Raw genomic sequence first — 45,029 nt, 5'->3', positions numbered from 1 at the left:
GTCCGCACCATGAAGCTCCTCGGCGCCCACTCCCTCGAGGAGCTCACCCCGGCCCACGTCACCCAGCTCGAGCGCCTCCAGCCCCGCCCCCGCGCCTGACCCACAGAGCTCGCCGGTCGAGTAGCCCCCACAGGCGCCATCATGCTGGTCGAGTAGCCGCCGCAGGCGGCGTATCGAGACCCACGTCCCCCGCACGGAGGAGCTCGATACGCCCGCTGCGCGGCCTACTCGATCAGCAAGGAGGGGCCAGCACCCCGCCCGTCCGCGGAGAGCAGGACGCTCGCGGGGCGCAGTGGTTGATCCACCATGCAATTACCCCGGCCTCCGGGTCGGCGCGCGGCCTCCGGAGCCCTGCGCCATGACTCCGCGCCGGTAAGTGCCGATGAGTTGCTTGCGCACGAACTCGTTCGCGGATTCGATGTGCGTCGACTCCTCCCCCGCAGCAACGTCGACGCTCGCCGCCGCGGCGGCGGGCTCGCCGGTGCCGAACGGGTCGTCGCCGTAGCCGCCCATGCGTGAGTCACCGGCTCGAGGTCGTGTCCCTGCTCGAGCTGGAGCTGCTCTCGGAGCGCGACGTGTGGAACTCCGGCTTCCAGTTCGGAGACTGGCTCGATCCGGATGCGCCGGACGACATGCCCTGGGCGGCGAAGGCCGACTCCGGTGTCGTCGCGACAGCGTGCGCGTTCCGCACCTGCACGATCGCAGCCGATACCGCCGCGCTCCTCGGTGGGTCGCAGGACGAGGCCGAGTTCCGCCTCGGGGCCGAGCGGATCCGCGCCGGCTTCCAGAACGAGTACGTCTCTGAGGAGCGCATCCGCAGCGACTGCTCCGCCGTCTACACGCTGGCCCTGGTCCTCGGGCTGCTCGACGCCCCCAGCGAGTGTGGGCCGGCCGACGCCTCGCCGAGCTCGTCGAGGCCAGCGGCTTCCGCATCTCGACCGGGTTCGCCGCGACTCCGTTCCTCACCGAGGCACTGAGCTCCACCGGCCACGTCCGCCACGCCTACCGGCTTCTCCTCCAGACGGAGTGCCCCTCCTGGCTCTACCCCGTGACGATGGGCGCCACCACGATCTGGGAGCGCTGGGACTCGATGCTGCCTGACGGCTCGATCAACCCGGGCGAGATGACCAGCTTCAACCACTACGCGTTCGGCTCGGTGGCCGACTGGATGCACCGGACCATCGGCGGACTCTCCCCGCTGGAACCCGGCTATCGCCGGTTCCTGATCGCGCCCCAGCCCGGCGGCGGACTGGACTGGGCGGAGACGGCCCTGCAGACTCCGCACGGCCGAGCGTCGGTCCGCTGGGATCGCACGGGCGACGATCTCAGCGTCCGGATCGGAGTTCCCGAAAGCACCACGGCCGTCCTGCGCCTGCCAGGGGCGAACGACCGGGAACTCTCCCCGGGTGAGCACCGGATCGACGTCCGCCTCCCCTCGATCCCTTTCCAGGAGCGCACTGCATGACACGATCCGCCTTCCCCCCCGACTTCTTCTGGGGCGTTGCGACCGCCGGCTACCAGAACGAGGGCGGCAGCACCGCCAGCGACATCTGGTTCCTGGAGCACGTGCAGCCCACGATCTTCACTCAGCGGTCGGGAGCCGCGAGCGACAGCTGGAACCGATGGGAGGAGGACCTCGACCTCGCCGCCTCGTTCGGCCTGAACAGCTACCGCTTCTCGGTCGAATGGGCGCGTGTCGAGGCCGTGGCGGGAGTCTTTGACCAGGACGCCCTCTCGCACTACGAGCAGATCGTCGACGGCTGCCTCCTCAGGGGGCTGGCCCCCATCGTCACCTTCAGCCACTTCGCAGCACCGCACTGGTTCGCGGCGGCGGGCGGGTGGCTCGCAGCCGACGCCGCCGACCGTTTCGCCGCCTACTGCGACGCTGTGATGCGCCGCTTCGGCGACCGCATCTCGATCGCCGTCACCCTGAACGAGCCGAACCTCCCCCAGCTGCTCAGCTGGGCCGAGCTGCCGCCGTTCGTGGCGGAGCTCGAGCGAGCGACCCTGCACGCCGCGAGCACCGCGTCCGGTTCCGAGCGCTACCGCGTCGGCAACGTCGTCCTCGCCGAGGAGTTCGAGGAGATGCAGGCCGGACTGACTCGCGCACACCTCGCAGCCCGAGCCGTCATCAGAGGGCATCGGGCCGATCTGCCCGTCGGAATCTCGATCGCCGTCAGCGACGACGTCGCCGCCGAGGGCGGAGAGCGGGTCCGGAACCGCAAGCGCTCCGAGGTCTACGAGCACTGGCTCGACTTGGCGAGCTCGGACGACTTCATCGGGGTGCAGAACTACGAGAGGGAGTACTACGGGCCCGCGGGGCGCCTCGAGCCCGCCGAAGGCCTGCCCCTCAATGCGATGGGCACCGCGATCGAGCCGGGGTCACTCGCCGTGGCAGTCCGCTACGCCCACGCCGTGAGCGGAGTCCCCGTGCTCGTCACCGAGCACGGGCTCGGCGCCTCCGACGACGCGTTGCGCGCAGGATTCATCCGCCCCGCTCTGGACGGTCTCGCTCAGGTCCTCCTGGACGGCGTCCCGGTCATTGGCTACTGCCACTGGACCCTCCTCGACAACTACGAGTGGATCTTCGGCTACGACAGGTGCTTCGGCCTCGTCGAGGTCGATCGCGAGACTTTCGCGAGAACGCCGAAAGCGAGCGCGGCCGCCTATCGGGAGTACGTCGTCTCGGCCGCCGCTGCCACTGCGATGCGCACCACGGGCTGAGCGGCAGGGCGCTCAGGCACCGGCTCCGCGGACTCTCCTCGCCCCCGCCCACGGGCGATCGTGCGCTCGGCACGCGATCGCCTCCGATGACGAGTCCTCGAGGACGCCGATCAGATCGCTCGGAGCTGCCGATACCGCGTGGTCGCATCCGCCCCCGCATCCTTCACGAGTCGGGCCAGATCGTTGGCCGCCTCTTCTGAGAAGCGCGACGTGAGGTACGCCGCGCTCAGCGAGCCGATCGGCGATCCGTCCTCGTCGAGGACCGGGGCTGCGATGCTGGTCGCTTCGGCCACTCGCTCACCGGCCGTGCGCGCCCATCCCTGCTCGCGGATCTGCACGAGGCGCTCTCGGAGAGCATCGACCTCGACCGTGGTCCGTTCGGTGAAGCGCTCGAGCGGCAGGCTGAGCGCGGCGTCGAGGTCGGCGTCGGGCAGGAAGGCGAGCATCGCCAGCCCGCTCGCTCCGACCGTGATCGGGTAGGACCCGCCCACCGCGATCGTGATCCGGATGGGCTGGGCGCTCTCCACCTGGTCGATGTAGAAGCGCCGGTACCCCTGCCGCTGCGACAGGATCGTCGTCTCCCCCGTCGCCGACGAGAGCCGGGCGATCACAGGGGCCGCGGCGGCATGCAGCTCGTTCTGCCGTGTCGATGCCCGGCTCAGACCGATGGCCGCGACGCCGAGCGAGTAGTCCCGTGTTCCGCCGTTGTAGCGCAGGAGCGAGCGGTGCACGAGCGTCTGAAGGATGCGGTGTACGACCGCCTTGCTCAATGAGACGCGGCGAGCGAGTTCGGAGACCCCGAGACGCTCCCCCTCCGCGAACGCCAGCAGGATGTCGGCCACCCGCTCCGTCGTCGACGCGCCGTTCCGCTCACTGTCTGTCATGCGACCCCCTTGTTCCAGGCCAGTGTTCCATTGAACGGAACGACTGCCCACCGTTCCGTGCGGTCGGAAACGTAACTGTTACACCGACGAAACGGATCATCCTTTTCTAACACCTACCGTAGCTAGCAATTCAACTGATGACGGCTATATACGCGTTCCACTGAACGGAACGAATTTCCTCATCGGAACAGACCGAGAGGCTCGCACAATGGAACAGCAGTACGGGGTGGATCTGATCACCTTCTATCACCCGGCGTTCTGGGGCCTGCAGAACCGTGAGGAGCTGCTCGCGTTCGCAGTAGCAGACCCGGAGGCTCTCTGGCTGCGGATCATGGCCGGCTGCCGTGATGCGGGGATCTCGGTCGTCGAGATGACCTTCGCCCCGGCTGACCGGCTCTCGGCCCTCGCCGCGTTCGGCAGTCCCGAGGCCTTCGCCGCCGCTCTCGCCGAGCACGGCCTGACTCTCAAGAGCGGGTTCTTCGTCGACCCGGTCCGGATGCCCGACGCGAGTGCGGCCGAGCTCGCCGATAGCGCCGCCGTCGACAGCGACTTCATCCGGCGCGCTGGCGGCGACACCCTCGTCGTCGCCCCGCCGATGCGCCGGTCGACGAACGCGGTTCCTCCTCTGTTCGTGGGCCTCGAAACCATGAACGCCTTCGCCGACTCCTTGCACGCCATCGGCGATGCGAGCCTGCGCCAGGGCGTGAAGACGGCGGTGCACACAGAGGCCCACTCCCTGGTCTGCACCACCCGCGACCTCGACCTGCTGATGGCCCTCACCGATCCGAGTTACGTCGGGCTCTGCCCCGACACCGGCCACCTGGTCCTGTCGGGCTCCGAGCCGAGCTTCGCAGTGTCCCGGCACCGCGAGCGCGTCATCCTCTCCCACTGGAAGGACGCGATCGGCGAGATGCCCGAGACAACTGTCGACGAGGGCATCCACCTCGCTCATCGCGAGTACTTCCGACGCGTCGGCGCCGGCACCGTCGACTGGACGACCTGGGCCGCCCTCTCCGAGACCACCCGCGTCGGGCCGCTCATCCTCCTCGAGCTCGACGCGGTCCCGAACCCCGTCGAGGAGATGGCCGCCGCGCGCGCCCACCTCGACGCGTCCCTCGCCTAGCCCCCGCGAGGACATCCCTGCACCATCCGGACGGCGACTGCCGCGCCGGCTCCCCGCACCACCGTTGAGGAGTCCCCACTCATGAACCACTTCCGTAGTCGACGCTCCCGCGTCATCGGCACCGTCCTCGTCGGCGGTCTCATCACCTCGGTCCTCGCAGGCTGCGCCTCCGCAGAGGAGGCCGGTGCACGTGCTGACGGCAGCACGGGCGTCGTCCTCGACTCCGACCTCGTCGCCTCGGCCGGAGCCAAGGCGGCGGAGATCGCCGAGCCCGCCGAGCTCGACGGCACCATCGAGCTCATCGGCCCGAACGGCGGCAACGAGGGAGCGATCCTCGAGGCCGTCTACGCGCCGTTCGAGGAAGCGACGGGCGTGGACGTGAAGTACACCGGCACCCAGGACTACATCAGCGTGGTGCAGTCACGCGTTCAGGCCGACAATCCGCCGGATATGGCCAGCATGTCCCTCGGGGTCTTCCGCCAGTACGCCTCGACGATGGATCTCGTCAGCGTGACCGAGGTCGTCGGAGCCGAAGAGCTGGCGTCGAGCTACAGCGGCTCGCTGCTCGACGCGGTCACCTTCGACGGAGAGGCTCGCGCCGTCTTCCAGGGATTCAGCAACTTCATGATGTGGTACAACCCGCAGACCTACACCGGCCCCACCGAGGACGCCTCCTGGGACGAGGTCATGGCGTGGACCGACAGTGCGATCGCCGCAGGTGAGACCCCGTGGTGCGCGGCGCAGGAGTCGGGAGCGAGCAGCGGATTCCCCGGTGCGCAGTTCATCGAGACCCTCTTCGCGAAGAAGTACGGCCCGGACAAGCTTGCCGCGTGGGGCAGCGGAGAGCTCGCCTGGACTTCCCCGGAGGTGAAGGACGCCTTCGAGATGTTCGGCGCCATCGCCACGAACGACGCCGCCGTCAACGGAGGTGTGACTGGCGCGCTCTCAGAGCCGATCTCCACCGGCTCCAACGGCCTGGTCACCGACCTCTGCTCCGCCGAGGTATGGGGATCCTTCACCGCCGGCCTGATCGCCGGGAGCACCGACGTCATGGTCCCGGGCGAGAACCTGGACTTCATGCAGGTACCGGGTTCGACTCCGGAGTTCGCCGAGACGGAGATCTTCCAGACCGAAGGCACCTTCGCCTTCAACGACACCCCGGAGACCCGCGCGCTGCTGGCCTACATCGCCTCCACCGAGGCGCAGACGCTACTCGCCTCCGCCGACCAGTGGACCGTCTCGAACCTCGACGTGCCTGTTGACACCTACGACAGCGTGCTGCTGCAGCGCGCTGCGGAGACCTTCATCAACGAGGACGTCACGTTCGGTACCGGAATCAGCACACTCGCCGGCTCCGACGTCCGCTCGGCCCTCTACAAGGGCGTCGTCGCGTACATGCAGGACCCGGCATCGCTGGATTCCGTCCTGCAGTCCATCCAGGACACCGTCTCGGCGAGCTGACAGCGATGAGCGGGACCACCTCCACACGCACCCCGACCCGAAGGACCGTCCGATGATCGATCTCTCGACCAGCGTTCCGGCGCTGATCCTCATCGGCGCGATCGCCATCCCCGCCGCCGTGTATCTGCTTCTCGGTCTCGGGGAGCGCATCCTGGAGCGGCTGCTGCCTCGGCGCCCCCGCTCGGTCCTGCGCCCGTGGGTGTGGCTCCTGGTCCCGTTCCTCGTCGTCGCGCTCATCCTGCTCTACCCCCTGCTCTATACCGTCGTACTGTCCGTGATGGATGAGACGGGCACCAGGTTCGTCGGAGGCGAGAACTTCGTCTGGGCCTTCTCCGGGTCGATGTTGGAGATCCTCGGCAACAACGTGATCTGGATCGTGGCGTTCCCGGTCGGCACCCTCGTTCTTGCACTGATCGTGGCGGTCGTCTTCGACCGCGTCCGCTACGAGAAGCTCGCGATGACTCTGATCGTGCTGCCCACCGCGATCTCGTTCGCCGCGGGTTCGATCATCTGGCGGCAGAACTACTCCTACCAGCCGGCCGGATCCGAGCAGCGCGGCCTGCTGAATGCGCTGTGGACGCTGCTGCCAGGCGCTGCGCCGATCCCCTGGCTTCAGACGCAGACGGTGAACTCCTTCGCTCTGATCTTCGTTGCGATCTGGTCGGGCCTGGGAGTCGCGGCCCTCATCCTGTCGGCAGCCGTCAAGAACGTGCCTGCGGACATGCTCGAGGCGGCGCGCTTGGACGGCGCGGGCGAGTTCCGCGTCTTCTTCAGCATGGTCCTGCCCAGCATCGCGCCCGCCGTCCTGGTCGTGATCACGACCGAGGTGATCTTCGCTCTGAAGGTCTTCGACATCGTCTACGTGATGACCAATGGCAACTTCGGCACCGATGTGGTCGCGAACCGCATGTACTCCGAGCTCTTCTCCTCCAGCGACTACGGACACGCCAGCGCGATCGCCATCCTGCTGCTGATCGCCGCGGCTCCGATCATCGCCCTCAACATCCGCCAGTTCCGCGCCGAGAAAGAGGCTTGAGATGAGCACCCTCACCGCTCCTGTCATCGAGACGGCATCGACCGCGCTCGCCGAGCCTGCTCCGGTCGTCCATCGGCGGCGGCGACTGCGCCGGCTGCTCACCCCGGGGCGCATCGTCCTGCACATCGTCACGATCGTCTTCATGCTGGTCTGGTTCACGCCCGTGCTCGGCCTGTTCGTGTCCGCCGTGCGCACCCAGGCCGACGCCGCGTCGACCGGATGGTGGACCGCGATCGTCGATCCGCTCTTCACCGGATACAACTACCAGCAGGCGATGGGGTTCATCTCGGCAGGTGAGAGCCTCGCCACCTCGCTGGCGATCTCCCTCCCGACCACGGTGCTCACCACGGTGCTCTCCCTGATCGGCGCCTACTCGTTGACCCGGATGACCTTCACCGGTCGCACCGTGATCTCCCTGCTCCTCGTCGCGATGCTCGTCATACCACCTCAGGTCACCCTCGTGCCCATGCTGAAGTTCTTCGCCGCGATCGGACTGCAGGGCACGGTGCCCTCGGTCTGGATCTACCAGGTCGGCTTCACGATCCCGTTCGGCATCTTCCTCATCCGCGGCTTCATCGCCTCCATCCCTGAGGAGCTCTTCGAGGCCGCCGCGATCGACGGAGCCTCGACGTTCCAGACCTTCCGCACCATCGTCACTCCTCTCTCCCTCCCCGTCCTCGCATCGCTCGCGATCATGCAGTTCCTCTGGTCCTGGAACGATCTGCTCATCCCGCTCCTCTTCCTCGGCGGGAGCGATCTCGAGGCGCCACTCACCGTGCAGGTCGCGGGGCTCGTGCAGTCCAACGGCGAGGGCGAGGCTGTGCTGATGGCCGCGACCTGCCTGTCGATCCTGGTGCCGCTGATCATCCTGATCGGCATGCAGCGATTCTTCGTCCGAGGTGTCCTCGGTGGGGCGGTGAAGGGATGATCGCCGACGTGCTGATCGTCGGCAGCGGTCTGATGGGCGCCGCGACTGCGCGCCTGATCCGGGAAGCGTCGCCGGACGCGTCGATCGTGATGATCGACGGCGGCGCAGTGATCGGGTCGGTACCCGGCCAGCACCTGCACGATTCCGCAGAGCCCCTGATCCACGAGCGGTACAACGCTCGAGTGGCCAGCGGGGTGCAGGCCCTCTACACGGGTGCCGCAGTCAGTTCCCCTGTCGAAGGCGGCATGGCCGACGTCGAGCCGGGGATGCACCATCTCTCCTCCCTCGGCGAGGACGCCGCCGCGCTGCCGGGTGCGTCACTCGCTTGGAACGTCGGTGGAATGGGAGTCCACTGGACGGCGGCCTGTCCGGCTCCGTGGGGCCGCGAGGTACCGGATTTCCTCCCCGCCGCCGAGTGGGACGCCGATCTCCGGACGGCCCAGCGGGTGCTCGGGGTGCACGACGACGCTTTCGGCATCACGGACGCCGGCCGAGCGGTCCTCCGCGAGCTCGACGCCGTGTTCGGTCCCACCAGCGCGGAGGGGCGCCATCCGCGGACCATGCCCATGGCCATGACCCCCACGGCATCGGGACCTCGCCCTCGGACCGGGCCGAACCGGATCCTGCCCGCCATGGCAGACGGGTCAGATCCCGCGTTCGCACTGCTTCCGGGAGCACTCTGCGTGCGACTCGAGCACCGCGACGGAACCGTGACGGGCGCGATCGTCCGCGACGTCGCCACCGGTCACGAGTCCCGTCTGAAGGCGGGAATCGTCGTCGTCTGCGCCGACACGCTGCGCACACCGCAGCTGCTCTTCGCCAGCGGCATCCGACCGGCCGTCCTCGGCACGCATCTGAACGAGCACGCCTTCCTCACCGGACGCGTCTTCCCGGACATCGCGCGGCTCGGCATCGATCCTTCGAGCCTGGCCGCGCCTCGCGAGGGCGAGTGGGCCGTCGGCGCGTACTGGCTTCCGCACAGCGACGAGGCGCAGCCCTTCCACGGCCAGATGATGGAGAGACCGCATGTCGACGACGCCGGCGCGACGGTCGACTACTCCGTGGGACTCGCTCTCTACGTCCCGACCGAGGTCCGCGCCGCCAATCACGTCGAGTTCTCCGAGACCGAGACCGACGCGATGGGCCTGCCGCGGATGCGGATGCACTTCGACTACTCCCCGCGCGACGAGGAGCTGATCGCACTCGCCCGGGTGCGGCAGCGCGAGGCCGCCGAGCGGATCGGACGCTTCGACCCCGAGCGGGACACCGCACTGCTCGCGCCCGGCTCGTCCCTGCACTTCACCGGCACCGTCCGCATGGGGCCCGTTGACGACGGCACCAGCGTCTGCGATACCGACGCCCGTGTCTGGGGCTTCGACAACCTCTACCTCGCCGGCAACGGCGTGATCCCGACCCCGGTCACCGCGAACTCCACGCTGACCGGCACCACCTTCGCGGTGCGCGCGGCCCGTGCCGTCGTCGCCGCTCTCACCGAACCGCCCGTGCACGGGCGCCTGCCGGAAGGAATCACCTCATGACCGACTGGAACCTCGAAGTCGACAGGATCCGCGACCTCCGCGCCGCCCGGACGAAGGTCGGCCCGGGCACCACTCCGGCCGTCGTCGTAGTCGATTTCCAGCGAGCCTTCACCGAGCACGAGTTCGTCGGCCCCACCACCGCCGTCGCCCTCGAGAGGACGAACGTCCTGCTCGATGCCGCGCGCCGCGCCGGAGTGCCGGTGGTCTACCTGGTGATGGTCCTCGACTCCCTCGACGACCGGATGCTCGCCCAGCGGGTCCGCTCGAGCCTCACCGAGCGCTGCGAGCGCGGGAATCCCTGGACCGAGATCAGTTCAGCCGTCCCGGCCCAGCCCGGCGACCACATCGTCGAGAAGACGGTCGCCTCGGGGTTCTACAACACGCGACTCCACGATCTGCTTCAGGAGCTCGGCGTCGACGAGATCGTGCTCGCCGGTACGAGCACGAGCGGATGCGTTCGCGCCACCGCCACCGATGCGGCCTACCGCGACTACCGGCTGAGCCTGGTCGAGGAGTGCTGCGACGACTTCCGCACGCTCTCGGGCGAGGTCTCCCTGTGGGACATCCAGGACCGCTTCGGCGACGTCGTGCCCCTCGACGCCACCCTGGCGCGGTTCACATCGATCGCCGCAGAGCGATCGCCTGTGCGGACAGCTTCGTGAGCGCCCCGCTGCGATTCGGCACCGACGATCGGCTCGTCTACGAGCCCATCGTGACCCGTCCGCAGGTGACCTGGCCTGAGGGCAGGACCGTCGCGGTCTGGCACGCGCCCAACGTCGAGCACTACGATTACATCCCGCCCGGTGGCGGAAGCCCCCAGGGTCGCGTGCCCGCACCCGACCTGCAGCACTACATGCACCGCGACGCTGGCAACCGCACCGCCTTCTGGCGCCTGCTACGAGCGGTCGACCGGTTCGAGATTCCGTCGACCGTCTCCCTCAGTCTGACCGTGCTCGAGGAGTTCCCCGACATCCGCGAGGCGATGCGGGAGCGGGACTGGGAGGTGATGAGCCACGGCATCTCGAACCTGCGTCCGATCTACGACCTGCCCGAGGCGGACGAGGCGGCGTTCCTCCGGGAATCGCAGGCGGTGGTGGACGCCTACTACGGGGGAGCGCGTCTCAAGGGCATGCTCGGGCCGAAGATCAGCGGCACCGACAACACGGTGGACCTGATGGCGGAGCACGGGATGATCTACCACGCCGACTGGGTCCACGACGAGCAGCCGCGCCCGCTGCGAACCCGCTCCGGAGCGCGGATCGTCTCGATGCCCTACAGCTACATGCTGAACGACGTCCCCCTGCTGCACGCGAAGCACTACTCCTCCGACTACTTCGTGACGATGGTCAAGGCTCAGATCGACCGCCTGCTGGCAGACGCCGACCGCGACGGCCAGGGGCGCGTCGCCTGCATCGCCACCCACCCGTTCGTCCTGGGGCAGCCCGGCATGCAACGCGCTCTCGAGGAGGTGTTCGCCTACCTGCGCTCGGACGAGCGGCTCTGGGTCACGCGAGCCGGGGACGTCGCCGAGCACTACCTCGACCACCACTACGACGCCCAGCTGGCCAGCGCGCTCGATCAGGACGGAGCGGTGCGATGAGCATCATTACCAACCCCGCGGACGCCGTCGTCTTCGCCCCCGACCTGCCGCGCACCTCGGACGCCTCCCGCGCACCCTGGTCTCTTCCGGACGGGAAGAAGCTCGCGGTGAGCGTGCTGCTGCACGCCCCCGCCTATCTGGACGTCGTGCCGTCCGGCGCCCTCAAGCCGACGACCATGCAGGGCGGCGTCGGGCGCGAGACGTCCGAGCCGAGACACGGCCAGGTGGCTCGCCTGTCCCAGTGGGACTTCGGTCTCACTGTCGGCATCTGGCGCCTGCTCGACATCGCCGAGCGAGCCGGTGCTCCCGTCGCCGTCGCCCTGGACGCGGCAGGAGTGAGACGAATGCCCGGTCTGGCCAGGCTCGCCGCGGGGCGAGCGCAGGAGATCGTCGTGCGCGGGCAGGCCGCCGACGTCATCCTCGGCAGCGGCACCGCCGACGAGCGCGGATCGATCGCCGACGCGCGATCCGCTGTCGAGGCCGCGACCGGCCGCTCGACGAGCGGCTGGTTCGGACCGGAGCGGGGCCAGAGCCCGCAGACCACGGCTCTGCTGCGCGAGGCCGGCTTCTCCTGGTTCGGGGACTGGCCCGTCGACGAACGGCCGGTCACGCTCTCCGGCGCCTCCGAGGGGCTGATCGCCCTGCCGCATCCTCTGGAGACGGAGGACATGTTCGCGCTGTACACCCGGGGTCAGCCCTTCGCCGACTACGAGAGGGCGCTGGAGGACACCGTCGATCAGCTCGTCGAGGACGCCGATCTTCTCGGAGCCCGCTACCTCGGGCTGAGCTGGTTCGGCTGGGTGCTCGGACAGGCGTGCTTCGCCGACGTGGCGGAGCGGACGCTCGCGCGGCTCGCCGCGCATCCGGACGTGCTCCTTGCGACTCCCGGCGAGATCGCCGCCCTGTCATGAGCCGCACCCGCACCGAGGAACCGCCCACCTCGTCGTCCCCTCGCGACCTGCCGCGCAGTCTCGCGTGGGCACTCGGCTCCGGCACCGTGCTGCAGGGACTCAACTCGGCGATCATCGCCGTCGCGCTCGTGCCCATCGCGCTGCAGTTCGGCTCGGCCGAGTCGATCCCCTGGCTCGTGAGCGGCCTCTACATCGCCGCCGCAGTCGGCGCTCCGGCGGGCGGCCGGCTCGCCGACCTCTTCGGACCCCGACGCGTCTACCTGGCAGGCCTCGTCGTCGTCCTCGCTGCCTCCGTCGCCGGTCCGTTCACCCCCTCCATCGAGTGGCTCGTCCTCGACCGCATCGTGCTGGGTCTGGGCACGTCGATCCAGTTCCCCGCCGCGATGGCCATCATCCGCCGCCAGGCCGCTGCGAGCGACGTCATCCCTGTCGGTGCGATCGGCATCGTCGCCCTCTGCGGTCAGGCCACCGCGGCTCTCGGGCCGACCGTGGGCGGTCTCCTCGTCACGGCGACGGGCTGGCAGGGCATCTTCTGGGTGAACCTGCCGATCATCCTCAACTCGGCGATCTGGGTGCTTCGGACGGTTCCCGCAGACGCTGCGCAGACCCGGACGGGCGTGCTGCCGACCATCCGGTCGCTCGATCCGCTCGGCATGGTGCTCTTCGTCGGCGCCCTGGTCGCGCTGATGCTCGGCCTGCTCTCCCTCACCGGGGAACCGCTGTGGCTCGCGTTCGCCGTGGGCGCGCCCCTCGCGGGCGCCCTGGTCTGGCGAGAGCTCTCGGCGCGCTCGCCGTTCGTCGATCTGCGCCTCCTGGGTCGCCACCCGCAGATCGGCTTGACCTGTCTGCGAGCGATAGCGACCTTCACCTCGTTCTACTGCGTGTTCTACGGACTCCCGCAGTGGCTCGAATCAACTCGCGGGCTGGATCCGGCCGTCACGGGTCTCCTGATGCTCCCCGTCTTCGGCGTCGGTGTGCTTTCGACGCTGATCGCGACCCGGCTCGGACGGCGAGCCGGCCCGCGCGTACTGCTGGCGATCGGCACGACCGCGATGGTCGCGGCAGGCGGCATCCTCGTTTTCCTCGTCGATGACGAGAGCCCCCTGCTGCTGCTCGTCGCGGTCGCTGTCCTGCTCGGTGTGCCGAACGGCTTCAACAATCTCGGCAATCAGCTCCTCTTGCACGCCGCCTCGCCGTCGACCGCAGCCGGATCGGCGAGCGGGCTCTATCGGACGGCGCAGTACATCGGCGCGTGCGCCTCCGCGGTGGTGGTCGCGCACGCGCTCGAGTCGACCGCCGCCGACGGCGGGATCGCGCTCCTCGGAGCGTGGATCGCCGGGCTCGGCGGCGCGCTGCTCGTCCTCAACCTCGCAGCGATGCTGCTCGGGCGACGGCGCCCCGGACGATGACTCGCTCGAATCGGCCCGGCGTCCTCCGTCGGGCGGTCCCCGCGACGGCGTCGAAGGTCAGTGAGCGAGAAGCCTCGAGCGGATGGCCGGCGAACGCGAACGCCGAGCCGTCCTCGAGGACCGGGCGTACCGCCCAGCTCGCGCGGTCCGACCACCCGGCGACGGTGATCCGGGTTACGCGGAGAGGACCGGCCCCCAGCCGAACCAGGACGTCACCTCGATGATCGCCGTCCAGCTCTCCCGTTCGCGGTCGGGGTAGATCGCACCGCGGTAGCGGGTCGCGAGCCGGTCGATGTCGGCGAGGTCGGGGTCGCGGCGGATCTCGCTCACCCGCCCGCTGAGGGAGATCTGCGAGTACCAGTTCTCCGCGCCCATCACGGAGAGCGAGACGTGCGGGTTCGCGCGGAGGTACTTCAGGCGGGCTCGCGTCCCGTCCATGTTGACCAGGATCGAGCCGCCGTCCTGGATCTCGTACCAGGTCGTCGCGGTGTGCGGCTCGCCGTTCGGGCGCACCGACGCGATGACGGCCGGGTTCGGCGCCCGGAGGAACTCCACGACGTTCTCGGGCAGTGGCGGCTTGGGCATCTCGTCCTTCTTCCGACGTGCTGACTCTGAGGGTAGGTGGGCCGCGATCGGCGCGTTCGAAGGCCGCTTCAGGTGGGCCAGGTGACTCAGCTGTAGTCGAAGAAGCCGCGACCCGTCTTGCGGCCGAGGTCACCGGCGGCGACCTTGTCGCGCAGGATCTGCGGCGGCGCGAACCTCTCGCCGAGGGACTCGTGCAGGAACTCGCAGATGTTCAGTCGCACGTCGAGGCCGACGAGGTCGGAGGTGCGCAGCGGGCCGGTGGCGTGGCGGTAGCCGAGGACCATCGCGGCGTCGATGTCGGCGGCCTCTGCCACCCCCTCCTCGAGCATCCTCATCGCCTCGAGGGCGAGGACGTTGCCGAGCCGCGAGCTGGCGAAGCCGGGAGAGTCGTTCACGACGATCGCCGCCTTGCCGAGCGACTCGACCCAGCCGAGTGCGGCGTCGCGCAGGGCGCTCGACGCGCGCGGAGTGAGGACGATCTCGACGAGGGCGGACGGCGGTACGGGATTGAAAAAGTGCAGACCGCAGAACCGATCAGGATGCGTGAGCTCCTCGGCGAGCCGCGTCACTGGGAGCGAGGAGGTGTTCGTCGCCACCCACGCCGTGGGCGAGACGACGCGCTCCGCTCTGGTGAGCGCCTCGATCTTGAGCTCGATCACCTCGGGGACCGCTTCCACGATCAAGCCGGCCGGCGCCAGGTCGTCGTAGGAGGTCGAGACTCTCACGCGCGCGAGAGTCGACTCGAGGTCGACGGAGGGATTCCGTGCGGCGGCCTTGGCGATCCCGTCGGCCAACCGTGACTGAGCGGCCACCGCGGCATCGTCGTCGCGCTCGATCACTGTGACTTCGGATCCCGCCTGGGCGAAGACCTGGGCGATGCCCGCCCCCATCCGACCGCCGCCGATCACGCCGACTCGCTCTGGTGCACCACTCATGACATCTCCCTCGACCTTCACGGTCCCGCCAGGGTCACACGGCGACTTATGCGTGTCCAATACCTGATCGGGGTCCGATTGATTCATCGCGCGGATCGACGGGCGCGGCCATCGGTATTGGACGACCATCGAGTCCGAAGGTCAGGCTGGAGGCCAGGACCGGCGACGAAGCAGGACCGGCGACGAAGCGGAGAGACGATGAGCGCGTACAAGACCATCAACCCGAGCACGGGCGAGACGCTGGAGGAGCACGAGCTCCTCAGCGACGACGAGGTGGAGGGCCTTCTGACCCGGTCAGCGGCCGCGTACTCGTCGTTCCGCTCCCTCCCCCTGGAGGAGCGCACCGCCGTGCTCCGTCGTGCCGCGGCCCTTCACCGGGAGCGGATCGAGGAGCTCGCCGAGATCCTCACGGTGGAGATGGGCAAGCCCATCACGCAGGCGCGGGGCGAGGTCACGCTGGTCGCGTCGATCTACGAGTACTACGCGGATAACGCCGCCAGGTTCCTCGCCGATGAGCAGCTCGACATCGCGGGTGGCGGGGAGGCTCTCGTGCGCACCGAGCCGATCGGGCCGCTCCTCGGGGTGATGCCCTGGAACTACCCCTACTACCAGGTGGCCCGCTTCGTCGCGCCGAATCTCGCGCTCGGGAACACGATCATCCTCAAGCACGCCCGGAACTGCCCGCGTGCGGCCCTGGCGATCGAGCGGGTCCTGCGCGACGCCGGGCTGCCCCGCGATGCGTACCTCAACGCCTTCATCGACAGCCGTCAGGTCGCCGTGATCGTGGCGGACGAGAGGGTTCGCGGCGTCTCGCTCACCGGGTCCGAGAGGGCGGGCTCCGCGGTCGGCGAGATCGCAGGACGGCACATGAAGAAGTACGTGCTCGAGCTGGGCGGGTCGGACCCGTTCATCGTGCTCGACGATGCGGACGTCGATGCGGCGGTGGCGGCCGGCATCGTCGGGCGCTACGCCAACGGCGGCCAGGCCTGCACGGCGTCCAAGCGGTTCATCGTGATGGAGGCGGTGTACGAGGAGTTCACTCGCAAGTTCATCGACGCCGTCGCCGACATCGTCACTGGGGACCCGATGGATCCGGCCACGTTCCTCGGCCCACTGTCCTCGGCGGGCGCGGGCGACGAGCTCGACGAGATCGTGCAGGACGCGGTCTCCCAGGGGGCCACGCTGCACACCGCTCCGGGAGCGCAGCGGTCCGGCGCGTTCTATCCGCCGAGCGTGCTCACCGAGGTGACGCCGCAGATGCGCGCGTTCGAGGAGGAGCTCTTCGGCCCGACGGCCGTCGTCTACCGCGTTCCCTCGCCGCAGGCGGCGGTGCAGCTCGCGAACGCGTCGCCGTTCGGGCTGGCCAGCAGCGTCTTCACGGCGGACCGAGACCTCGCCGCCTCGCTCGCCGAGCAGCTCGACGCGGGCATGGTGTGGATCAACGCGACGAGCAAGACCGCCCCCGATCTGCCGTTCGGCGGCGTGAAGCGCTCGGGCGTGGGTCGCGAGCTCGCCCGCTTCGGCATCGACGAGTTCGCCAACAAGAAGCTCGTGCGGACGATCCAGCCGCTCACCTGAGCGAGTCCCCCTCTCGCGACCAGGGGTCCGCCCCGCCGACCTGTCCGCAGGATGCGGCCGGCGGGGCGGATCCCTCTCACTCTCGCGTCCTCACGGACCGGAGCTGTGGGCAGCACGATGCCCCGGAGTGCTCGGCACCCCGGGGCATCGTGCTGCGCGGATCAGACCTCGACGGGCCTCGCGGCCGGCGTGAGGGTGAACCCCTTGAAACCGTTTCCCGCGACTTCGGCGAGGACCTCGGAGTAGGCGCTGATACCTGCCATGTAGAACAGCACGCTGCTCTTCTTGCCCGGGATGTTGGCGCCGAAGATCCACGAGTCGGTCTTGGGGAACACGGTGCCGTCGGCGATGTCCTTGCAGATCACCGACCAGCCGTCCTCCACGTCCTGCGTGGTCTCGATCGTGACCTGCTCGCGCTCGCCGGTCTCGACGAGCTTGGTGATGAACTCGACCTGGACCTCGATGGAGGGCACGAGATTCGTGAACGGGCCGTTCGGGCCGAGCACCATGAACATGTTCGGGAAGCCCGTGGTCGCGATACCGAGGTAGCTGGTCGGTGCATCCCTCCAGTGCTCGTCGGCCGTGACGCCGCCGCGGCCCACGACGTCGATGCGCCGGTAGTTGCCGTCGACGGCGTCGAAGCCCGTCGCGAGGACGAGCACGTCGAGCTCGTGCAGCACGCCGTCAGCGGTCCTGACGCCCTCGGGGACGATCTCGACGATCGGGTTCTCGAGCAGGGCGACCAACTCGACGTTCTCCTGGTTGTAGACCTCGTAGTACCCGAGATTGCACAGGGGGCGCTTGGCGTACGCCTGGGTGGGGGTGAGCTTGCGGGCCGTGTCCGGGTCGGTGACGGTCTGGGCGATCTTGCGACGGATGAAGTCGGCCGCGGCCTCGTTCGACTCGAGGTCGACCGCCAGGTCGTTGAACGTGCCGAACATGAAGTAGAAGCCGTTGCCGCGGGCCCAGGCCTCCTCGAAGACGCGCTCGCGCTCCTCCGGGGTCACCGACGAGGCGGGGACGGTCGACTCCTCGAAGCCGAAGGCGACCTGCGATCCGCGCACCTGCTTCCAGATGTCGTCGTACCGGGCCTTGACGCTGTCGACCTCGCCGGGCTCGACGGGGCCGTTCCCCGACGGGACGCAGTACTGCGGGTTGCGCTGGAAGACGGTGAGGTGCTCGGCCTTCTTCGACGCGGCGACGATGAACTGGGTGCCGGTCGACCCGGTGCCGATGACGCCGACGCGCTTGCCCTCGAGAGTGAGGTCGTCGGGCCACTCCGCCGTGTGCGCGAGGGTGCCCTGGAAGGTGTCGATGCCCGGGATGTCCGGGACGTTCACCGCGGCGAGCAGGCCGAGGGCCGTCACGACGTAGCGCGCGGTGAACGACTCGCCGGCGCCCGTGGTCACGGTCCAGGTGTCGGTTGCCTCGTCGAGGACGATGGAGGTGATCTCGCTGTCGAGCTGGATGTCCTTCAGGAGATCGTGACGGCGGACGACCTCCTCGAGGTAGGCGAGGATGTCCGGCTGGTCGATGTACTTGCGGCTCCAGCTCCACTCCTGCAGCAGCTCCTTGTCGAAGGAGTAGCGGTAGAAGGGGCTCTCGGTGTCGGACATCGCGCCGGGGTACTTGTTCCAGAACCACGTTCCGCCGATGCCCGAGCCCTTCTCGAACAGGCGGACGCGGAGTCCGAGCTCTTCGCGCAGGGTGTACAGCTGGTAGATGCCGGCGAAACCGGCGCCGACGACGACCGCGTCGTAATCCGTCTCGAGGTGCGGGTTTGTCATAGGTGACTCCTTCGTCAGCTTGGGTCCCTCAGGAAGTCTCACTGTGACACCGGCATTGGATCCGTTCCAATACCAAGTGAGAGAGGCACTCTTACCCAGCGAGAATGAATCACCCCGGCGTCGGCAGGACCGATTCCGACAGGCGGAGGACGGCGTGCACGGCGCGGTCGTCGCTGTCCGCCCGCCAGGCCATCCTCAGCTCGATCGGCTCGACGTCCTCCCTCAGGCGCAGGAACCGCAGGTGCGGGTCGGCGATGCTCGGGATGATCGAGGAGAGGGTGAGCGAGCACCCGATCTCCGCCGAGACGAGGGACATCAGTGTCCAGGTGTCCGACGCGTCCTGGACGATGTCGGCGACGTAGCCGGCGTCGCGGGTCATCTGGTGGAGCCGGTCGTTCAGCACCGAGCCGAGCTCTGCGGGGAGCGTCACGAAGCGGTCGTCGCGGAACTCCGCGATCGACACCTCCTCGCGATCCGCCAGCCGGTGGGTCTCCGGAACCGCCATCACCAGCTCCTCCACGGCGATGACGCGGGTCTCGACACTGTCGGGCAGGTGATCCCAACGGCCGAGGATGATGTCGACGTCGCCGCGGGTGAGCAGCCGCATCGCCTTGTGCGCGAAGTTCTGGCTCAGCAGCTCCAGGTCCACTCCCGGGTGGCGCTGGTTCACCGCGCGGGCGAGTCGCCCGACGAGGACGTTGGACGATGCACCGGCGTAGGCCAGACGGGCCCGGCCGATCTCGCCCAGCTCCGCCGCCTTGGCCACGGTGCCCAGTCGCTCGAGCGAGTCGAGCACCTCGCGGGCGGGCTGAACCAGGGACGCTCCGACCGAGGTCAGCGTCACGCGGCGGGTCGACCGCTCGAAGAGCAGGGCGCCAAGCTCGCGCTCGAGCTGCTTGATGCTGCGGCTGACGGGCGGCTGTGCCATATGCAGCTTCTCGGCGGCCTTGCCGAAGTGCAGCTCCTCGGCCACGGCTAGGAACGCTCTGATCTGCTGGATCTCCATGCCGAAATGATGGCACGACGGGTATCAATCACCGGCCCTTTGGGTATTGGACCGTCATGAACCGTCCTGACAGGCTGACGGGACGGCTCCGACGAAGGTGATGCGATGACGATCTCCGATGCACGCGGCGAGACGACTCGCCGCCCGCCCGCCAAGGGCCCCTTCGACGGGCTCCTGATCGCCGACTTCGGCCGGGTACTCGCCGGACCGTACGCCACGATGCTGCTCGCGGATCTGGGCGCCACGGTGATAAAGGTCGAGAGCGCTGCCGGGGACGAGACACGCAGCTGGACTCCGCCGCAGCGGGACGGAGAGTCGACCTACTACCTCTCGATCAACCGCAACAAGAACTCCATCGTCCTCGATCTCGCGGACCAGGACGACCTCCGCGTTGCGCGACGGCTGGCCGAGCGCGCCGACGTGGTGACCGAGAACTTCAAGCCCGGCGGGATGAAGCGCTTCGGCCTCGACTACGCCTCCGTCTCGGCGACGAACCCCGCCGTCGTGTACGCCTCGATCACGGGGTTCGGCACCGCCGGCGGCGCCGGCCTGCCGGGCTACGACCTGCTCGTGCAGGCGATGTCCGGAATGATGACGCTGACCGGACCTGAGGACGGTGAGGGCTACCGCTCCGGCGTCGCCGTGTTCGACGTCATCACCGGGCTGCACACGGCGATCGGCATCGTCACCGCGCTTTACCATCGCGAGCGCACCGGCGAGGGGCAGCACGTCGAGCTGAATCTGCTCTCCTCGGCGCTCTCCGGCCTGGTGAACCAGACCGGGGGCTACCTGCTGAGCGGGAAGGTCCCCACACGCCTCGGCAACGACCACCCGAGCATCTATCCCTACGCCCCGTTCCCGACCGCCGACGGCGAGCTTGTGCTGACCATCGGCAATGACGCCCAGTTCGGCGCGCTGTGCGACGCTCTCGGCCTCGCCGGCGTCGCCGCCGACCCGCGCTTCTGCTCGAACGCGCTGCGCAGCGCCCATCGGAGCGAGCTGCGTCCCTTGCTGGTGGCTCGGCTCGCCGGAGCGACCGCGCAGGAGTGGTTCGAGCGGCTGTCCGCCTTGCGGCTCCCCTGTGCTCCGGTGCTCGACGTCGCCGGAGGGATCGCCTTCGCCGAGAGCATCGGCCTGGATCCCGTCGTGACCGCCGGGACCGGTGAGCGAGCCATGCCGGGAATCCGCCACCCCATCACCTTCTCGCGGACTCCCGCCGACTACCGCCTGGGCCCGCCGGCGCTCGGGCAGGACGGCGACAGCATCCGCGCCTGGCTCGAAGGAACCGACGAGCTCGACCCCCAGACGATGACCGAGGAAGGTCAGCCCGCATGAGCACCGATCCCCTGCGTCCTGTCGACGTGGACTTCTACGCCCTCGACGACTACCTCGACGACGACGACCGTGCCGTCGTCGCCAAGGTGCGCGGCTTCGTCCAGCAGCACGTCCTCCCGAACATCAACGAGGCCTGGGAGCGGGCCGACTTCCCGTGGCAGATCCTGCCCGCCTTCGCCGATCTCGGGATCGCCGGCACCGCCATCCAGGGCTACGGGTGCCCGGGCCTGACCCGGCTGCAGACCGGGCTGGTCGCCATGGAGCTCTCCCGTGGCGACGGCAGCGTCAACACGCTCAACGCCGTGCAGTCCGGACTCGCCATGGGCAGCATCGCGCTGCTCGGCAGTGAGGAGCAGAAGCAGCGCTGGCTGCCCGACCTCGCCGCAGTGCGAAAGCTCGGAGCCTTCGCGCTCACAGAACCGGAGCACGGCTCCGATTCCGTCGCGCTCGAGACCTCGGCGCGCCGGGACGGCGACCACTACGTCATCAACGGAGCCAAGCGCTGGATCGGCCTCGGCCACATCGCCGACGTCGTGATCCTCTGGGCCCGCGACGTCTCCGACTCGAAGGTCAAGGCCTTCGTCCTCGAGAAGAACGCCGACGGCAGCTACCCCGAGGGCTACGACGCGCGGGCGATCGAGGGCAAGATCGCGAAGCGCGCCATCCAGCAGGCGCACATCGAGATCGTCGACGTCCGCATCCCCGTCGCGAACCGGCTCGAGAAGTCGACCTCGTTCCGCGACGTCGGCTCCATCCTGAACCGCACCCGCAGCACTGTGGCCTGGGAGTCCCTCGGCCACGCGACGGCCGCGTACGAGATTGCGGCCCGCTACGTGCACGAGCGCGTGCAGTTCGGCAAGCCGATCGCCAGCTTCCAGCTGGTGCAGAACTCGCTCGCGAACATGCTCGCCGACCTCACGGCGATGCAGCTGATGTGCTTCCGGACCGGCGTGCTGCAGGACCAGGGCCGTCTCTCCAACGAGCAGGCCTCGCTCTCGAAGATGTTCACCGGGCAGAAGGCGCGCCAGCTCTGCCGCGACGCGCGCGATCTGCTCGGCGGCAACGGGCTCCTGCTCGAGAACCACGTCGCACGCCATCTCACCGACATGGAGGTCGTGCACACCTACGAGGGCACCGACTTCATCCAGTCCCTGATCATCGGCCGCGAGATCACCGGGATCTCGGCGTTCTCCTGAGCGCTACTCCAGGACCCGCGGGTCCACCACCTCATCCGCACAACTCGAAGGAGAGAACACCATGACTCGTCAGAGCAACGGCAAGGTCGCCCTGGTCACCGGAGCCGGACAGGGGATCGGCGAGGCCATCGCGCAGCGCCTCCACGCCGACGGCTTCGGCGTCGCGCTCGCGGACATCGACACCTCGAAGACCGACCGCGTCGCCGAGGCCCTCGGCGGCCGCGACGCCGGGGCGATCAGCCTCCACATCGACGTGGCCGACCGGCAGAGCGTGCACGACGCCGTCGCCGCAGCGACGCGGGAGCTCGGCGGCTTCGACGTCATCGTGAACAACGCTGGCATCGCTCCGCTGTCCGCGATCGAGGACATCACGCCGGAGTCGGTCGAGCGGCTGTTCTCGATCAACGTCAACGGAGTGATCTGGGGCGTTCAGGCGGCCGCGGCGGCGTTCCGCGAGCTCGGCCACGGCGGCAAGATCATCGCTGCCGCCTCGCAGGCCGGGCACGTCGGCAACCCGGGCATCGCCCTGTACTCCGCGACCAAGTTCGCCGTCCGCGGGTTCACGCAGTCGGCCGCTCGCGACCTCGCGAAGCACGGCATCACCGTGAACACCTACGCGCCCGGCATCGTGCGCACGCCGATGATGGAGGCTGTCGCGAAGGACACCGCCGACGCCGCCGGCAAGCCCGAGGCGTGGGGCTGGGAGCAGTTCACCTCGGGGATCACCCTCGATCGCATCTCGGAGCCGAGCGACATCGCGAACGTCGTGTCGTTCCTGGCCGGCCCCGACTCCGACTACATCACCGGGCAGTCGATCCTGGTCGACGGCGGCATGGTCTTCAACTGATGCACGGCGAGACGGCGAGCGGGCGGGCGCGATGGAGACGCTGAGGATCGACGACGGCGGCGACCGGCTCCGCGTGGCGCTGCACCGCCCCGCCGTCCGCAACGCCATCGACGAGGTGATGGCGTCCGAGCTCCACGAGGTGTGCGCCGACCTCGAGGAGAAGCCGCGGATCCTCATCCTGACCGGATCGAGCACTCCCGAGCGAGGCGTCTTCGCCAGCGGCGCCGACATCGGCACGCTGCTCGGTCGAGGGCGGGACCAGGCGCTCCGCGGCTTCAACGCGCGGCTCTTCTCGCGGATCGCCGCACTGCCGATGCCCGTCATCGCCGCCGTGGACGGCTACGCCCTCGGTGGAGGCGCGGAACTGGCGTACGCGGCAGACATCCGGGTCGCTTCCGACCGCGCCGTCTTCGGCAACCCCGAGACGGGCCTCGGCATCATCGCCGCGGCGGGCGGGACCTGGCGGCTGCCTCGCCTGGTGGGCGAGCCCCTCGCGAAGGAGATGCTCCTCGCGGGGCGCCGGCTCTCGGCTCAGGAGGCGCTGGACGTGCACCTGGTCGCATCGGTGCATCCTCCCGAGGAGCTCGCCGCCGCGGCCGAGCGGGTCGCCGACGGCGTCGCCGCTCAGGATCCGCTGGCGGTCCAGCTCGCCAAGCGACTGCTCGACGCACCGGCCGGCGCGCATCCGCTGGTCGACGACCTCGCGCAGGCGATCCTGTTCGAGTCGGAGGCCAAGCGGGAGCGCATGACCCGCTTCCTCGACCGTTCCAGCACCCCTGAGATCCCCAGCACCCCTGAGAGGGAGAACCGATGAGCGGCAGCTTCGTCTACGACGCCGTGCGCACCCCGTTCGGACGTGCGGGCGGCGCCCTCTCGGGCGTCAGGCCCGACGACCTCGCGGCGGTGGTCATGCGAGCGATCGTGGAGCGGACCGGAACCGACCCCGCTCGCATCGGCGACGTGATCTTCGGCGACGCCAATCAGGCCGGCGAGGACAATCGCAACGTCGCCCGCTTCGGCGCCCTGCTGGCGGGCTTCCCCACCTCGGTGACCGGAGTGACGGTCAACCGGCTCTGCGCCTCGTCCCTGGAAGCCGTCTTTCAGGGCTCGCGGGCCATCGAGAGCGGCGATGCCGACCTCGTCCTGGCCGGCGGCGTGGAGTCGATGAGCCGGGCCCCGTGGGTCGTCGAGAAATCGGCCAAGCCCTACCCCGCAGTGGGCAACCAGACCCTCTGGAACACCGCGATCGGCTGGCGGATGACGAACCCGCGCCTCCCCTCCGCGTGGACGATCTCGAACGGCGAGTCGGCCGAGAAGATCGCCCGGGAGTGGGGCGTCTCCCGCGAGGACCAGGACGCCTTCGCCGTGCGCAGCCACGAGCGGGCCGCCGCGGCCTGGCGCGAGGGGTCCATCTCCGCCGAGATCGTGCAGGTACCCGGAGCGCAGCTCGACCGCGACGAGGGGATCCGGGACGGCTCCACCATCGAGAAGCTGGCCGGTCTCACGCCGCTCTTCGACGCCGCGGGATCCGTGACGGCGGGCAACTCCTCCTCGATCAACGACGGGGCCTCCGCCGTGCTCCTCGGAGCCGAGGGAGCACTCGACATCGAGCCGCTCGCCCGCATCACGGGGCGGGGCTGGCACGGTGTCGATCCCGACGTCTTCCCGATCGCGCCCATCGAGGCCGCGAACAAGGCTCTCGCCCGCGCCGGGCGGACCTGGGCCGACGTCGACCTCGTCGAGCTCAACGAGGCGTTCGCCTCTCAGTCCCTCGCCTGCCTCCGCGGCTGGCCGGAGCTCGACCCCGAGAAGCTGAACGTCCACGGCGGCGCCCTCGCCATCGGTCATCCCCTCGGCGCGTCGGGCGGACGCGTCGTGGCCCATGCCGCCCAGGAGCTGAAGCGGCGCGGCGGCGGGGTCGCGGTCGCCGCCCTGTGCATCGGGGTCGGCCAGGGGCTGGCGGTCGTGCTCGAGCGCTGACCGGTCGAGGTGGATGCCGCTCACCCTCCGGTCGGGAGCACCGGACGGATCCGCGTGAGCACCGTCCCCCGGAGCACTGCCGCCAGCGCGGCGGCCGTGCAGAGGACAGCGACGAGAGCGAGAGTCGTTCCCCAGCCGGTCGCCGCGTATGCGAGACCGCCCAGCCAGCCGAACAGGCTCGTGCCTCCGAGCCAGGCGATCTGGTAGAGCGCCGTGCTCTGCGGCCGACCGACCCGGGCGGAGCGCCCGCTGAGGCCGCCCGCGAGGGGATGCGTAGTGAAGCAGCCGAGCGTGAAGAGGACGAGTCCGGCGACCATGAGCACGAGGGAGTCCGACGCCATCATCGGGAGCGAGACCAGCATGCCGGCGCTGCCCGCGACCATCGCACGGGCGGTTCCCGCTCTCCGGGCCAGGGCGCCCGAGCGCTGCGCCGCGAAGGACCCCGCGAGGTAGACGATGAACAGGAGGCTGGCGGCCCAGGCCGGCAGGCCGATGTCCGGCTCCTGCACGCGGTAGCCGAAGACGTTGTAGACGGCCCCGAAGGCCCCCATGAGCAGGAAGCCCTGGAGGTAGAGCGCCAGCATGGACGGATCGCGGAGATTGGCGAGGAGAGCGTGCCCCGTCCCGTGCGGCGGCTCCGCCGGCCGGTGATCGGCGAGTCGCCGCGAGAGGACGAGGAGCGCCACGACCGCCACCGCAGCCGTTCCCGCGCTCGTCCAGAAGGCGGCGCGCCAGCCTCCGACGTCGGCGACCGCCCCCGACGCGAGGCGGCCGACGATCCCCCCGAGCGTGTTCCCGGCGACGAACGTGCCCGCGACGTGTGCCGCCCACCTTCCGTCGACCCGCTCGGCGATGGAGGCCATGCCGACCGCCGGTGCGGCGCCGAGCGCCAGGCCTTCGACGAACCGGACCGCGACCACGCTCGGCAGATCCGGGAGGAAGGGGATGGCCAGCGCGAACAGGAGGGCGAGGAGGAGGGAGATCCGGATCGTCCGCAGTCGGCCGAGGCGATTCGAGAGGCCGGCCCAGCCGAGGACGCCGGCGGCGACCCCGAGCGTGGTCGCGGAGACCGTCATCGAGGCGGCGTCTGCATCGACGGCGAGCTGCTGGGAGAGCGCGGGCAGGAAGGCCTGGGGCGCGAACAGGAGGGCGAAGGTGGCGAAGCCTGCGAGGAAGAGCGTCCAGACGAAGACGGACCAGCCCGGCGCACCGGGTGCGAGTAGTCCCTCGGCCGAGTCCTCCTCGCGCTGAGGGACCCGCTCCGCGGAAGGACGGGAGCGGATCGAGCGGGAACGGCGCTCAGGCACGAGAGATCAGAGCAGCGCGGACAGCGGGCAGCACCTCGGTGGCGAGCAGCTCGATCGACGCCAGCGTGTCGCGCTGGGAGAGGCCGCCGAGGCCGACCTGGGCGAGGAACCGGGTGTGTCCGAGGATCTCGTGCTCCCAGAGGATCTTGTCGATGATCTCCGCAGGGCTGCCGGCGAAGAGGGCACCGCGGGGGCTCGCCCAAATATCGAAGGACGGGCGGTCGAGGTACCCGACCCGCGGCATGTTCTGCCCGATGTACGACGAGTAGTGGGGGAAGAACGTGCTCCGGGCGCCCTGCGAGGTCGGCTCGGCGTAGAAGTGCGAGGTCACTCCGATGCGGCCGGGCGGCAGCCCCGCTTCCTCCGCGGCGCGCTCGTGCAGTCGGGCCAGCGCGGAGAACCGCTCCGGGTCGCCGAGGATCGCGAAGTACAGCGGAAGCCCCCGCGTCGCCGCGCGGACGACGGACTCCGGTGTGCCGCCGACGGCGATCCACACGGGAAGCTCGTCCTGCAGGGGGCGCGGCCAGATCCCGGCATCGCGCAAAGGCGGCCTGGTCGTCCCCGCCCACGTGAGGGGATTCTGTTCGCGGAGCTGCAGGAGTAGATCGAGCCGGTCCTCGAAGTACTCGTCGTACCGATTGAGCGATTGGCCGAAGAGGGGGAACGACTCGACGTAGGCTCCGCGGCCGGCGGTGATCTCCGCGCGGCCGCCGCTGAGCTGGTCGAGCTGTGCGAAGTCCTCGAAGACCCGGACGGGATCCGAGCTGGAGAGGACGGTGACCGTGCTCGTCAGCCGGATTCGACTGGTCTGTGCGGCCACCGCGGCCAGCATCAGCTGCGGCGAGGCGACGGCGAAGTCCTCGCGATGGTGCTCGCCGACGCCGAAGAGGTCGAGTCCTGCTTCGTCGGCGACGCGAGCCCATTCGAGGATGTTCTGCATCCGCCGGGAGGGGTCGATCGGCTTCCCCGCCTGGTCCTTCGTCAACTCCCCGAAGGTGAAGACCCCGATCTCGAACGTGCTCGCGGCGCTCATCCGGCGGGGACTGCTGCAGGGCCGAGCTCAGCGGTGAGGAAGGTGCGCACATCGGCGATCTCGCGAGCATCGATGCTGTGGGCGAGGCCCGGGTAGATCCGCTCGACGAGGGTGCTGTGCCTCGGGAGGAACGCGGCGGTGCGGTCGACGGCGGGTCCCGTGATCACGCGATCGTCGGATCCTCTCCCCCAGAAGACGGCCGGCTGGACATCGGTCAGCACGTCGTCGCCCGGCTGCTTCGCACCCAGGACGAAGCCGCCGAGGATCACCGGAGCGAGCACTCGCGCGGGGCGCGTGCGCAGCAGCTGGCTGGCCATCAGCCCGCCCTGGGAGAACCCGATCGGCACGATCATCGTGTCCGGATCGACGTTCGCGTCGATCCAGGACCAGATCGCATCGGTCGCGTCGACGACGGGCGCCTCGGCTGGGTCGCCGGGGGTGGTGATGGCGAACCACGCGGCTCCGCCGTTGCCGAGCTCGATCGGCGCCCGGAGCGAGACCCAGGGCAGGGTCGTGCCGAGGGCGGAGACGAGACCGGGAAGGTCGCGCTCGTTCGAGCCGTAGCCGTGCAGGAGCACGACTGCCGCCGGCCCGGAGAGGGTCTGGTTCGCCGTGCCGGGCCTGCGCTCGGCCTGGAGGATGGAGAGAGTCATCGGGCGAGCAGCTCCTCGGTGCTGATGTCGGACAGGGCGACGGTGATCCGCGTGCCCCAGGGGTCGTGGACGACGACGGAGCGTCCGTCGGAGTCGAAGGGGATCGAGTGACCCCGCAGCCTGCTCTGCAGCGCCTCCAGATCCGCGGAGCCTGCGGCGGTCACGGCGACGTCTCCGAGCCCGAGACTCGCCGCGCGCGGCCCCGCTCCCCCGCTGTTCCACACGTTCATCGCGACGTGGTGGTGGTAGCCGCCGGCCGACGCGAAGAGTGCTCCGGTGTACCCGCTCTGCGTCGTCTCGAAGCCGAGGGCATCGAGGTAGAACGCCTTCGCCGTCGCGAGATCGCCGACCTGCAGGTGGACGTGACCGACCCGTCCCGGCAGGGAGGGGCCTGCGTCGACGGCCGCCTGGGTCAGGTGCTTCCGGAGGTACTCGTTCGGGTCGAGGAAGCTGGTCGTGATGCGGATCTCTCCCGCGTCACGGGCCCACAGCGACCGGTCGCGGTCCGTGTACAGCTCGACGCCGTTCCCCTCCGGGTCGGTGAAGTAGAACGCCTCGCTGACGTGGTGGTCGCTGGACCCGATGAAGCGGTTGTTCGGCAGCTGCGCGGAGCGGTAGACGGTCGCCGCGAGGCTCGGAGCGTCCTCGAAGAGGAAGGCCGTGTGGAACAGGCCGGCCTGCCGCGCGTCGACACCGGGGAGATCCGGGGTGTGGACGAGCTTCACCAGCGGAGTGCCGGCGCGGCCGAGGACCCGGTGGACCTCCCGGCCGCGCCCGGCCTCCTCCAGCGCCTCCATGGCGAAGGCCTGCGAGTAGTAGGAGGACATCGTCTCGAGATCGCCGACCCGGAGGGTCACCGCGCCCATCGACGTGTCGGCGGAGAGGAGGTCGTCACTCGCGGTGGTCATGGTCCTGCGCTTTCTGAGGGGAACGGGATGCTGTCGCCGCCGGTCGGCGGTCAGCGGGGGTGTCGGACTGCGGGACGACGGGTCAGGAGACGACGCCGAAGCCGCCGGTCCAGCTGATCTTCTCGCCGGCGGCGAGGGTGAGCTGGAGGAAGCCGAGCGCCTCGAGCTCGCGCGCGCGCGAGAGCGCGCCGGCGTCGATCGCCCGCACGCCACCCGCGGTGACGAGGTCGATCAGGGCGGCCTTGGCGTCGGCGTCGTCACCGGCGACGAGCACCGTGGTGTCCACGGGGCCGACCTTCGTGGCGGCCAGAGTTCCGGCGAAGGTGGTGTTGAACGCCTTGAGCACCTTCGAGGCGGGCAGGGCCTGCGCGAGCTCGGCCGCGGCGGAGCTCCCGGCGGGAACGACGAGGGAGTCGAAGGTCTCGAAGTCGAGCGGGTTGGTGATGTCGACGACGGTTCGGCCTTCGAGCTGGTCGGCGTACTTCTCGGCGATCGAGGCGAGGGCCGGGTACGGCACGGCGAGCACGACGATGTCGCCGGTGATCGTGGCGTCGTCGGCGGAGCCGACGTGCTGGACGGACGCGCCTGCGGTGGTGACGACACCGGCGATGGCGGTTCCCATGTTCCCGGTTCCGAAGATGGTGACGGTGCTCATGTGCTGCTCCTTCTCGACCTCGAAGGTCATTGGTTGCTGATACAACCAACTTAGCTCAAAGAAGTTGCAGGTACAACCATTTACTAGGATCGGAGCATGGGATCTCCGAACTGGCTGTCGACCGAAGAACGAGAGACGTGGGTGCGGTTCTCCGCGGTCCTGGAGTTGCTCCCGGCCGCCCTCGACTCGCAGCTGACGCAGGACGCCGGGCTGACGCACTTCGACTACTTCGCCCTCGCGATGCTGTCGGAGGCCCCCGACCGCGTCCTCCGCGCGTCCGCGCTGGCGGCGAGGACGAACTCCACGCTGCCCCGGCTCTCCAAGGTCATCAACAGACTGGAGGAGCGAGGGCTCGCGCGCCGGTACCCGTGCCCGGAGGATCGGCGGGCGACGAACATCGTCCTGACCGAGTCGGGCCGGCAGAAAGTCGTCGAGACGGCTCCCGGACACCTGGCGAACGTTCGCGCGATGGTCGTCGATGCACTGACACCCGAGCAGATGAGACAGCTGTCGACGATCTCGGCCGCCCTGCTCACCCGCCTGGATCCGGCGGGAAAGATGCTCGCCTCGGATCGACAGGCCGAGTGACCGTGCTTTACTTGTATCTACAACCAACATTGACCTACGCCCGCAGAACGAGAGACTCCTCATGACCGACACCGCCCTCCTCCTCATCGATCTGCAGAACGACACCGTCCACGCCGACGGCGCCTACGCCTCCTTCGGCGCCGCGGCCCACGCGGCGAGCCAGAACGTCGTCGGCAACTCGCGGACCCTGCTCGACGCCGCGCGCACGGGCGGCGTTCCCGTCTTCCAGAGCCGCATCGTCGTTTACCCGGTCTCCGGCCTCGGCGGAGCCAATGCCCCGATCTTCCAGATGCTCGCCCCCGACACCTTCAAGGTCGGCAGCTGGGGCGCCGCGATCGTCGACGAGCTCGCGCCCGCGGCCGACGAGATCGTCCTCGACCGCACGCGGATGAGCGTCTTCAACGGCACCGAGCTCGACATCATGCTGCGCAACCTCGGAGTCCGGCACCTCGTCGTCGCCGGCGCCTGGACCAACATGGCCGTCGAGCACACCGTCCGCGACGCCGCCGACCACGGCTACACCGTCACCCTGGCCGCCGACGCGACCTCGAGCCTCAGTGCCGAGTGGCAGCACGCCGCACTGAACTTCGCCCTGACCAACATCGCGACCATCAGCGACACCGCAGCGGTCAGCGCGACCTTCACCGCGCGAGACGCGACCCAGGACTGAGCAGACCCCCTTCTCAGGGCCGCCCGGGCTCGTCACGCACCGCAGAGATGGTGCGGAGGCACCCGGGCGCTCCGCTTGTCGCACGCGCACCCGGCGCGGCGACTACTCCGTCGACCCTCAAGGACACTCCCATGACTGCTGACACCTCCCCCCGGACCACCGCCGACGACCACTCGTCGAACCGGAGAGGGCTCCCTCCCCTGCCGTCCTCGCCGTCGGTCGCACTGCTCGTCCTCCGCCTCGCCGTCGGCGCGGTCTTCCTCGCGCATGGAGCGCAGAAGGTCTTCGTCTACGGCTTCGCCGGCACGAGCGGCTCCTTCGCTCAGATGGGCGTTCCGCTCGCGGACATCGCAGGTCCGCTGGTCGGGCTCCTCGAACTCCTCGGCGGGCTCGCTCTCCTCGTCGGAGTCGCGACCCGCTTCGCCGCGCTGGCGCTCGCCTTCGACATGCTCGTCGCCACTTTCCTCGTGCACCTCCCGTTCGGGATCTTCGCGGCCGACGGCGGGTACGAGCTGCCTCTCGCCCTGATCGGCGGTGCGCTCGCTCTGACCATCGCCGGAGCGGGGCGCATCTCTGTCGACGCAGCGCTGACCCGCCGCCGCTAGGGCGTGTCCGACAGCGTGCGGGTCCGGACGCCGACCGCCCGGTCTTCACGCACGTGCAGACATCCGGCGATCGAGATCAGGACGCTTTTCCCGCCTGGTGTGATCCCCGGGTCCATCGCGTCGGCCGGCTCCGAGCGCAGTTCTGCGCTCGGCGTCATCGACCGCACGAGTTCGCTCCGCCGACCGCTGAGACCACGTGGTGCGGAGGGCTCGAGCCGTGTCGACAGGGTCTCCCAGACCGAAGACGTGCAGCTCGACGACGCCGTGCTGGGCCGGATCGAGACGCGCAAGGAGCCGCTCGACGAAGTCGGCCGGCGGAGCGACCCTCTCGAGGGCGGGGGTCGCGAGAGGCGCGCTCGACCGCTCGGGGTCATGGTCGCGCTGGGGGTAGTCCACCAGCGCATCGTCCGGCAGGGGGCCGGGCAGGCCGACGCTGAAGGGGAGACGGATGCCCCGCCTCCGAGCATCGGCGATCCAGGCGAGCACCGCGGCCGGGTCGGTGCTGAGCTGCGTGATGACGGTGCACCGCAACCCGATCGAGCCGAGCCACTCGGTCTTCTCCTCGAGCGCTCTCCAGAGGACTGTGTCCCCGATACGAGGATGCCCTTCAGGATGACCTCCGATGCCGACGGACCGGACCCCATGACTCCGGAACTCCGGCGACGTGAGCAGGGACATCGCATCGGTGTACGGGCCGGCGGGACGCATCGGATCCCCGCCGATGACGAAGACGTCTTCGCCGGCACCCGCCCGCTCGAGGTCCCGCAGGAACAGGTCCAGGGCTGCACGGGAAGGGAAGCGCCGTGCGGCGAGGTGAGGGACCGGGATGAGGTCGGCATCGAGGACTGCATGGACAGCCGCCAGCCGTTCAGCCGTGGTCTCATCGCCGAGATGACCGATGCTGATGCGCGTCCCACTCGGAAGCAGACCTGCTCCGACGAGGGGGATCGCATCACGAGCGGCGACGCCGACAGAGGTCGTCACTGCGGGGGTGCGCTCCCGCGATTCTCTGATCATCGGCACTCCTCAGGCATGGGTGTGGTCTCGGGCGAACGTCTTTCCGCCCGCCGCGTCTGAGCGATGACGTGCATCACCTGGAACGCATGAGGAGGGGGAGCCTGCCAGGACTGCGTCTCGCCCGATCGGATCAGCCGACGGGGTTCTCGGCGAGCCAGTCGCCGGCGATGGTCGCGGCCGACGCCTGCTCGTCGACGCTGCGGGAGTTCAGGGCGAGGAGCCCCTCGGGGGTGAGCGCGGCGCTGATGGCGTCGATGACCGCCGCGGCGTCCTCATCGACCGCGTCGCTCGCGACGGGGACGACGTGGGAGGAGAGCAGGAGACCGGCGGGGTCCTCCAGCTGCACGAGCGAGTCGTCGGCGACGATCGGCGACGCGGTGTAGAGGACGGCGAGGTCGATCACCCCGTCCTGGAGCGCTTGGACGGTGACGGGTCCGCCTCCGTCTTCGATGACGGTGTACTCGACCTCGACGCCGTAGGTGTCGCGGAGCCCGGTAGGGCCGATGGGCCGGATCTGGCCTTCGGCGGGTCCGCCGAGGGTGATCGGTGCAGGGGCCGAGGCGAGGTCGGCGACGGAGGTGATGCCGTACTCGTCCGAGAAGGCTTTCGTGACGACGTAGGTGTCCTGGTCGGTCGCGGCGGAGGCGTCGAGCACGCGCAGTCCTTCGGGGGTCGCGGCTTCGAGGGCCGGGTACACCTCGTCCTCGAGACGGGCTGTGGTTTCGGGGTCCCAGTAGGTGAGGAGGGGGCCGGTGTACTCGGGGAAGAGGTCGATCGTGCCGTCCTCGATCTCGGCGACGTAGACCTCGCGCTGCCCGATGCGGAACTGGCGGTCGACGGTGTAGTCGGCGGCTTCGAGTGCCTGGGCGTAGATCTCGGCGATGATCTCGTTCGAGTAGTAGTCCTGCGATCCGATGACGAGCGTGTCGCCCGCCGAGGTGTCCGCGTCGGGATCGGCGAGGGGGTCGGCGCTGGAGGTGCAGCCGCTCAGAGCGAGCAGTGAGGCTGTTGCGGCGGCGAGGGTGATGAGACGGGCAGGTCTGAGCATGATGGGTCCTCTGTTGTCGGTGTCTGCAGTGCGGGTCGAGGGTGCGAGTCAGCGGGTGGTGACGACGAGCTTCCCGGTGACGGCGCCCGACTCCATGTCGCGGTGGGCGTCCGCGATGTCCTCGAGGGAGTAGACCGCGCCGATCGGCACGGACGCCGAGCCCGTCTGCAGCGCGTCGACGAACTCCTGCAGTGCCGACGCCGGCAGATCGCTCGCCTCGCCGGAGTAGGCGGTGAGCCGGACGCCGTTGGGGATGAAGTCCATCGGGTACCAGTCCGGCACGGTCCAGACGTCCGAGAGCATCCCGGTGAAGGAGACGGTTCCGTGCACGCGGGTCGCCCGCAGGGTGTCGCGGAGGGTGTTCGTGCCGACGAGCTCCACGGCGCCGTCGACGCCGCCGGGGGACGCGGCCCGCACGGCGTCGGCGATCTCACCGGTGTCGAGGAAGACGCGGTCCACCCCGACGCTCTCGAGCACGGCGGTCTTCGCGGCGGAGCGGGTGGTCGAGTAGACGGTCATGCCGCGCTGCTTGGCCAGGACCGCGAGGGCCAGTCCGATCGAGGAGGTTCCACCACGGATCAGGATCGTGTCGCCGGGCCGTGCATCGATGCCGGTGGTGAGGGAGCCGTGGGCGGTCTGCAGCATCTCCGGGATCGCGCCGAGCGTCGCCCAGTCGAGAGTGCTGGTGAAGGGGATGACGCTGCTCGCGGGGGCGAGGGTGTACTCGGCGTAGCCGCCGTCGATGGTGCGCCCCATCCCGCCCATGAGCGCGGCGACCTGCTGCCCCGGAGCGAACTCGCCTCCGGGAGCGTCGACCACGGTGCCGGCCGCCTCGATCCCCGGGACGCGCGGGAGCGAGCCGAACGAGCCCATGCCGCGGCGGAAGTGCAGCTCGGAGCGGTTCAGGCCGAACGCCTCGACGCGGATCAGCACCTGACCCGCGACGGCGACGGGGATCGGCACCTCTCGCACCTGAAGCACCTCGGGCCCGCCGAACCGCTCGAGCACGACGGCGCGCATCGTGGCGCTCATCGCGTCGCCTCCGCGGTCGCAGCGGTGGTCGCCAGGAGTCCGGCGACGGCGGCGAGGGCGGCGACCCCGCCCACCCCGAGGACGCTCTCGAGCGCGGAGTCGATCGCCGGTGCCGTCACCTGCAGCGCGGCGCGGCCGCTCTCCGTGATCACGACCAATGACCCTCGGCGATCGGTCGGATGCGGCGCCCGTGCGACGAGTCCGTCGGACTCGAGCCGGTCGGTCAGCCGACTGGCGGCTCCGACCGTGATGAGCAGCTCATCGGAGATGTCCTGGACGCGCGTCGATCCCTCGGAGGCGGCCAGCTCGAGGATGCGGTGGCGACCGAGCGAGACCGCGCCCTCGACGAGTCGGAGACGCCGCTCGACCTCGTTCCACACCTGGGTCTCGAAGCGCACGAGCGCCTTGAAGTCGTCAGAGATCGATGCCATGGCATGAAGGTAGCACCAAATCGTGTGTCATGTAATGAAGATCGTCACCCTCACAATGAGGGGGAGGCGAGAGCCGACACCGCGCGGACGATCCAGGCGCGTCGATCCGCCGCGTCGCCGCTCACGATGATCGAGGCGACGTTCGGTGCCGCCTGCCATCCGTGGCAGAGCGTCACGATCATGAGCAGCAACTCCCGTCCCTCCCGCTCCGGAAGTCCCGGGACCGCTCGGTTCAGCTCGGCGGCCTTGCGCGCAGCGCGGACGGACCGCTCCGTCCGCGCGACGGGACCGCCGAACTCGAGCCCCTCCCACATCACGAGGCGCGCGAGAGCCGGATCCTCGGAGCAGGCATCGAAGTACCGTCCGGCGAACTCGCCGACCGCGGCCGGCCCCTCTCCGCGGACCGGGATGCTGTCGAGAACGGCGGCGAGCTTGCTCTCCAGGACGGCCTCGAACAGCTGCTCCTTGTTGCCGAAGTACGAGTAGAGCCGCTCGCGGTTGATGCCCGCTCGCTCGGAGATCCGCGCGACTCTGGCCCCCGCGAATCCGTGACGGCTGAACTCCTCGACGGCCGCCTCGAGGAGCACGGACCGCGTGCGTCGCGTGTCCCAGGCCATGGCCCCACTGTAAGTGGGGCTGTTTCGGGGATGAACCGAACGCCACTAGGTTATTTCCAACAGAACGTTTGGAGATCACCTGTGGAGCATGACGGCAAAGCACTGGCGGCCGATGAGATCGATTCACACCACCGGCGCGCGGGAGTCTCGAGTGTGCACGTCCGGGCGCTGGTGACCTGGCTGGCGATCTTCCCCCTCGTCGCCATCGGGATGACGCTCCTGGGCTTCGTCGCCGACGACTGGCCGCCGGTGCTGCGGGCCCTCGTCCTCACCGGGGTCGTGGTGCCGCTCACCGTCTACCAGATCGTGCCCCGACTGCTCCTCCTCCATGCCCGCGCCGTCGCGTTCCGCGACGGGCGGTTCCTCCGCTCGCGACGGTATGTCGCGGGCCAGCCCACTGACTGAAGGACGATCATGAAGATCACCGCTGCCGTCGCACGAGCGACAGGAGAGCCTCTGTCCGTCGAGATCCTTGAGCTCGACGACCTCCGTCACAACGAGGTCCGCGTGCGCCTCGTCGCGACAGGGATCTGCCACACCGACTCGCTCGTGCGGGACGGGATCTACCCGACACCGCTGCCCGCTGTTCTCGGCCACGAAGGATCTGGCGTCGTGGAGGCGATCGGTGACTCGGTGACCTCCGTCGTCCCCGGCGACCACGTCGTCCTCGCGGCCGCCTACTGCGGGCACTGCCGCCGATGCCGACGCGGCGAGATGGCGTACTGCGAGAATCTGTTCGCCGCCGACTTCGGCGGCCGCCGCCTGGACGGCTCCACCTCGCTGACCGGCGAGAACGGCGAAGCGGTCTCGTCCCACTTCTTCGGCCAGTCGTCGTTCGCGACCTACGCGAACGTCGTCGAGGAGTCGGTCGTCAAGGTCGATGAGAACGTGCCGCTCGAGCACCTCGGACCCCTCGGCTGCGGGTTCAACACCGGAGCCGGCACCGTGCTGAACGAACTCCAGCCCGAGATCGGCTCCTCTCTCGCGGTCTTCGGCGTCGGCGCCGTCGGGAACGCCGCGATCATGGCCGCGCGAGTGGCCGACTGCGCCGTCGTCGTCGCAATCGACGTCCACGACAGCCGACTCGAGCTCGCACAGGAGCTCGGTGCGACGCACATCATCAACAGCGCCTCGGAGAACGTCGCCGAGCGCTTGGCGGAGATCACCGGTGGAGTCGGGATCGACTACGTCGTCGACACCACCGGGCGTCCCGAGCTGCTCCGGCACGCGGCCGACGCGATCGCGGTGCGGGGAACGATCGCCCTCGTCGGAGCCGCCCGTCCGGGGACGGAGGTCACCTTCGAGATCGGCGCCTCCCTCGTTCGTGGGTGGACCTTCAAGACCGTCGTCCAGGGCAGCTCCGTACCGCAGGACTTCATCCCGCGCATGATCCAGCTGTGGCAGGAGGGCCGATTCCCCTTCGAGAAGATGGTCGAGGAGTACTCCCTCGCCGAGATCAACCAGGGCTTCGCCGACTCGAAGAGCGGGGCGACGGTCAAGCCCGTCATCGTCTTCTGAGGGAGGAGGGTGCACGGCCGGCCGTCCGGCCCTGCACCCTCCTCGGGGTCGGTCACCTCGAGCGGGGCTCCGGCCGCCCCAGCCAGGACACGAACGCGCCTTCCGGATCCCAGATCCGCCGGAGTTCGTCGAGGCGGTCCAGGGCATCGTCCGAGACGAAGCGGCTGGGCCGGTTCACGAGATTCTCGTCCGCGAGCATCGTTCCCCAGGCGTGCGGCGCCCAGGCGCGCATCCGCTCCGTCGTCCACTCGCGGTGCTCGTCGTCCCCCGCGGGCGAGTCCCAGGCGGTGTAGAGCGCGTAGCAGAACTCGCCCTCGAGTGAGAACGCCATGGGCGGCCGCGCTGCCGCGGCAGGGTGCCCGTCCCAGTTGAAGACGAGCAGGTACGACGGCGCCGCGGGCAGCGTCGCCACCACCTCCGACAGACCGGGTCGCAGCAGCTCGAAGTCCGCGCTGGTGGCGATGTTGTCGGCGATCCATCGACGGTCCTCGTTGAGCACGGACGTGCTCTCGTCGAGCTCCTGCTCCCCGTGGACCGTCGGGGCGCACAGCTCGGCGACGAGCGCCTGATCGCGGAGCGGGCAGGACTCCATGAAGGCGAGCTGCTCGCGCGCCTCCTTTTCCGTCTCCGCGTAGGCGATCGCCCCCAGTACGACCACCGGCTCGAAGCCGGCGATCTCGTGCCTCTGGATCAGAAGGCCCATCTCTGTCCGGGTGCCGGCGCCCACCTCGTGCAGGAATCGGCAGGCGTCCTCGGCGAGGGCACCCGGGAGGATGTAGCTGCTCCGCATCGTCACCGGACGGTGCGGGTGCAGCCGGAGGTGGAACGCCGTGACGGCCGCGAAGAAGCCCGGCCCCGATCCGCGCGCCGCCCAGAGCAGCTCGGCGTTCTCGGTCTCGCTCGCGTGCACGAGCCGACCGTCGGCGGTGACGACATCGATCCCGATCACCGAGCCGCAGGCGGGCCCGTACTCGCGCCCCGCCCAGCCGAAGCCGCCCTGCAGGAGGTAGCCGCCGATGCCGACGCCGTAGTTGTGCCCGACGGGGAAGAACAGGCCCTGCTCCCGCAGCATGCCGAGCAGCTCCGAGCCTCGCAGTCCCGGCTGCACGACGGCCGTCCTCTCCTCGGCGTTGATGCGCACGTCGCGCAGGTTCGACAGGTCGATGAGGAGCGAGTCATCGCGCAGATGCGAGCCGGACCAGCTGTGCCCTCCCGAGCGGATCGCGACGCTCAGGCCCTCCTTGCGGGCCAGTTCGACGGCGGCGGCCACGTCGTCGGCGCTGCTCGCGAAGACGATGATCGCGGGGTACCGCTCCGGGACGCCGGAGTGCCAGACCGCGCCTCGGCGGAGATGCTCGTACCCCTCCTGGCCTCGGCGCAGGACGCGCCCTCTGATCCCGGTGATGGACGGTGACAGTGTGCTCACAGCTACTCCTTCGTGCTGCTCGAAGTCGATCCGCCCGGCGCTGCCGCTCCACGCATCGAAGGTCGAGCGGATCGTGGGCCGTGACGGTAACACATCACCGATCAGCACTAGGTTTTCGGAGATTGACGGTCAGCGAGGAAGGGCCAGCAAGATCCTCCTGGCCACACTCTCCGGGGCACCGACGGCATCGATCTCGACCAGGCATCCTCGCCGGCGGTAGACGTCCAGAACGGGAGCCGTCCGGGCCTCGTACTCCTCGAGACGCCGCCGGATCACCGGCTCGGTGTCGTCCGCTCGGTCCTCGATCTCCGCGCGACGCAGCAGCCGCTCGACGACGACCGTGGGCGCAGCGGACAGGACCACCACTCGGTTGAGGGTGGCGTCGCTTCCCCGAAGCAGGCGATCGAGCTCGTGCGCCTGGGCGAGCGTCCTCGGGAACCCGTCGAGCACGAAGCCGTCGGCGGCGTCAGCACGTGCCAGTCGCTCGGCGACCATCTCGTTCGTGACCTCGTCCGGTACGAAGGCGCCGGCAGCGATCGTCGCGCTCATCCGCCGACCGATCTCCGATCCGACAGCGACGTGCTCGCGGAAGAGCTCGCCGGTCGAGATCGCCGGGACGCCCAGCACCGCGGAGAGCCTGGACGCCTGAGTACCCTTCCCCACGCCGGGCGGACCCATCATCAGAACGCGCACGACGTCACCACTTCCTCTCCGAGTACGGGACGACGGCTCCACGGACTGCTCCGCGGGGCCCTCAGCAGCGGCGGGCTCAGAGCCACCTCGGCGGCGCCGGCACGGCCGCTCCGGTGACGTCGACGAGGTCCTGCGCCCCTCGGCCGGACGCCCACTGCGCGAGCCGGGCGGCTGGACCGCGCAGCACGACATCGGCGTCTCCCCCGATGGTGCTGTCGCGATCGGTGGCCTCCAAGCGGATCGACGGGAGACCTTCGGATGCTCGGCGACGGTCCCATGATGCGGTGATGTCCTCGAGAAGCCGGTCGACGAGGTCAGCGGGGAAGTCGAGGAAGGAGTACCCCGATGCGAGATCGACCGCATGGATCCACACCTCCCGGGTGCGCAGCCACACCGTCTCGGAGGCGGGGACACTGCGCCCCTGCCCGGTGCGGACGATCGAGGCCCAGGCGGCGTCCTCGAGATCTCGCCACTCGACGGTGAGATGGACCGCCGCGTGGTCGGAAAGGTTGCGCAGGGCTTGGGCGGGGAGGGTGGCGGCGAACTCGATCTCGAGCACCCGCTGATCCGGCGAGGCGTACATAGGTGTCTCGATCCCTGTCGCCGCCCACTCCGTCAGACGGGTCAGCGCGCGGGCGTTGAGGCCGACGTGCGCGACGACGTGCCGACGCGACCACCCCGGGAGCAGGCTCGGAGCCTCGAGCGCGTCGTCGTCGAGCTCGTTCAGTGCGCGCGAGAAGAAGGCCTGCCCGCGGCGCGCGAGAAGCAGGCCGGCCGCAACGCGGCTGTCGGTGACCTTGTCGTGTCGAGCGGGCACGACTACTCCACCACCACCGTGTTGCGGAGCTCGCCGATACCGCCGATCGACGTCCCGAGCTCCGATCCTGCCGTGAGGTAGCGCGGAGGCTTCCGTGCGTGGCCCACACCGCCAGGAGTGCCGCTGGCGATCACGTCGCCCGGGTTGAGGGTGACGATCTTGGAGATGTACGACACGAGCTGTGCCGGCCCGAATACGAGGTCGTCGGTCGAGGTCTTCTGGACCACTTCGCCGTCCACCGTGGTGACCAGAGTCGTCCCCAGCTCGTACTCGTCACTGGTGACGAGCACCGGTCCGAACGGGCTGGACTTCTCGAACGTCTTCCCCTGGAACCACTCGGGCGTGCGGTACTGGAAGTCGCGCATCGTCACGTCGTTGATCACCGAGTAGCCGGCGATGACGGACTCGGCCTGCTCGGGTTCCAGCCGTCGGGCCGGCGCGCCGATCACGACGGCGAGTTCGCCCTCCCAGTCCAGCGCTCCGGCTGCGTACCCGGGGACCACGATCGGATCGTAGGGTCCGACCAGGGCCTCGGGGTATTTGGCGAAGAGCGTCGGGTGCTCGGGGAGCTCGCGGCCCATCTCGAGGATGTGGTTGCGGTAGTTGAGACCGACGCAGACGATCTTCGACGGTGCGGGCACGACCGCGGCCCACTGCTCGGGCGCGAGCTCGAGGAGATCGAGCCGGTCGCCGGACGCGGCCTGCGCGAGCGCACGCCAGTCCGGATCCTGCAGCAGCCGGCCGACGTCCGCGAAACCCTCAATCAGGGTGGCCGATCCGGCGTCGACGAGCGCGGCGCTCGTCCCCTCACTGGTCCTCAGTGTGGCGAGTCTCATGCTCGGTCCTTCCCCGGGATGAACGTGCGTCCGAAGCCCAGTCGTTCGATCAGTGGTCCGTCGGTGAAGCGGAAGAGGTCGAACTGGCTGTCGGCGTGGAGCGACCACGGGACCCAGCTCGGCACCGTGAAGAGGTCCCCTGTCGTGAGGCGGTGCTCCTGGTCGCCGAGCACGACGGTGCCGGACCCTTCGAAGACCTGCCAGACCGCGGAGCCGACCTCGTGTCGGATGGCGGTCGATGCTCCGGCTCGGAGTCGGTGGAACTCGCATCGGATGGTCGACATCACGTCGCCCCCCGTGGTCGGGTTCATGAAGCGGATCGCGGCGTGGCCCTGCTCGACCGTCGCCGGGTACCCCTCGTCCTCGAGGAGCAGCTGCTCGGTGAGCGCGCGGTCGGTGTACTCCCATCGATAGGCCGAGAGGGGGGAGCTGACCTTCTCCTCGAGCACCGAGAGGGGTCTCAGCCCGGGATAGGCCCAGAGGCGCTCGGACCGGGAGAACTGCGGTGACGCCTCGTCGGTGACCCGCTCCGCACCGAACTCGAAGAAGCCGACGTCGGTGTAGCTGGAGAACGGGATGTCGAGGCCGTCGATCCAGGCCATCGGTTCCGCGGTGTCGTTGTGATGGCCGTGGAAGTTCCAGCCGGGCGTGAGCAGGAGATCGCCTCGGCTCATCCGGACCGGATCCCCGTTGACGACGGTCCACACGCCCTCGCCCTCGACGACGAAGCGGAACGCGTTCTGCGCATGGCGGTGCTCAGGAGCGGTCTCGTGCCCGCCGAGCCACTGGATCGCGCACCAGAGGGTCGGCGTGGCGTAGGCCGTCCCCGGAAGACCGGGATTCGCGAGGCCGATCGCGCGCCGTTCCCCACCTCGCCCGACAGGAACGAGATCTCCCGAGCGCTTGGCGATGTCGTACAGCGCATCCCACCGCCAGACGAAGGGGATCGCCGCCGGCGCCGGGGTCATCGGCATGAGATCGTCGCGCTGCGTCCACAGCGGCGCCATGTTGTTCGCCTCGAAGTCCCGGTAGAGCTGCTGCAGCTCCGGGGTGTCGGCGGTACCGTCCATCTGCTCCATCGCAGTCCTCCTCGGATCCATCGGCGCTCGCGCGCGACGACGTTCTATATGTAACAGTTTTGTGGCGGGATGCAAATACTTGTTGCATAATCGGCAGCACAGGACGCCGCGCAGAGTCGTGCGGCGGGAACGGAACGAGGGATCAATGTCGATTCGAGTCGCGATCGTCGGTGGAGGGCCGGGAGGGCTCTTCCTGAGCACGCTCCTCAAGCGCGCGAGGCCGGACATCGAGGTCGTCCTGTTCGAGCGCAACCGGGCCACTGACGCCTTCGGCTTCGGGGTCGTCTTCTCCGACCGGACGCTCGCCCGCATCGATGCGGCCGACCCCGTTCTCCACGAGGCACTGGAGCGCGACGGCGTGCACTGGGACTCCCTCGGCGTGACGGCGAAGGGCGAGACCCACACCTTCGCCGGGAACGGCATGGCGGCGGTCCACCGGCGGATCCTCCTGCGCCTGCTGCAGCAGTCGGCGTCCGAGGCCGGCGTCGACCTGCGCTTCGGGACGGACGTCTCCCTCTCTGACCTCGACGAGTACACGGTCGTCGTCGGCGCCGACGGCACCAACTCCCGGGTGCGCGACGCGCTCGAGCCCCGCCTCGGATCCACGGTCGAGACCGCCTCGGCCAAGTTCATCTGGTTCGGCACGACGCACCTCTTCGACGGGCTCACCTTCCTGCACCGACAGGACGAGAACGGCAACTTCGCCGCGCACGCCTACCCCATCTCCGGAGAGCTGAGCACGTTCATCGTCGAGACGAGCGAGGAGACTTGGCGCCGCGCGAGCTTGGACCGCTTCGACCCGCGCACTCCGCCCGGCGAGTCGGACGAGGTCGCGAAGGCGTACCTCACGAAGCTCTTCGCCGAGGACCTCGGTGGAGGGGAGCTCGTCGCCAACAACTCGAGATGGGCGAACTTCCGCACGCGGCGGACCCCCGTCTGGCACTCCGGCAACGTGGTGCTCCTGGGCGACGCCGTGCACACGGCCCACTTCTCGGTCGGCTCGGGCACGAAGATGGCGATGGAGGACGCGATCGTCCTCGCCGAGCAGCTGGCCCACTCCTTCGACGATCTCGAGGGCGCCTTCACCCGGTACGAGCAGGAACGCCAGCCCGAGGTCGCGAAGATCCAGAACGCCGCAGGCCCGAGCCTGAGCTGGTGGGAGCGCTTCGCCCAGTACTACGACGCGCTCGAGCCGCTCGACTTCGCCTTCCACTTCTTCTCGCGCAGCATCGACATCGAGCGAGTTCGACGACGCGACCCCGGCCTCGCCGCGGCTGTGGACCGGGCCTGGCTGGAGCGGCACGGCAGCGCTCCCCTCTCCAGCACCCTGACCGGCGACGGCTGGTCGCTGTCGGGACGCCGCCTGCACCTCTCAGAAGACGCGAGTGGCGTGACGCTGACCGACGGGACCACGACCATCCCCTCGGAATCGGTCGTCGTCGTCGAGGCCCCCGAGGACGAGCTCGGCCTCGACACCGCCGAGGGACTGCTCGGCGAAGCGCCCGTCGTCGTCGTCACGGGCGGTACCGCGCTGACCCGCACGCTGCTCGCTGAACGGGTGCGGATGCTCCGGAGGAGGATCGCCGTCGTCGTCGACGAGACGATCGACGACGCCGCGGCCGCAACGCTCCTGCTCGCCGGTCGCGCGGATGCCGTGGCCACCCGGGAGCGGACCCGCGTCGATGCGTGATCTCACCGCTCTGTTCGAGCCGCGCGGCGTCGCGATCATCGGGGCCTCCTCGAGCCCGGAGAAGCTCGGGCACGCGATGGCCGCGTCGCTCGACTCGTTCACCGGCCCGGTCCGCCTCGTGAACCCGCGACCCGGACCCGGCATGGACCCGACCATCGCGGCGGCGGCGGAGCACGCGCCGATCGACCTCGCCGTCCTGTGCATCCCCGCGCAGCACACTGCCCAGGCTCTCCGCGACAGCGCTGCGGCCGGCGTCGGCGCCGCACTCGTCTGCGCCGGCGGCTTCGCCGAGATCGGCGACGCCGGACTCGCCGCCGCCGCTGCCGTCGACGCGGCGATCCGCGACACCGGTATCCGCGTGCTCGGCCCCAACACCTCCGGCTTCTTCGTTCCCGCCGATCGGCTCGTGGCCAGCTTCGTCCCCGGCGCGCGCGAGCTGGGCACGGGCCGGGTCGCCGTCGTCGCCGCCAGCGGCGGGATCAACCACGTCCTCTCCTTCCAGCTCGAGGACGACGGCGCCGGGGTGAGCCTCGGCGTCGGCCTCGGCGCAGGACAGGACATCACCGCCGTGGACGTGCTCCGCTACCTGCGCACCCATGAGCCGACCACGGCGGTCGTCCTGCACCTCGAGACCGTCCCCGACGGGCGAGCGCTTCTCGACGCGGTCGACGCCCTGGCCCGAGAGAAACCGGTCGTCGCGCTCGTCATCGGACAGTCCGACGTCTCGGAGTTCGCGCAGTCGCACACCGGCGCACTGGCGACGTCGTGGCGGACGACGCGAGCGCTGCTGCGGCAGGCCGGCGCAGTCCTCGTCGACAGCGAGGAACAGGCGGTGGCAGCGGCGTCCGCCCTCGCTGCAGGCCGCGCCGCTCCCTCGCGACGACCGGGAATCGGTCTGGTCACCGCTCAGGCGGGTCCGGGTCTGCTGATCGCCGACGCCCTCGGGCGGACGGACGACCTCCTCCCCCCACTTAACCACGCCACCCGCTCCGTGATCGCCGGACTCCTCCCGCCGCTGACGTTCCAGGCGAATCCCGTCGACACCGGTCGACCCGGCCCGGGATTCGGCGCGATCCTCGAGGCGACGGCGTCCGATCCGGCCATCGACGTCCTCGGCGTCTACGCGATCACCGAGCCCGTCGTCGATCTCGCCACGAGCGTCTCGGAGGCGGGACTGCCGTCGGACGTCCCCGTCGTCGTCGGGATCGACGGCCCGGGCGCCTCCGTCCGCGAGGCTCGGCGAGCCGCCCGAGCTCTCGGGGTGACCGTGCTCCGCGGTCCGACCCGCCTCGCGGAAGGGCTGGCGGCCCTAACCGAGGACGCTCGACTCCGCGCCGTCTCGGACGACGACGTCGAACCCGCCCCCGCGGTGCCACCGATCTCCTGGAAAGGCCCGTGGGACGAGGTCCGCGGCAAGCAGCTCCTCGACGATCTCGGTGTCCACACCCCGCCGCGTCGCCACTTCGCGACTCGCCAGGAGGCGCGCTCCGCTCTGGACACCCTGAGCGGACCGCTCGCGGTCAAGCTCGTCGACGCCGAAGTG

General features: G+C 69.6%; 46 protein-coding genes (1 of these 46 only partly in view). 25 read left to right on the top strand and 21 right to left on the bottom strand.

Annotated elements, in window-relative coordinates; all coding sequences use genetic code 11:
- Nucleotides 1-312: 312 nt before the first annotated feature.
- Nucleotides 313-513: a hypothetical protein gene (locus MT355_RS19815; protein WP_132438144.1), complete on the bottom strand. Its 201-nt coding sequence runs from the start codon at nt 511-513 to the stop codon at nt 313-315.
- A 2-nt stretch (nt 514-515) separates the two neighbouring features.
- Between MT355_RS19815 and MT355_RS19810 the strand changes: the two genes are divergently transcribed.
- Genes MT355_RS19810 through MT355_RS19800 form a run of 3 tightly spaced genes read left to right on the top strand, consistent with a single transcriptional unit; the run spans nt 516 to nt 2,724 of the window.
- A complete protein-coding gene (locus tag MT355_RS19810) occupies nt 516-977 on the top strand; it encodes a hypothetical protein (RefSeq protein WP_308197443.1) in 462 nt (153 codons plus the stop codon).
- A complete protein-coding gene (locus MT355_RS21725) occupies nt 881-1,465 on the top strand; it encodes an alpha-L-rhamnosidase C-terminal domain-containing protein (RefSeq protein ID WP_308197442.1) in 585 nt (194 codons plus the stop codon). Before MT355_RS19810 ends, MT355_RS21725 begins: the two co-directional genes overlap by 97 nt.
- The gene (locus tag MT355_RS19800; protein WP_243600847.1) at nt 1,462-2,724 is read left to right on the top strand and encodes a glycoside hydrolase family 1 protein; all 1,263 of its coding nucleotides are present in this window, start codon (nt 1,462-1,464) and stop codon (nt 2,722-2,724) included. The genes MT355_RS21725 and MT355_RS19800 overlap by 4 nt, the downstream gene beginning before the upstream one ends.
- 110 nt (nt 2,725-2,834) lie before the next feature.
- Here MT355_RS19800 and MT355_RS19795 read toward each other — a convergent pair whose 3' ends face one another.
- A complete protein-coding gene (locus tag MT355_RS19795; RefSeq protein WP_132438137.1) occupies nt 2,835-3,659 on the bottom strand; it encodes an IclR family transcriptional regulator in 825 nt (274 codons plus the stop codon).
- Nucleotides 3,660-3,816: 157 nt separating this feature from the next.
- Here MT355_RS19795 and MT355_RS19790 point away from each other — a divergent pair, with 157 nt between their 5' ends.
- The 9 genes from MT355_RS19790 to MT355_RS19750 all read left to right on the top strand — a co-directional run bounded on the left by MT355_RS19790 (nt 3,817) and on the right by MT355_RS19750 (nt 13,614).
- Nucleotides 3,817-4,731 carry a sugar phosphate isomerase/epimerase gene (locus MT355_RS19790; RefSeq protein ID WP_243600846.1) on the top strand — a complete coding sequence of 305 codons (915 nt, stop codon included), beginning with the start codon at nt 3,817-3,819 and terminating at the stop codon, nt 4,729-4,731.
- An 81-nt stretch (nt 4,732-4,812) separates the two neighbouring features.
- On the top strand, nt 4,813-6,192 hold the full coding sequence (locus tag MT355_RS19785) for an ABC transporter substrate-binding protein (RefSeq protein ID WP_243600845.1): 1,380 nt from the start codon (nt 4,813-4,815) through the stop codon (nt 6,190-6,192).
- 52 nt (nt 6,193-6,244) lie between these two features.
- Entirely contained in the window at nt 6,245-7,228 is a 984-nt protein-coding gene (locus MT355_RS19780) for a carbohydrate ABC transporter permease (protein ID WP_243600844.1), read from the top strand.
- A gap of 1 nt (nt 7,229) precedes the next feature.
- The gene (locus MT355_RS19775; RefSeq protein ID WP_243600843.1) at nt 7,230-8,156 is read left to right on the top strand and encodes a carbohydrate ABC transporter permease; all 927 of its coding nucleotides are present in this window, start codon (nt 7,230-7,232) and stop codon (nt 8,154-8,156) included.
- Nucleotides 8,153-9,694 carry a GMC oxidoreductase gene (locus tag MT355_RS19770; RefSeq protein ID WP_243600842.1) on the top strand — a complete coding sequence of 514 codons (1,542 nt, stop codon included), beginning with the start codon at nt 8,153-8,155 and terminating at the stop codon, nt 9,692-9,694. The genes MT355_RS19775 and MT355_RS19770 overlap by 4 nt, the downstream gene beginning before the upstream one ends.
- Nucleotides 9,691-10,356 carry a cysteine hydrolase family protein gene (locus MT355_RS19765; protein ID WP_243600841.1) on the top strand — a complete coding sequence of 222 codons (666 nt, stop codon included), beginning with the start codon at nt 9,691-9,693 and terminating at the stop codon, nt 10,354-10,356. The genes MT355_RS19770 and MT355_RS19765 overlap by 4 nt, the downstream gene beginning before the upstream one ends.
- Nucleotides 10,353-11,294: a polysaccharide deacetylase family protein gene (locus tag MT355_RS19760; protein ID WP_243600840.1), complete on the top strand. Its 942-nt coding sequence runs from the start codon at nt 10,353-10,355 to the stop codon at nt 11,292-11,294. The genes MT355_RS19765 and MT355_RS19760 overlap by 4 nt, the downstream gene beginning before the upstream one ends.
- Nucleotides 11,291-12,205 carry a hypothetical protein gene (locus MT355_RS19755; protein WP_243600839.1) on the top strand — a complete coding sequence of 305 codons (915 nt, stop codon included), beginning with the start codon at nt 11,291-11,293 and terminating at the stop codon, nt 12,203-12,205. The genes MT355_RS19760 and MT355_RS19755 overlap by 4 nt, the downstream gene beginning before the upstream one ends.
- Nucleotides 12,202-13,614 (top strand): MFS transporter, encoded by a 1,413-nt coding sequence (locus MT355_RS19750; RefSeq protein WP_243600838.1) that lies wholly within the window; start codon nt 12,202-12,204, stop codon nt 13,612-13,614. The genes MT355_RS19755 and MT355_RS19750 overlap by 4 nt, the downstream gene beginning before the upstream one ends.
- A gap of 174 nt (nt 13,615-13,788) precedes the next feature.
- Here MT355_RS19750 and MT355_RS19745 read toward each other — a convergent pair whose 3' ends face one another.
- Nucleotides 13,789-14,199, bottom strand: a complete 411-nt coding sequence (locus MT355_RS19745) for a pyridoxamine 5'-phosphate oxidase family protein (protein ID WP_243600837.1) — start codon at nt 14,197-14,199, stop codon at nt 13,789-13,791.
- A gap of 86 nt (nt 14,200-14,285) precedes the next feature.
- Nucleotides 14,286-15,134 carry a 3-hydroxyacyl-CoA dehydrogenase family protein gene (locus MT355_RS19740; protein WP_243600836.1) on the bottom strand — a complete coding sequence of 283 codons (849 nt, stop codon included), beginning with the start codon at nt 15,132-15,134 and terminating at the stop codon, nt 14,286-14,288.
- 198 nt (nt 15,135-15,332) lie between these two features.
- Here MT355_RS19740 and MT355_RS19735 point away from each other — a divergent pair, with 198 nt between their 5' ends.
- Nucleotides 15,333-16,712: an NAD-dependent succinate-semialdehyde dehydrogenase gene (locus MT355_RS19735; RefSeq protein ID WP_243600835.1), complete on the top strand. Its 1,380-nt coding sequence runs from the start codon at nt 15,333-15,335 to the stop codon at nt 16,710-16,712.
- A 161-nt stretch (nt 16,713-16,873) separates the two neighbouring features.
- Here MT355_RS19735 and MT355_RS19730 read toward each other — a convergent pair whose 3' ends face one another.
- Together MT355_RS19730 and MT355_RS19725 are read right to left on the bottom strand one after the other, a co-directional pair.
- Nucleotides 16,874-18,499 (bottom strand): NAD(P)/FAD-dependent oxidoreductase, encoded by a 1,626-nt coding sequence (locus MT355_RS19730; RefSeq protein ID WP_243600834.1) that lies wholly within the window; start codon nt 18,497-18,499, stop codon nt 16,874-16,876.
- 109 nt (nt 18,500-18,608) lie between these two features.
- Entirely contained in the window at nt 18,609-19,505 is an 897-nt protein-coding gene (locus tag MT355_RS19725; protein ID WP_132438123.1) for a LysR family transcriptional regulator, read from the bottom strand.
- A 105-nt stretch (nt 19,506-19,610) separates the two neighbouring features.
- On the opposite strand from MT355_RS19725, the gene MT355_RS19720 reads away from it, so the two are divergent.
- The 5 genes from MT355_RS19720 to MT355_RS19700 all read left to right on the top strand — a co-directional run bounded on the left by MT355_RS19720 (nt 19,611) and on the right by MT355_RS19700 (nt 24,863).
- A complete protein-coding gene (locus tag MT355_RS19720; protein ID WP_132438122.1) occupies nt 19,611-20,840 on the top strand; it encodes a CaiB/BaiF CoA-transferase family protein in 1,230 nt (409 codons plus the stop codon).
- A complete protein-coding gene (locus MT355_RS19715; RefSeq protein WP_132438121.1) occupies nt 20,837-22,036 on the top strand; it encodes an acyl-CoA dehydrogenase family protein in 1,200 nt (399 codons plus the stop codon). The genes MT355_RS19720 and MT355_RS19715 overlap by 4 nt, the downstream gene beginning before the upstream one ends.
- A gap of 61 nt (nt 22,037-22,097) precedes the next feature.
- A complete protein-coding gene (locus tag MT355_RS19710) occupies nt 22,098-22,883 on the top strand; it encodes a (S)-acetoin forming diacetyl reductase (protein ID WP_132438120.1) in 786 nt (261 codons plus the stop codon).
- A gap of 31 nt (nt 22,884-22,914) precedes the next feature.
- Nucleotides 22,915-23,697 (top strand): enoyl-CoA hydratase/isomerase family protein, encoded by a 783-nt coding sequence (locus MT355_RS19705; RefSeq protein WP_243600833.1) that lies wholly within the window; start codon nt 22,915-22,917, stop codon nt 23,695-23,697.
- Nucleotides 23,694-24,863 carry a thiolase family protein gene (locus MT355_RS19700; RefSeq protein ID WP_243600832.1) on the top strand — a complete coding sequence of 390 codons (1,170 nt, stop codon included), beginning with the start codon at nt 23,694-23,696 and terminating at the stop codon, nt 24,861-24,863. The genes MT355_RS19705 and MT355_RS19700 overlap by 4 nt, the downstream gene beginning before the upstream one ends.
- A 20-nt stretch (nt 24,864-24,883) precedes the next feature.
- Here MT355_RS19700 and MT355_RS19695 read toward each other — a convergent pair whose 3' ends face one another.
- The 5 genes from MT355_RS19695 to MT355_RS19675 all read right to left on the bottom strand — a co-directional run bounded on the left by MT355_RS19695 (nt 24,884) and on the right by MT355_RS19675 (nt 29,419).
- Nucleotides 24,884-26,170, bottom strand: a complete 1,287-nt coding sequence (locus MT355_RS19695) for an MFS transporter (protein ID WP_243600831.1) — start codon at nt 26,168-26,170, stop codon at nt 24,884-24,886.
- On the bottom strand, nt 26,163-27,203 hold the full coding sequence (locus MT355_RS19690; protein WP_243600830.1) for an LLM class flavin-dependent oxidoreductase: 1,041 nt from the start codon (nt 27,201-27,203) through the stop codon (nt 26,163-26,165). The genes MT355_RS19695 and MT355_RS19690 overlap by 8 nt, the downstream gene beginning before the upstream one ends.
- Nucleotides 27,200-27,856 (bottom strand): alpha/beta hydrolase, encoded by a 657-nt coding sequence (locus MT355_RS19685; protein ID WP_243600829.1) that lies wholly within the window; start codon nt 27,854-27,856, stop codon nt 27,200-27,202. The genes MT355_RS19690 and MT355_RS19685 overlap by 4 nt, the downstream gene beginning before the upstream one ends.
- Nucleotides 27,853-28,764 (bottom strand): VOC family protein, encoded by a 912-nt coding sequence (locus tag MT355_RS19680; protein WP_243600828.1) that lies wholly within the window; start codon nt 28,762-28,764, stop codon nt 27,853-27,855. The genes MT355_RS19685 and MT355_RS19680 overlap by 4 nt, the downstream gene beginning before the upstream one ends.
- A gap of 82 nt (nt 28,765-28,846) precedes the next feature.
- A complete protein-coding gene (locus MT355_RS19675) occupies nt 28,847-29,419 on the bottom strand; it encodes an NADPH-dependent F420 reductase (protein WP_243600827.1) in 573 nt (190 codons plus the stop codon).
- Between the two features lie 96 nt (nt 29,420-29,515).
- On the opposite strand from MT355_RS19675, the gene MT355_RS19670 reads away from it, so the two are divergent.
- The 3 genes from MT355_RS19670 to MT355_RS19660 all read left to right on the top strand — a co-directional run bounded on the left by MT355_RS19670 (nt 29,516) and on the right by MT355_RS19660 (nt 31,282).
- Nucleotides 29,516-30,007, top strand: coding sequence for a MarR family winged helix-turn-helix transcriptional regulator (locus MT355_RS19670; protein WP_243600826.1), 492 nt, complete (start codon nt 29,516-29,518; stop codon nt 30,005-30,007).
- 61 nt (nt 30,008-30,068) lie between these two features.
- Nucleotides 30,069-30,677 (top strand): cysteine hydrolase family protein, encoded by a 609-nt coding sequence (locus MT355_RS19665; protein WP_243600825.1) that lies wholly within the window; start codon nt 30,069-30,071, stop codon nt 30,675-30,677.
- Between the two features lie 131 nt (nt 30,678-30,808).
- A complete protein-coding gene (locus MT355_RS19660) occupies nt 30,809-31,282 on the top strand; it encodes a DoxX family protein (RefSeq protein WP_243600824.1) in 474 nt (157 codons plus the stop codon).
- 45 nt (nt 31,283-31,327) lie between these two features.
- On the opposite strand, the gene MT355_RS19655 is transcribed toward MT355_RS19660, so the two are convergent.
- The 5 genes from MT355_RS19655 to MT355_RS19635 form a co-directional block, all read right to left on the bottom strand.
- Complete coding sequence (locus MT355_RS19655; RefSeq protein ID WP_243600823.1) at nt 31,328-32,299, bottom strand: methylenetetrahydrofolate reductase; 972 nt, start codon at nt 32,297-32,299, stop codon at nt 31,328-31,330.
- A 130-nt stretch (nt 32,300-32,429) separates the two neighbouring features.
- Nucleotides 32,430-33,347, bottom strand: coding sequence for an ABC transporter substrate-binding protein (locus MT355_RS19650; protein ID WP_243600822.1), 918 nt, complete (start codon nt 33,345-33,347; stop codon nt 32,430-32,432).
- Between the two features lie 48 nt (nt 33,348-33,395).
- Nucleotides 33,396-34,379 carry a zinc-binding dehydrogenase gene (locus MT355_RS19645; RefSeq protein ID WP_243600821.1) on the bottom strand — a complete coding sequence of 328 codons (984 nt, stop codon included), beginning with the start codon at nt 34,377-34,379 and terminating at the stop codon, nt 33,396-33,398.
- Nucleotides 34,376-34,810 (bottom strand): MarR family winged helix-turn-helix transcriptional regulator, encoded by a 435-nt coding sequence (locus MT355_RS19640; protein ID WP_243600820.1) that lies wholly within the window; start codon nt 34,808-34,810, stop codon nt 34,376-34,378. Before MT355_RS19640 ends, MT355_RS19645 begins: the two co-directional genes overlap by 4 nt.
- 50 nt (nt 34,811-34,860) lie before the next feature.
- A complete protein-coding gene (locus MT355_RS19635) occupies nt 34,861-35,427 on the bottom strand; it encodes a TetR/AcrR family transcriptional regulator (protein ID WP_243600819.1) in 567 nt (188 codons plus the stop codon).
- 81 nt (nt 35,428-35,508) lie between these two features.
- Here MT355_RS19635 and MT355_RS19630 point away from each other — a divergent pair, with 81 nt between their 5' ends.
- Nucleotides 35,509-35,832, top strand: a complete 324-nt coding sequence (locus MT355_RS19630) for a hypothetical protein (protein WP_243600818.1) — start codon at nt 35,509-35,511, stop codon at nt 35,830-35,832.
- Nucleotides 35,833-35,841: 9 nt separating this feature from the next.
- Nucleotides 35,842-36,945 carry an NAD(P)-dependent alcohol dehydrogenase gene (locus MT355_RS19625; protein WP_243600817.1) on the top strand — a complete coding sequence of 368 codons (1,104 nt, stop codon included), beginning with the start codon at nt 35,842-35,844 and terminating at the stop codon, nt 36,943-36,945.
- 52 nt (nt 36,946-36,997) lie between these two features.
- Here MT355_RS19625 and MT355_RS19620 read toward each other — a convergent pair whose 3' ends face one another.
- From MT355_RS19620 to MT355_RS19600, 5 genes are all read right to left on the bottom strand, one after another.
- Entirely contained in the window at nt 36,998-38,371 is a 1,374-nt protein-coding gene (locus tag MT355_RS19620; RefSeq protein WP_243600816.1) for an FAD-binding oxidoreductase, read from the bottom strand.
- Nucleotides 38,372-38,500: 129 nt separating this feature from the next.
- The gene (locus MT355_RS19615) at nt 38,501-39,106 is read right to left on the bottom strand and encodes an adenylate kinase (RefSeq protein WP_243600815.1); all 606 of its coding nucleotides are present in this window, start codon (nt 39,104-39,106) and stop codon (nt 38,501-38,503) included.
- Nucleotides 39,107-39,140: 34 nt separating this feature from the next.
- Entirely contained in the window at nt 39,141-39,881 is a 741-nt protein-coding gene (locus MT355_RS19610; protein WP_243600814.1) for a maleylpyruvate isomerase family mycothiol-dependent enzyme, read from the bottom strand.
- A 2-nt stretch (nt 39,882-39,883) separates the two neighbouring features.
- Nucleotides 39,884-40,717, bottom strand: coding sequence for a fumarylacetoacetate hydrolase family protein (locus MT355_RS19605; protein WP_243600813.1), 834 nt, complete (start codon nt 40,715-40,717; stop codon nt 39,884-39,886).
- Nucleotides 40,714-41,796: a cupin domain-containing protein gene (locus MT355_RS19600; protein ID WP_243592715.1), complete on the bottom strand. Its 1,083-nt coding sequence runs from the start codon at nt 41,794-41,796 to the stop codon at nt 40,714-40,716. Before MT355_RS19600 ends, MT355_RS19605 begins: the two co-directional genes overlap by 4 nt.
- Nucleotides 41,797-41,941: 145 nt before the next feature.
- Between MT355_RS19600 and MT355_RS19595 the strand changes: the two genes are divergently transcribed.
- Entirely contained in the window at nt 41,942-43,486 is a 1,545-nt protein-coding gene (locus tag MT355_RS19595; protein WP_243600812.1) for an FAD-dependent monooxygenase, read from the top strand.
- On the top strand, nt 43,479-45,029 hold the 5' portion of the coding sequence (locus MT355_RS19590) for an acetate--CoA ligase family protein (RefSeq protein ID WP_243600811.1). The gene runs 504 nt beyond the window's last position; the window shows 1,551 of its 2,055 coding nt (coding positions 1-1,551); its start codon is at nt 43,479-43,481; the stop codon falls past the right edge of the window. Before MT355_RS19595 ends, MT355_RS19590 begins: the two co-directional genes overlap by 8 nt.

This window comes from Rathayibacter sp. VKM Ac-2929 (genome assembly GCF_022815495.1).
In the GTDB taxonomy this organism is placed as follows: domain Bacteria; phylum Actinomycetota; class Actinomycetes; order Actinomycetales; family Microbacteriaceae; genus Rathayibacter; species Rathayibacter festucae.
This window is presented reverse-complemented; position numbering and strand designations above follow the sequence as displayed.

Excerpts from the sequence above, each read along its gene's own strand:
- MT355_RS19790 (WP_243600846.1), top strand. The coding sequence starts at position 3,817 with ATGGAACAGCAGTACGGGGTGGATCTGATCACCTTCTATCACCCGGCG.
- MT355_RS19600 (WP_243592715.1), bottom strand. The coding sequence starts at position 41,796 with ATGGAGCAGATGGACGGTACCGCCGACACCCCGGAGCTGCAGCAGCTC.
- MT355_RS19625 (WP_243600817.1), top strand. The coding sequence starts at position 35,842 with ATGAAGATCACCGCTGCCGTCGCACGAGCGACAGGAGAGCCTCTGTCC.
- MT355_RS19645 (WP_243600821.1), bottom strand. The coding sequence starts at position 34,379 with ATGAGCGCCACGATGCGCGCCGTCGTGCTCGAGCGGTTCGGCGGGCCC.
- MT355_RS19740 (WP_243600836.1), bottom strand. The coding sequence starts at position 15,134 with ATGAGTGGTGCACCAGAGCGAGTCGGCGTGATCGGCGGCGGTCGGATG.
- MT355_RS19750 (WP_243600838.1), top strand. The coding sequence starts at position 12,202 with ATGAGCCGCACCCGCACCGAGGAACCGCCCACCTCGTCGTCCCCTCGC.
- MT355_RS19725 (WP_132438123.1), bottom strand. The coding sequence starts at position 19,505 with ATGGAGATCCAGCAGATCAGAGCGTTCCTAGCCGTGGCCGAGGAGCTG.
- MT355_RS19680 (WP_243600828.1), bottom strand. The coding sequence starts at position 28,764 with ATGACCACCGCGAGTGACGACCTCCTCTCCGCCGACACGTCGATGGGC.
- MT355_RS19720 (WP_132438122.1), top strand. The coding sequence starts at position 19,611 with ATGACGATCTCCGATGCACGCGGCGAGACGACTCGCCGCCCGCCCGCC.
- MT355_RS19730 (WP_243600834.1), bottom strand. The coding sequence starts at position 18,499 with ATGACAAACCCGCACCTCGAGACGGATTACGACGCGGTCGTCGTCGGC.
- MT355_RS19670 (WP_243600826.1), top strand. The coding sequence starts at position 29,516 with ATGGGATCTCCGAACTGGCTGTCGACCGAAGAACGAGAGACGTGGGTG.
- MT355_RS19665 (WP_243600825.1), top strand. The coding sequence starts at position 30,069 with ATGACCGACACCGCCCTCCTCCTCATCGATCTGCAGAACGACACCGTC.
- MT355_RS19765 (WP_243600841.1), top strand. The coding sequence starts at position 9,691 with ATGACCGACTGGAACCTCGAAGTCGACAGGATCCGCGACCTCCGCGCC.
- MT355_RS19700 (WP_243600832.1), top strand. The coding sequence starts at position 23,694 with ATGAGCGGCAGCTTCGTCTACGACGCCGTGCGCACCCCGTTCGGACGT.
- MT355_RS19780 (WP_243600844.1), top strand. The coding sequence starts at position 6,245 with ATGATCGATCTCTCGACCAGCGTTCCGGCGCTGATCCTCATCGGCGCG.
- MT355_RS19650 (WP_243600822.1), bottom strand. The coding sequence starts at position 33,347 with ATGCTCAGACCTGCCCGTCTCATCACCCTCGCCGCCGCAACAGCCTCA.
- MT355_RS19770 (WP_243600842.1), top strand. The coding sequence starts at position 8,153 with ATGATCGCCGACGTGCTGATCGTCGGCAGCGGTCTGATGGGCGCCGCG.
- MT355_RS19635 (WP_243600819.1), bottom strand. The coding sequence starts at position 35,427 with ATGGCCTGGGACACGCGACGCACGCGGTCCGTGCTCCTCGAGGCGGCC.
- MT355_RS19745 (WP_243600837.1), bottom strand. The coding sequence starts at position 14,199 with ATGCCCAAGCCGCCACTGCCCGAGAACGTCGTGGAGTTCCTCCGGGCG.
- MT355_RS19800 (WP_243600847.1), top strand. The coding sequence starts at position 1,462 with ATGACACGATCCGCCTTCCCCCCCGACTTCTTCTGGGGCGTTGCGACC.
- MT355_RS19605 (WP_243600813.1), bottom strand. The coding sequence starts at position 40,717 with ATGAGACTCGCCACACTGAGGACCAGTGAGGGGACGAGCGCCGCGCTC.
- MT355_RS19595 (WP_243600812.1), top strand. The coding sequence starts at position 41,942 with ATGTCGATTCGAGTCGCGATCGTCGGTGGAGGGCCGGGAGGGCTCTTC.
- MT355_RS19660 (WP_243600824.1), top strand. The coding sequence starts at position 30,809 with ATGACTGCTGACACCTCCCCCCGGACCACCGCCGACGACCACTCGTCG.
- MT355_RS19690 (WP_243600830.1), bottom strand. The coding sequence starts at position 27,203 with ATGAGCGCCGCGAGCACGTTCGAGATCGGGGTCTTCACCTTCGGGGAG.
- MT355_RS19675 (WP_243600827.1), bottom strand. The coding sequence starts at position 29,419 with ATGAGCACCGTCACCATCTTCGGAACCGGGAACATGGGAACCGCCATC.
- MT355_RS19705 (WP_243600833.1), top strand. The coding sequence starts at position 22,915 with ATGGAGACGCTGAGGATCGACGACGGCGGCGACCGGCTCCGCGTGGCG.
- MT355_RS19655 (WP_243600823.1), bottom strand. The coding sequence starts at position 32,299 with ATGATCAGAGAATCGCGGGAGCGCACCCCCGCAGTGACGACCTCTGTC.
- MT355_RS19685 (WP_243600829.1), bottom strand. The coding sequence starts at position 27,856 with ATGACTCTCTCCATCCTCCAGGCCGAGCGCAGGCCCGGCACGGCGAAC.
- MT355_RS19715 (WP_132438121.1), top strand. The coding sequence starts at position 20,837 with ATGAGCACCGATCCCCTGCGTCCTGTCGACGTGGACTTCTACGCCCTC.
- MT355_RS19785 (WP_243600845.1), top strand. The coding sequence starts at position 4,813 with ATGAACCACTTCCGTAGTCGACGCTCCCGCGTCATCGGCACCGTCCTC.
- MT355_RS19775 (WP_243600843.1), top strand. The coding sequence starts at position 7,230 with ATGAGCACCCTCACCGCTCCTGTCATCGAGACGGCATCGACCGCGCTC.
- MT355_RS19815 (WP_132438144.1), bottom strand. The coding sequence starts at position 513 with ATGGGCGGCTACGGCGACGACCCGTTCGGCACCGGCGAGCCCGCCGCC.
- MT355_RS19755 (WP_243600839.1), top strand. The coding sequence starts at position 11,291 with ATGAGCATCATTACCAACCCCGCGGACGCCGTCGTCTTCGCCCCCGAC.
- MT355_RS19735 (WP_243600835.1), top strand. The coding sequence starts at position 15,333 with ATGAGCGCGTACAAGACCATCAACCCGAGCACGGGCGAGACGCTGGAG.
- MT355_RS19640 (WP_243600820.1), bottom strand. The coding sequence starts at position 34,810 with ATGGCATCGATCTCTGACGACTTCAAGGCGCTCGTGCGCTTCGAGACC.
- MT355_RS19710 (WP_132438120.1), top strand. The coding sequence starts at position 22,098 with ATGACTCGTCAGAGCAACGGCAAGGTCGCCCTGGTCACCGGAGCCGGA.